Source organism: Bacillus sp. BF2-3 (assembly GCF_008368795.1).
In the GTDB taxonomy this organism is placed as follows: Bacteria; Bacillota; Bacilli; order Bacillales; family Bacillaceae_G; genus Bacillus_A; species Bacillus_A cereus.
The window spans coordinates 1-50,950 of sequence record NZ_QOSA01000047.1 but is presented as its reverse complement, the minus strand read 5'-3'; the positions used below and the strand labels follow the sequence as shown (position 1 = coordinate 50,950).

Below are 50,950 nucleotides of genomic sequence, written 5' to 3'. Positions count from 1 at the left end.
GTAGGACGTCGCCAAGCAAGAACCTAAGTTATTTTGACTTAGGTTTTTTTGTGTTTATTTTTATTTACCGAATGCTATAATCCGTAAATTTAATAAAGCTACAGACGAAAAAAGAATGAAGTAGAGACTCTTTAAAATAATAGTAATGATTTTTTGTGTTCCTGATTTTCCTAATGTCGCTAAAGTAATACTTAAAATAGGACACATTATTTCTATCATAAGTATATATTTTAAATAATGAGATGCTATAAATAAGTATTTAATAATTACAGAAATTACTGCAATAGAGAAAAAAAATAGGATAATAGCATAGTTCTTTCTTTAACAGTTATCCTCCTTAGAAATTAAATCGTTATAATAATACAAGAGTGTATATATTTTGATTAAAAACATACTGAAGTGCTATTTAAACGATAAATACATAAAATAGATCTCTAGAAATATATATTCTAATTCCCTTTTCTTCTTGTATATAGTTGCAATTCTTCTTTTGAATATAACTAAAACACGAACGTTATTGACTGCTAATAAAAAAACATTCGATTATTTATTGACATTGTTTATGAAATATTGTTAATATAGCCATAGAAACAATAATATAAGACCTCATATAATCGCGGGGATATGGCCTGCAAGTCTCTACCTAACGACCGTTATTCGTTAGACTATGAGGGAAAGTCACTCGGTATTTTTCTATTCACAAGGGATACGTATGCCTGAGTAGAGCGCTTTCTCTCATAGTAAAAGAGAAACTGTTCTATTTCAGGCTTTTTTTATTTGAATCGGGGGGATTCTAATATGAAATCACTAGTTGGAGTCATAATGGGAAGTACGTCAGACTGGGAAACAATGAAATATGCTTGTGACATTTTAGATGAATTAAATATACCGTATGAGAAAAAAGTTGTATCCGCTCATCGGACTCCGGATTATATGTTTGAATATGCAGAGACGGCTCGTGAACGTGGATTGAAAGTTATTATTGCTGGAGCTGGTGGAGCAGCACATTTACCAGGAATGGTTGCAGCGAAGACAAATCTTCCTGTAATTGGAGTTCCAGTTCAATCAAAAGCATTAAACGGCTTAGATTCATTATTATCCATCGCCCAAATGCCAGGAGGTGTTCCAGTTGCAACTGTTGCAATTGGTAAAGCCGGTTCAACGAATGCTGGATTACTTGCCGCACAAATACTTGGATCATTTCATGATGATATACATGATGCATTAGAATTGAGACGAGAAGCGATTGAAAAAGATGTGCGTGAAGGTAGTGAGCTAGTATGACGAGAATCATTTTACCTGGAAAAACAATCGGTATTATTGGAGGCGGCCAGCTAGGAAGAATGATGGCATTGGCAGCTAAGGAGATGGGATATAAAATTGCTGTTTTAGATCCTACAAAGCATTCGCCATGTGCACAAGTTGCTGATATTGAAATTGTTGCACCATATGATGATTTAAAAGCAATTCAGCATTTAGCAGAGATAAGTGATGTTGTCACATATGAATTTGAGAATATTGATTATAGATGTTTACAATGGCTTGAAAAACATGCGTACTTACCACAAGGTAGTCAGTTGTTAAATACAACACAAAATCGTTTTACAGAAAAGAATGCGATTGAGAAGGCTGGGTTACCAGTAGCAACGTATAGATTAGTTCAAAATCAAGATCAGCTTACAGAAGCAATTGCTGGGTTATCATTCCCTTCCGTCTTAAAAACGACGACAGGTGGATATGATGGGAAAGGGCAAGTTGTTTTAAGAAGTGAAGCTGATGTTGAGGCAGCAAGAAATCTTGTGGATAAAGCAGAATGTATTTTAGAGAAATGGGTGCCTTTTGAAAAAGAAGTATCAGTTATTGTGATTCGTAGTGTAAGTGGTGAAACAAAAGTGTTTCCAGTAGCAGAAAATATTCATGTAAATAACATTTTACATGAATCTATCGTTCCAGCTCGCATTACAGAAGAGCTTTCTCAAAAAGCAATTGCGTATGCAAAGGTACTTGCGGATGAATTAGAACTTGTGGGAACACTAGCTGTAGAGATGTTTGCTACAGATAATGGTGAGATTTATATTAATGAATTAGCGCCAAGACCTCACAATTCAGGACACTATACACAGGATGCATGTGAAACGAGTCAATTTGGTCAACATATTCGAGCAATCTGTAATTTACCTCTAGGAGAAACAAATTTGTTAAAACCAGTTGTCATGGTAAACATTTTAGGCGAACATATAGAAGGGGTCCTAAGACAAGTGAATAGATTAACCGGGTGCTATTTACACTTGTATGGAAAAGAAGAAGCAAAAGCACAGCGAAAAATGGGGCATGTTAATATTTTAAATGATAATATTGAAGTCGCTCTAGAAAAAGCGAAGAGTTTGCATATTTGGGACCATCAAGAACAACTGTTGGAGGGAAAAAGATGATTAGTCGTTATACACGCCCTGAAATGGGTGCGATTTGGACGGAAGAGAACAAATTTAAAGCGTGGTTAGAAGTTGAGATTTTAGCTTGTGAAGCATGGGCTGAGCTTGGCGATATTCCAAAAGAAGATGTTAAAAAAATTCGTGAACATGCATCATTTGATATTGATCGTATTTATGAAATTGAAAAAGAAACACGTCATGACGTAGTTGCATTCACTCGTGCTGTATCAGAAACGCCAGCATTAGGCGAAGAACGTAAATGGGTTCATTACGGTTTAACATCTACAGATGTAGTAGATACAGCATTATCTTACATCTTAAAACAAGCGAATGAAATTATATTAAAAGACTTAGAGAACTTTGTAAGCATTTTAGCTAACAAAGCGAAAGAGCATAAATACACAATCATGATGGGAAGAACACACGGTGTTCATGCAGAACCAACGACATTTGGTTTAAAACTTGGTCTTTGGTATGAAGAGATGAAACGTAACGTAGAGCGTTTCAAACAAGCTGCTGATACAGTTCGTGTTGGTAAACTATCTGGTGCGGTTGGTACATATGCAAATATCGATCCATTCGTAGAAAAATATGTTTGTGAAAATTTAGGATTAGAAGCAGCACCAATTTCAACACAAACATTGCAACGTGATCGTCACGCACACTACATGTCAACACTTGCACTAATTGCAACATCTATCGAAAAGATGGCAGTTGAGATTCGTGGTTTACAAAAGAGTGAAACACGTGAAGTTGAAGAAGCTTTCGCAAAAGGTCAAAAGGGTTCTTCTGCAATGCCACATAAACGTAATCCAATTGGTTCTGAAAATATGACTGGTTTAGCTCGTGTTATCCGCGGTTATATGATGACAGCTTACGAAAATGTTCCATTATGGCATGAGCGTGACATTTCTCACTCTTCGGCAGAACGTGTAATTTTACCAGATGCTACAATCGCATTAAATTACATGTTAAATCGCTTTGGTAATATCGTTAAAAACTTAACTGTATACCCAGAGAATATGAAACGTAATATGACAAGAACATACGGCTTAATTTATTCTCAGCGCGTAATGCTTACACTAATCGACAAAGGTATGGTACGTGAAGAAGCTTATGATATCGTACAGCCTAAAGCGATGGAAGCTTGGGAAACACAAGTACAATTTAAAGAGCTTGTAGAAGCTGATGAGCGTATTACAAGCAAGTTAACACAAGAAGAGATTAATGAATGCTTCAACTATGAGCATCATATGCAACACGTTGATACAATCTTTGAACGCCTTGGATTAAACGAAGCGTAAAATTTCATATGGCACAGAATAGAGTCATTCTGTGCCATTCTTTATAAAAATATTATTCACATTTTTCAAACTACAGGGGGCTTGCGAAATGCAAAAGCTAGAATTGCTGTATGAAGGTAAGGCAAAAAGAATTTATCGTACAGAATCAGCAGATATGGTTTGGGTAGAGTACAAAGATAGTGCGACTGCTTTCAATGGGGAGAAAAAAGAGACGATTACAGGAAAAGGTCGTTTGAACAATGAAATTACAACTTTATTGTTCAGAAAGTTACAAGAAGTGGGAATTAAAACACATTTTGTTGAGAAGTTATCTGAAACAGAACAACTTGTTAAAAAAGTGAGTATTATTCCTTTAGAAGTTGTCACAAGAAATGTAATTGCAGGAAGTCTTTCAAAACGATTAGGAATGGAAGAGGGAACTGTACTTGCAGAACCAATCGTAGAATTTTACTTCAAAGATGATGATTTAGGAGATCCGCTTGTAACGGAAGATCATATTCGTGTATTAAACGTTGCATCGCCAGAGCAAGTAAGTGTATTACGAGATATGGCTCTACAAATCAATCAAGTGTTGATTGATCATTTCGCAAGCTGTCGTGTAAGATTAGTAGATTTCAAATTAGAGTTTGGTGTAACGGAAGAAGGAGAAATCATTTTAGCGGATGAAATTTCACCAGATACTTGCCGTTTATGGGATGAAACGAGCAATGAAAAGTTTGATAAAGATGTATTCCGTCGTGATCTTGGAAATTTAACAGATGCTTATGAAGAGATTTTAAAACGTTTAGGGGGAATTTCACATGTATAAAGTTAAGGTATATGTAACATTAAGAGAAAGCGTATTAGATCCACAAGGAACAGCAGTAAAAGGAGCACTTCATAGTCTTTCATTCACAGAAGTACAAGACGTTCGAATCGGAAAGTACATGGAACTAACAATTGATAAATCTGTATCTGATTTAGATAGCAAGGTAAAAGAAATGTGTGAAAAACTATTAGCGAACGTTGTAATGGAAGACTTCCGTTATGAAGTTGAGGAGGTTGTCGCACAGTGAAATTTGCCGTAATAGTATTTCCGGGTTCGAACTGTGATGTCGATATGTTCCATGCAATTAAAGATGAGCTTGGCGAAGAAGTAGATTACGTTTGGCACGATACAGAGAATTTAGATGAATATGATGCAATTCTACTACCAGGTGGATTTTCTTATGGTGACTACTTACGCTGCGGTGCTATCTCTCGCTTTGCTAATGCAATGAAAGCAGTGCAAAAAGCTGCTGAGCAAGGAAAGCCGATTTTAGGTGTATGTAATGGATTCCAGATTCTTGTTGAATCAGGATTACTACCAGGAGCGTTAATAAGAAACGAAAACTTAAAATTTATGTGTCGCACTGTTCAGTTACGTGTTGAAAATAATGAAACGATGTTTACATCACAATATGAAAAAGATGAAATAATTAATATTCCAATCGCGCATGGTGAGGGGAATTACTATTGTGATGAAGCGACTCTTAAACAATTAGAAGAGAACAATCAAATCGCATTCCGTTACGTAGAAAACCCTAACGGTAGCGTTTCAGATATTGCTGGTATTGTAAATGAAAAAGGAAATGTACTTGGTATGATGCCGCACCCAGAGCGTGCTGTAGATGAATTACTTGGCGGTGCTGAAGGGTTAAAAGTCTTTCAATCTATCTTAAAACAGTGGAGGGAAACATATGTCGTTAATGCTTGAACCAAATCCAACACAAATTAAAGAAGAGCGTATATATGCGGAAATGGGGCTAACAGACGAAGAGTTTGCCATGGTTGAAAAGATTTTAGGTCGTCTGCCAAATTATACAGAAACAGGGTTATTCTCTGTAATGTGGTCTGAACATTGTAGTTATAAAAATTCAAAACCAGTTCTTCGTAAGTTTCCAACTACAGGTGAGCGCGTTCTGCAAGGACCTGGAGAAGGTGCTGGAATTGTAGATATCGGTGATAATCAAGCAGTTGTATTTAAAATGGAAAGTCATAACCATCCTTCAGCTATTGAACCATATCAAGGAGCTGCAACAGGTGTTGGTGGTATTATTCGTGACGTATTCTCTATGGGAGCACGCCCGGTAGCTCTATTAAACTCACTTCGTTTCGGTGAATTACAGTCACCACGTGTGAAATATTTATTCGAAGAAGTAGTAGCAGGAATTGCAGGATACGGTAACTGCATCGGTATTCCGACTGTTGGCGGCGAAGTACAATTTGATCCATGTTATGAAGGAAATCCACTTGTAAATGCAATGTGCGTAGGTTTGATTAACCACGAAGACATTAAAAAAGGGCAAGCGCACGGTGCTGGTAACACAGTAATGTACGTAGGAGCATCAACTGGTCGTGACGGTATTCACGGTGCAACATTCGCGTCGGAAGAACTATCTGAAAGCTCAGAAGCGAAACGTCCAGCGGTTCAAGTAGGGGATCCATTTATGGAAAAGCTTCTTATTGAAGCGTGTTTAGAATTAATTCAATCCGATGCACTTGTTGGAATTCAAGATATGGGTGCGGCTGGTTTAACATCATCATCTGCAGAAATGGCAAGTAAAGCAGGAATGGGTATTGAAATGTACTTAGATGATGTACCACAGCGTGAAACAGGAATGACACCATATGAAATGATGCTATCTGAATCACAAGAGCGTATGTTAATTGTCGTGAAAAAAGGTAGAGAACAAGAAATAGTAGATTTATTTGAGAAGTATGGTCTTGCAGCGGTTACGATGGGGAAAGTAACAGAAGATAAAATGCTTCGTTTATTCCATAAAGGTGAAAAGGTAGCTGAAGTTCCAGCAGATGCTTTAGCAGAAGAAGCACCAATTTATCATAAGCCATCAAAAGAAGCAGCATACTTTGCTGAATTCCAAGCAATGAAAATGGAAACGCCAAAAGTAGAAAATTATAAAGAAACGTTATTCGCTTTATTACAGCAACCAACAATTGCAAGTAAAGAGTGGGTATACGATCAATACGATTACCAAGTTCGCACAAGCACAGTTGTTACGCCAGGTTCAGATGCTGCAGTTGTACGTGTACGCGGTACAGAAAAAGGATTAGCAATGACGACAGATTGTAACTCTCGCTACATTTATCTAGACCCAGAGATGGGCGGTAAAATTGCAGTAGCAGAGGCAGCGCGTAATATCGTATGTTCTGGCGGAGAGCCACTTGCAATTACAGATTGCTTAAACTTCGGTAACCCAGAAAAACCAGAAATCTTCTGGCAAATTGAGAAATCAGTAGACGGTATGAGTGAAGCTTGTCGCACATTACAAACACCAGTTATCGGCGGAAACGTATCGATGTATAACGAGCGTAGTGGTGAAGCTGTATATCCAACACCAACTGTTGGGATGGTCGGACTTGTGCATGACTTAAAACATGTAACAACACAAGAGTTTAAGCAAGCTGGTGATTTAGTGTATGTAATTGGTGAGACGAAAGCTGAGTTTGGCGGAAGTGAATTACAGAAAATGATTCACGGCAAAATTTTCGGTCAATCACCAAGTATCGATTTAGATGTAGAATTAAAACGCCAAAAACAAGTATTAGAAGCAATTCAAGCTGGTCTTGTTCAATCTGCACATGATGTTGCTGAAGGTGGTTTAGCAGTTGCGATTTCAGAAAGTGCAATTGGTGCTAAAGGCTTAGGTGCTACTGTGAAATTAGATGGAGAAGCAACAGCAGCATTATTCGCTGAATCACAGTCTCGCTTCGTGATAACTGTAAAACGTGAAAATAAAGAGGCGTTTGAGAAAGTGGTAGAAGCAATCCAAGTTGGAGAAGTAACAAGTACAAATGAAGTAACAATTCATAATGAAGAAAATGAAGTATTACTTACAGCAAATGTAGATGAAATGAGAAAGGCTTGGAAAGGGGCAATCCCATGCTTGCTGAAATAAAGGGGTTAAACGAAGAATGTGGCGTTTTCGGAATTTGGGGGCATGAAAATGCAGCACAAGTTTCATACTACGGATTGCACAGTTTACAGCACCGTGGGCAAGAAGGCGCAGGCATTGTCGTAAATAATGGGGAAAAAATCGTCGGTCACAAGGGGTTAGGTTTAATATCAGAAGTGTTTTCAAGAGGTGAGCTAGAAGGATTAAATGGAAAATCAGCGATCGGACATGTACGATATGCAACAGCTGGTGGAAGTGAAGTTGCTAACGTTCAACCATTGTTGTTCCGTTTTTCCGATCATAGTATGGCGTTAGCTCATAACGGAAATTTAATTAACGCAAAAATGCTTCGTCGTGAATTAGAAGCAGAGGGCAGTATTTTTCAAACTAGTTCAGATACAGAAGTACTTTTACATCTTATTAAACGTAGTACAAAAGATTCTTTAATTGAAAGTGTAAAAGAAGCTTTAAACAAAGTGAAAGGTGCGTTTGCGTATCTTTTACTAACTGGAAATGAAATGATCGTTGCATTAGATCCGAATGGGTTCCGTCCGCTTTCAATTGGAAAGATGGGGGATGCTTACGTTGTAGCATCTGAAACATGTGCTTTTGATGTAGTAGGTGCAACATACATTCGCGATGTAGAACCGGGTGAATTACTTATCATTAATGATGAAGGAATTCACGTAGATCGTTTCACAAACGATGTAGAACATGCAATTTGTAGTATGGAATACATTTACTTTGCACGACCAGATTCTAATATTGCTGGTGTTAACGTCCATGCAGCACGTAAGAATATGGGGAAACGTTTAGCGGCAGAAGCTCCTATTGAAGCAGATGTTGTTACTGGTGTACCAGACTCTAGTATTTCAGCTGCGATTGGCTATGCGGAGGCGACAGGTATTCCATATGAGTTAGGATTAATTAAAAATCGTTACGTTGGACGTACGTTTATTCAACCTTCTCAAGAACTGCGCGAGCAAGGGGTTAAGATGAAGCTTTCCGCAGTAAGAGGTGTAGTTGAAGGGAAACGAGTTGTTATGATTGATGACTCTATCGTAAGAGGAACGACAAGTAAACGAATTGTTCGTATGCTTCGTGAAGCTGGAGCGACAGAAGTTCACGTAAGAATTGCTTCACCACCTCTGAAATATCCATGTTTCTATGGCATTGATATTCAAACGAGAAAAGAATTAATTGCAGCAAATCATACAGTAGAAGAAATCCGTGAAATGATCGGAGCAGATTCTTTAACATTTTTAAGTGAAGATGGATTAGTAGATGCAATTGGACGTCCATATGAAGGGAAATATGGCGGCCTATGCATGGCTTACTTTAATGGGGACTATCCAACAGCTCTTTATGATTATGAGCAAGAGCTTTTAGAAAGCATGAAATAAGAAAAGTGAGAAAAGCTTCTACTTCTTTTGATGTAGGAGCTAGATCCTTTCTTAAAATAGCCCGCCCTGGATGGGGAGAAATTAAAAGACGAGGTGTAAATAACGATGGCGAATGCATATAAGCAAGCAGGAGTAGATATTGAAGCTGGATATGAAGCGGTATCTCGCATGAAAAAACACGTACAAACAACTATGAGAAAAGAAGTACTAGGCGGTTTAGGCGGTTTTGGAGGTATGTTTGATCTATCAAAATTTGCATTAGAAGAACCTGTATTAGTATCTGGAACAGATGGCGTGGGAACGAAATTGATGCTCGCTTTTATGGCAGATAAACATGACACAATTGGTATTGATGCAGTAGCAATGTGTGTAAATGATATTGTTGTCCAAGGAGCAGAGCCGCTTTTCTTCCTTGATTATATTGCTTGTGGTAAAGCTGAACCTAGTAAAATTGAAAACATCGTCAAAGGTATATCAGAGGGCTGTCGCCAAGCTGGTTGTGCATTAATCGGTGGAGAAACAGCTGAAATGCCAGGAATGTATTCTACGGAAGAATATGATTTAGCTGGTTTTACAGTTGGGATTGTTGATAAAAAGAAAATTGTAACAGGTGAAAAGATTGAAGCTGGTCACGTGCTAATTGGCTTAGCATCTAGCGGTATTCATAGCAATGGTTACTCTTTAGTACGAAAAGTGTTATTAGAAGATGGGGAACTATCTTTAGAGCGTATTTATGGCCGCTTAGAACTACCTCTTGGTGAAGAATTATTAAAACCAACGAAAATTTATGTCAAACCTATTTTAGAACTATTGAAGAAACATGAAGTATACGGTATGGCGCATATTACAGGTGGTGGATTTATTGAAAATATTCCACGCATGTTGCCAGAAGGAATCGGTGCTGAGATTGAACTAGGATCTTGGGAAATTCAGCCGATCTTTAGTTTGCTTCAAGAAGTTGGAAAACTGGAAGAGAAAGAAATGTTCAATATTTTTAACATGGGTATTGGTATGGTAGTAGCAGTGAAGGAAGAAGATGCAAAAGATGTTGTTCGTCTTCTTGAAGAGCAAGGAGAAATGGCTCGTATTATTGGACGTACTATACAAGGAGCTGGCGTTACTTTTAATGGGGGCACAGCACTATGAGTAGATTAGCAGTTTTTGCTTCTGGAAGTGGATCTAACTTTCAATCTCTCGTTAATGCGGTAGAAGAAAAAAGATTGGATGCAGAAATTAGTTTATTAGTATGTGATAAACCAGAAGCACGAGCTGTTGGACGGGCAAATTATCATCATATTCCGTGTTTTGCTTTTTCAGCGAAAGCATATGAGTCAAAAGAAGCGTTTGAAAAAGAGATATTAAAGAAGCTAGAAGAATATGAAATTGATTATGTTATTTTAGCTGGATATATGCGTTTAATCGGGCCGACGTTACTAGAAGCATACGGCGGGAAGATTATTAATATTCATCCATCATTACTACCGAGCTTTCCGGGTAAAGATGCTGTCGGTCAAGCGTTAGAAGCAGGTGTGAAAGTAACTGGAGTAACAATTCATTATGTAGATGCAGGTATGGATACAGGGCCAATTATTGCACAAGAAGCAGTGGTTGTTTCTGAAGGGGATACGAGAGAAAGCTTACAAAAGAAAATTCAACAAGTTGAACATAAATTATACGTAAATACAGTGAATCAAATTGTTCAGTCTGTGAAAGAATCAACTGTTAACTAACATACAACCAGGGGTGAAGGATAAATGAAAAAGCGTGCATTAGTAAGTGTTTCAGATAAAACAGGAGTAGTAGAATTTGTTAAAGGGTTACTAGAACAAGGGATTGAAGTTATTTCAACAGGTGGTACGAAAAAGTTACTAGAAGAAAATGGCTTACAAGTAATCGGCATTTCTGAAGTAACTGGTTTCCCTGAAATTATGGATGGCCGTGTGAAAACATTACATCCAAATATTCATGGTGGTCTATTAGCAGTTCGTGATAATGAAACACATGTAACACAAATGAATGAGTTAGGTATAGAGCCAATTGACTTTGTTGTTGTTAACTTATACCCATTTAAAGAAACAATCGCTAAGCCTGATGTAACATTTGCTGATGCAATTGAAAATATTGATATCGGTGGCCCAACAATGATTCGCTCTGCTGCGAAAAATCATAAATTCGTATCGGTAATTGTAGATCCAGTAGATTATGATATTGTGTTAGCAGAACTGAAAGAGAACGGTGAAGTAGCAGAGGAAACAAAACGTAAACTAGCAGCGAAAGTATTCCGTCATACAGCAGCGTATGATGCGTTAATTTCTAACTACTTAACAGAGCAAATGGGTGAAGAAAGTCCAGAAACATTAACTGTGACATTTGAGAAAAAGCAAGACTTACGCTATGGCGAGAACCCACATCAAAAGGCAACTTTCTATAAAGCGCCATTCGCAGCAACTTCTTCTGTTGCATACGCAGAACAATTACACGGTAAAGAATTATCGTATAACAATATTAATGATGCAGACGCAGCACTTAGCATCGTAAAAGAATTTACAGAACCAGCAGTAGTAGCAGTAAAACATATGAATCCATGTGGTGTTGGAGTAGGAACTGATATTCACGAAGCATATACTCGCGCTTATGAAGCAGATCCAGTATCAATTTTCGGCGGTATTATTGCAGCAAATCGTGAAATTGATAAAGCTACAGCAGAAAAGTTACATGAAATTTTCTTAGAAATTGTTATCGCACCTTCGTTCTCGCAAGAAGCTTTAGAAGTGTTACAAAGTAAGAAGAACTTACGTTTATTAACTATAAATATTGAAAAAGCGACAAGTGCAAGCAAAAAACTAACTTCTGTACAAGGTGGACTTCTCGTTCAAGAAGAAGATACGTTATCATTAGATGAAAGTACAATTTCAATTCCAACGAAACGTGAACCTTCAGAGCAAGAATGGAAAGATTTAAAACTAGCTTGGAAAGTTGTAAAACATGTGAAATCAAACGCAATTGTTTTAGCGAAAGATGACATGACAATTGGCGTCGGTGCGGGACAGATGAACCGTGTAGGTTCTGCAAAAATCGCAATTACACAAGCTGGTGAAAAAGCACAAGGTAGCGCACTTGCATCTGATGCTTTCTTCCCAATGCCAGATACATTAGAAGAAGCAGCAAAAGCAGGAATTACAGCAATCATTCAACCAGGCGGATCAATCCGTGATGAAGATTCTATTAAAGTGGCAGATACTTATGGGATTGCTATGGTGTTCACTGGCGTACGTCATTTCAAACACTAATAGAGGATGTTTAAAAAGTCTGGTCAAGATAACCTTCGCATGTCGTCGTTGCATCGCCAGTGCGGTACTCATGTAGGAAAGCTACACTCCGTGTCCTCCTGGCAAATGCGCCTAGACCTGCTCGGTTCTCTTAATCCTCCTTTTTAAACCTTTATTGATATGGATGTTTAAAAAGTCCGGTCGAGATAACCTTTTATTGATATGAAAAAGCAAACTAGGAGCATAGCTTCTAGTTTGTACTTATTTAATTATTGGGGGATGAAATATGAATGTTTTAGTAATTGGCCGCGGTGGTCGTGAGCATGCTTTAGCTTGGAAGTTTGCACAATCTAAAAAAGTAGAAAAGGTATATGTAGCACCAGGTAATGAAGGTATGAGAGATGTTGCAACACCAGTTGATATTGATGAAAATGATTTTGATGCATTAGTTTTATTTGCAAAAGAGAATAATGTTGAGTTAACTTTCGTTGGACCAGAAATTCCGCTTATGAATGGAATTGTTGATTGTTTTAAAGAAGAGGGACTTCGCGTATTTGGTCCGAATAAAGCGGCTGCTGTTATTGAAGGTAGTAAAGCTTTTACAAAAGAGCTTATGAAAAAGTATGATATTCCAACTGCGGCGTACGAAACTTTTACAGATTATGAAGAAGCAGTACAGTACATTCAAAAAGTTGGTGCACCAATCGTTATTAAAGCTGACGGCCTAGCTGCGGGTAAAGGGGTAACGGTAGCAATGACGCTTGAAGAGGCATTACAAGCTGTGAAAGAAATGCTACAAGATGTGAAATTCGGCGCGGCAAGTAAGAAGATCGTTATTGAAGAGTTTTTAGATGGACAAGAATTTTCATTAATGGCATTCGTGAATGGAACAACTGTACATCCAATGGTAATCGCCCAAGATCATAAAAGAGCTTTTGATGGTGATAAAGGTCCAAATACGGGCGGAATGGGTGCATATTCTCCAGTACCACAAATTCCAGAATCAGCAGTTCAAGAAGCGATTCAAACCGTATTACATCCAACTGCTAAGGCGATGATTGCAGAAAACCGTTCGTTTACAGGTATTTTATACGCAGGTCTTATTTTAACAAATGATGGTCCGAAGGTAATTGAATTTAATGCACGCTTCGGTGATCCTGAAACAGAAGTTGTATTACCTCGCTTAGAAAATGATTTAGTTGACGTATGTAACGCTGTATTAGATGAAAGTGAACTAACGTTCCAATGGTCAGAAGAAGCTGTAATCGGTGTTGTACTTGCTTCTAAAGGATATCCAGAAGCATATAAAAAAGGTGATATTATTAGTGGACTAGATGCACTGCAAGATGTGATTGTTTTCCATGCAGGTACAGCAATGAAACATGGGGACTTTGTAACGAACGGTGGCCGTGTATTATTTGTTGCTTGTAAGGCAAATAGTTTACAAGAAGCAAAAGATAAAGTATATAAAGAAATCGGTAAAATTGAGAGTGATGGTCTATTTTATCGAAGTGATATAGGATATCGTGCAATTGGGCATGAGATGACGAAAAGTTAATATGTAAAAATCCCGCTGAGGAATCAGCGGGATTTTTTATGCATCTTTATCTTTTTTTAATTTCCCTTTTTGCTTTGCCATTTCTCGAAGTAAATACTCGATGTGTGCATTGACGCTACGAAATTCATCATTTGCCCATTTTTCGATGACTGCGTGTAATTCAGGATCAATACGTAATGGAAAGCTTTTCTTTTTAGCCATAATTACTTATAGCCCTTAGTATAGGCTTCCTGTATTAATAACTGGTTGCGCACCTTTATCTGAAACGATGGCAACTAATAAGTTGTTTACCATATTTGCTTTACGCTCGTCATCGAGTTCTAGTACGCCTTCTTCATCTAACATATGGATGGAATCTTTCGCCATCTTCACAGCACCTTCAACAATTTCTTTTCTAGCAGCTAATACTGCTTTTGCTTGCTGGCGTTGTAGCATTGCATGGGCAATTTCTGTTGCGTAAGCTAAGTGCGTTAAACGAGTTTCTAATACTTCTACACCAGCAATTTCAAGACGCGCCTCTAATTCACGTTTTAATTCTTCAGAGATTTCTTCAGTATTTCCGCGTAACGTAACGCAGGTTTCATCTTGGAAATTGTCATAAGGATATTTTGTTGCAACATGGCGGATTGCCGTTTCGCTTTGAATTTCTACAAATCGATCATAATGTTCAACACCAAACATTGCTTTTGCAGAATCAACAACTTTATATACGATAACAGCTGCAATTTCAATTGGATTTCCATCAACGTCATTTACTTTTAATTTTTTACTGTTAAAGTTTTCAACACGTAAAGATACAGTTTGACGGAATGCGAACGGAATCGTTAAAAATAAACCGTTTTGACGAATTGTTCCTAAATAATTACCGAAGAACGTAATAACCTTCGCTTGATTCGGTTGAACAATACCGATACCTGTAGCGAGAACTGCGGCTAATATAATAGTTAGTGCCGCTCCTATGAAAATTTCTTGTGCAAGGAAAAATACACCGATAGCAGCTAAAATCAAAATTCCAATAATACCGAGAAAACCATTTACATAAAATACTTGTTTTTCTTTCATATGATCGCCTCCTGATATAAAAATGATATCACTTTTATATCATTTTAAGCAAGAGGTATGCACCTAATTTTCTGAATTTTATTGATTGATATCTTTTATATACATTTTAAGGTCGAAAAAGAGAATGTACGTTCTGTTTTATGGTAAAATAAAGAAGACTTAACCGCCCACTGCAGCAGCTAAGTCCCTTTGAGAGCATCTTGCATCGTGACAAATGATTCAAAGCGGTTTTGCCAGGATTATATTTTCAATCGCTGACTCAATCTCTTTGTCAGAAGCGTCATAACTTCCTTTTGACTTTGGCTTGTCATGAGTGGAAGTTTGATTCACTTCTTCTTTAGCATGTCCTTTTTCAGCAAAATTCATGCTAGGCATTTTAAATGCCCCCATATTCATGTATTTTCCGAATTTCCACATTTCAACAACAGGGCAGAAACGAACAATTCCTTCTGCAACTTTCATTGCACCAATCCATAGAAAAATGTTAGACCAAGTGCACCACGGCTTGCGTACAAGTTTAGTTGCACTACATCCGAAGAGGACAAGCCCAAGTGTAATTCGAATTAGAGCGTTTATTGTCCCGATATTTTGCTTCATTAGAAAAACACTCCTTTTTATGAAAGTTGAAATAGATAATACTATTTCTTTTATTAGTATCCCGTTTGATTTTTGGGATATGTAATCCAACATTTGACGTGGAAAAAGATGTTGGAATGTGCGTGTGTGTAAGTAACTTTTTTTGTTATAATGAAAGAATGCATAAAAGGAACTTCAAAATTAAATCCTCTAGTTTAAAAAATATGGAAGAGGTAATTCCAAACTTAATTCTCCGTTTTAAACAAATATTTAAGATGAAGTTAAAACAATAATGATGAAAATAAACTGTTATTTTGAACAGAAATATATATAACTAGAGAAAAGGAAGGGTGTTTTCATGTACGATATTTCCGGATGGAAACATGTATTTAAGCTTGATCCAAATAAGGAGTTAAGCGATGAACATTTAGAAATGATTTGTGAGTCTGGAACTGATGCGGTTATTGTAGGCGGAAGTGATGGAGTTACAATTGATAACGTATTACACATGCTAGTTAGCATTCGTAGATATGCAGTTCCTTGTGTATTAGAGGTTTCTGATGTAGAAGCAATTACACCAGGATTTGATTTTTATTACATCCCAAGTGTTTTAAATAGCCGAAAAGTAGAATGGGTAACAGGTGTTCATCATGAGGCATTGAAAGAATTTGGGGATATTATGGACTGGGACGAAATTTTTATGGAAGGGTATTGTGTTTTAAATCCAGAAGCGAAAGTAGCCCAGCTTACAGAAGCGAAATGTGATTTAACAGAAGATGACGTTATTGCATATGCTCGTTTAGCAGACAAGTTATTACATTTACCGATATTTTATTTAGAATATAGCGGTACGTATGGAGATGTTGAACTTGTTAAAAATGTAAAAGCAGAATTGAAACAAGCTAAGTTATACTATGGCGGTGGTATTTCTAATGCAGAACAGGCGAAAGAAATGGCACAATATGCTGATACAGTAGTTGTTGGAAATATTATTTATGATGATATAAAATCGGCGTTAAAAACAGTTAAAGCAGTAAAAGGAGAGTAGGTGCAGGCGTATATGAGTATGACAGATAGATTATTAAACGGTTTAAATCCACAGCAACAAAAAGCAGTCCAAACAACGAATGGACCACTTCTATTAATGGCAGGTGCAGGTAGTGGTAAGACACGTGTGTTAACACATCGTATTGCGTATTTACTTGGTGAAAAAGGTGTAGCACCATGGAATGTACTAGCTATTACCTTCACAAATAAAGCAGCTCGTGAAATGCGTGAGCGTATTGATACACTTGTGGGACCAGAAGCAGAAGATATTTGGATTTCGACGTTCCACTCTATGTGTGTACGTATTTTACGACGGGATATCGATCGTATTGGTATTAATCGTAACTTTACAATCTTAGATTCAGGCGATCAGCTAACTGTAGTCAAAAAAATTATGAAAGAGCGCAATATTGATCCGAAGAAATTTGAGCCGCGCTCTATTTTAGCGGGTATTAGTAATGCGAAAAATGAACTGTTATCTGCGGATAAATATGCAAAAAAAATTACAATGGCTGATCCATATGAAAAATTAACGAGCGATGTATACACAGAGTATCAAAAACGTCTTTTGAAAAATAATTCATTAGACTTTGATGATTTAATTATGACCACGATTCAGTTATTTGAACGTGTTCCAGAAGTATTAGAGTTTTATCAGCGTAAGTTCCAATATATTCACGTTGATGAGTATCAAGATACGAACAAAGCGCAATATCTTCTTGTTAAACATTTGGCAGCGCGTTTTAAAAATCTTTGCGTTGTAGGTGACTCTGACCAGTCTATTTATCGCTGGCGTGGTGCAGATATTTCTAACATTTTGTCGTTCGAAAAAGACTATGAGAATGCACAAGTAATTTTGTTAGAACAAAACTATCGTTCGTCACAAAATATTTTAAATGCAGCGAATGCTGTTATTGAAAAAAATACGAATCGTAAGCCGAAGAAATTATGGACAGACAATCAAGTTGGAAGTAAAATCTCGTATTATCGTGCTGCAACTGAAAAGGACGAAGCGTATTTTGTTGCGAAAAAAATTCGTGACGATATTCAAATGGGGAAACGAAAATATACTGATTTTGCAGTGTTATATCGTACGAATGCTCAGTCTCGTATGGTCGAGGAGATTTTCCTTAAATCTAACATTCCGTACAAAATTGTCGGGGGTACGAAGTTCTACGACCGTAAAGAGATTAAAGATATTTTGGCGTACTTACGTTTAATCGGTAATCCAGATGATGAAATTAGTTTTGCACGTATTATTAACATGCCAAAGCGTGGTATTGGTGCGACTTCTATCGATAAAATTATTAATTACGGTGTGCAAAACGGAATTTCATTAACTGCTGTATTTGATGAAATTGAGCATGTTGGAGTAAGTGCAAAAATTACAAAGGCAGTAAAAGAATTTGCGAATTTATTAAATAACTGGGTAAATATGCAAGAGTATTTATCTGTTACAGAATTAGTAGAAGAAGTTATTGAAAAAACAGGCTATCGCGATATGTTGAAAAATGAACGTTCTTTAGAAGCGGAAGGTCGTTTAGAAAACTTAGACGAGTTCTTATCTGTTACGCAAACATTTGAATCTCAAAGCGAAGATAAGAGCCTTGTTGCATTCTTAACAGATTTAGCACTTGTTGCTGATATTGATCGTGTAGATGAAGACCCAACTGCTGGTGAAGAAGTTATTTTAATGACGATGCACTCAGCGAAAGGATTAGAGTTCCCGGTTGTGTTTATTGTTGGCTTAGAGGAAGGGATATTCCCTCATACTCGTTCTCTTATGGAAGAGGATGAAATGCAAGAAGAACGTCGTCTTGCTTATGTAGGTATTACCCGTGCAGAAGAAGAGCTATATTTATCTAACGCGCAAATGCGTACTTTATTTGGTAGAACAAGTATGAACGCTGCGTCTCGATTCATTACAGAAATCCCGACAGAACTAGTGGAATCATTAAATGAAACAGCGCCAAAGCGTGAAACATCGTTTGGTGCAAAAGGCAGAACGGCAAGTAGCGGCAAAACGACAATCACAACGACAACACGCTCTCGTTCAGCTTTCGCGCGCCCTGCAGCTAAGACGACAGGCGGCGAACAAATTGGCTGGGCAGTAGGAGATAAAGCTTCCCACCAAAAATGGGGAGTCGGTACAGTTGTAAGTGTAAAAGGTGAAGGTGATGCAAAAGAATTAGATATTGCATTCCCAAGCCCAATTGGTGTTAAACGTTTGTTAGCAAAATTTGCACCTGTGACGAAACAATAGAAAGGAATGAGGATATGTCAAAAGAGATAGCAAAAAAACGTATAGAAGAACTGCGTGATTTATTAAATACATTTAACTATCAATATCACGTATTAGACAATCCTTCTGTTTCTGATGCGGAATATGACCGTAATATGCAGGAGCTTATAAAATTAGAAGCAGAGAACCCAGAGTTTATGAGTGAAGATTCTCCCTCCGTTCGCGTTGGGGGGACTGTTCTTGATATATTTGAAAAAGTAACACATAAGTCACCAATGTTAAGTTTAGGAAATGCATTTAACGAAGGAGATTTACGTGATTTCGACAGAAGAGTACGTCAAGGAATTGATGGTGCGAATGTAAGATATATATGTGAATTAAAAATTGACGGGCTTGCCGTTTCGCTTCATTATGAAAAAGGACGCTTCATTCAAGGGGCGACACGTGGTGATGGTGTAACGGGTGAAGATATTACTCAAAATTTAAAAACGATTAAAGCTATCCCACTTCGTTTAAATGAAGAAGTAACGTTAGAAGCACGAGGCGAAGCTTATATGCCGAAGCGTTCATTCGTTAAACTAAATGAAGAAAAAGAGCAAAATGGAGAAGATGTATTTGCGAATCCGCGTAATGCAGCAGCAGGTTCAATACGTCAACTTGATCCGAAAATTGCAGCGAAGCGTAACTTATCTATGTTTGTGTATGGTCTTGCGAATGTAGAAGAAAAAACAATTCCATCACATAGTGAATCGCTTGATTTCTTAGGTGAACTTGGATTTAAGACAAATCCAAATCGCCGTACATGTGAAACAATTGAAGAAGTTATAGCTTATGTAGAAGAATGGCAAGAAAAACGTCCGCATCTTGATTATGAGATTGATGGAATCGTTATAAAAGTAGATGATGTTGCCCTTCAAGAAAGTCTAGGAACTACAGCGAAGAGTCCAAGATGGGCGATTGCTTATAAATTCCCGGCTGAAGAAGTTGTAACGAGATTAACAGGCATTGAATTAAGTGTTGGCCGAACAGGAGTTGTAACACCGACTGCAGAACTAGAGCCAGTGAGAGTTGCTGGTACGATTGTTCGTCGTGCTTCTTTACATAACGAAGATTTAATTCGTGAAAAAGACATTCGAATTGGTGACTACGTTGTTGTGAAGAAGGCTGGAGATATTATTCCTGAAGTTGTGAACGTTATTTTTGATAAGCGTACTGGTGAGGAAGAAGAATACCGCATGCCAACTCATTGTCCAGCATGTGAGAGTGAACTTGTTCGTTTAGAAGAAGAAGTAGCACTTCGTTGTATAAATCCAACTTGTCCTGCTCAAATTCGAGAAGGGTTAATCCATTTCGTTTCAAGAAATGCAATGAATATTGATGGACTTGGAGAACGTGTCATTACACAACTCTTTGATGCTGATTACATTCGTACATTTGCTGATTTATATGCATTGACGAAAGAGCAATTATTACAGTTAGAACGTTTTGGTGAAAAATCAGCAACAAACTTAATACAAGCAATTGAAAATTCTAAAGAAAACTCGTTAGAGCGATTATTATTTGGTCTTGGAATTCGCCACGTTGGAGCGAAAGCAGCACGTACATTTGCAGAGCACTTTGAAACGATGGATGAGCTTGTAAAAGCAACGGAAGAAGAACTAAAAGCAATTAATGAAATTGGCGAAAAAATGGCTCAATCTGTTGTGACATATTTTGATAATGAAGATGTATTAGAGTTATTACAGCAGTTTAAAGAGTATGGCGTGAATATGACATACAAAGGTATAAAAATTGCAGATTTACAAAATGTTGAATCTTACTTCGCAGGAAAAACGGTTGTTTTAACAGGTAAGCTAGAAGTTATGGGGCGAAGTGAAGCGAAGAAGAAGATTGAGGCATTAGGTGGAAAAGTAACGGGAAGTGTTAGTAAGAGTACGGATTTAGTTGTTGCAGGTGAAGCGGCTGGTTCGAAATTAGCACAAGCGGAGAAACATAATGTTGAGGTTTGGAATGAAGAGAGGTTCTTACAAGAGCTAAATAAGTAAGAGGTGCAAACTTACCATGAAAAAAATAGCATTAGCGGTATTAAGCCTTGGCCTACTTGTAAGTGGGTGTAGTGCAGGTGCCGACAAAGATGAAAAAGTGGCTGAGAAATCGGGGAAAGCAAAAGAACAATCAGTTGTTCCAAAATACGCTATTTCGGATGAATATTATAAGACGACTATTCCATTTGATGGTGGAAATGCACGTGGTTTAGTGGTGCAAGGGTTAAATAGTCGTCTTGATATAGATGAATTTGAAACAGGGTTAATGCGAATTGCAAAAGAATCATTTAGTACGAAAGATAATTTTTTAAAAGGCGGAAAAGCTCTAGATACTCAAACTATACAGATGCTTGTTAAAAGAAAACGTACAGATGCTGAACAAAAGGAACTAGAGGACAAATTAAAAAAAGATGCAGTTAAATTTCCTAATATAGGATTAAACCCTGCATTAGGAACAGGATCCGAATCACTAGAAGTGAAAAATAAAAAAAATCCAATATATATTTCAAATATTTTAGAGCATGATTATTATGTGAAAAAAGGCGATAACGGCGAGGAACGCGTTGGTATGGTAGTTGGATTAGCAATGAATTCTGTTCAATATTTTAACGAAGAGCATGGTTATCCACGTGAAGCTGCAATCCCGGATGAAAAGATGTTAGCTGAAGGGAAAAAAATGGCGCAAGAAATTTTGAAAGTCATACATCAAAAAGAACCTGAAACCAAAAATATTCCAATAACATTTGCGATTTATCGCCAAGCTCCAAAGTCTTCGCTCGTGCCAGGTAACTTTGTTTCTTATGCAAATGCCGAAAAAGGTAGTGAAACGGTTGAAGATTGGCAACAAATTAATGAAAAATATTATTTGTTCCCATCAGAGCAAGCGAAAACAGATAATAAACGTGAAGACCTTGCAAGAGTATCCAACTTTAAGGCAAAACTAAGCGATTATTTCCAAGGCGACTATACAGCTGTTATTGGTACTGGTATGTATAGAGATGATGAATTAAGAGAAATGAAGCTTGATATTCCTGTCCAGTTTAATGGAAAAGCTGAAATAGTTGGTTTTACACAATATGTGGCAGGGCTTGTTATGGAATACTTCCCGAATTATATGAAAGTACAAGTAACGATTAAATCTGTAGAACGCCCAGAAGCTATTATTATACGTGAAGCAAAACAAGATGAACCACTTGTGAAGATTTTAGATTAAATATGAAGGCTGTTCCTCTATGGAACAGCTTTTTTTCTTATGTAATTTTGTTATAATTTAAAATGTTGTAAAAAATAGGGGTAAGGGGTAAATCTCATGGAAGAATTAAGTTTTCAAGTCATTATTTTATTAATTGCATTCGGTTTTTTAGCAGCTTTTATTGATTCCGTTGTTGGAGGAGGAGGGTTAATTTCGCTTCCTGCGCTTATGTTTGTTGGCTTATCGCCAGCTTCGGCAATTGCAACGAATAAATTAGCGGCAACAATGGGGACGTTTACGAGTGCGATGTATTTTATTCGATCAGGAAAAGTTGATTTTAAAATTGTAGGAAAGTTAATCCCGTTAACTATTGTTGGAGCTGTTGCAGGTGCTTTAGTAGTAAAATTTATTCCACCGGATATTTTACGCCCATTAGTACTTGTAATGTTGGTATTTATTGCTATTTATATTATTGCAAAAAAGAATTGGGGAAGTGTGTCTACCTATAAGAAGATGACGCAAAGAAAAACATTAATATTTTTCTTTGCTATTTTAATGATAGGATTTTATGATGGATTTTTTGGACCAGGGACAGGGTCGTTTTTAATTTTTGCATTTTTATTAATTGGCTTGGATTTTATTCAAGCGGCAGCATCTGGAAAACTTTTGAACTTTGTTAGTAATATTGTATCTTTAATTACTTTTTTATTTTTAGATATAATTCATTTTGAATACGGTATTATCATGGGATTATCAATGATCTTAGGTGCTTATTTTGGATCGAAGTTTGCGGTTCAAAAAGGTGTTGGATATGTAAGGACTTTATTTTTATTAGTTACTATATTATTGATCGGGAAAAATGTTTTGGAATATACTCATATTTTGTAGATTCATACGCATGTATGAATCTCTTTTTTTTATTATATTTTAAAAATTTATTAATTTTTAAAATATAAGTCTAGGAATATTTGAATAAATCTAAATTATCGTGTAGAATAATGTTGTAAAATGTAAACGTTTTTCTAAGGGGAGGCTAAAAAAAATGGTAGTAGCATACAAACATGAGCCATTTACAGATTTTTCAGTGGAGGCTAACAAATTAGCGTTTGAAGAAGGTTTAAAGAAAGTAGAATCTTATCTTGGACAAGACTATCCATTAATTATTGGGGGAGAAAAAATCACTACAGAAGACAAAATTGTTTCTGTAAACCCTGCAAATAAAGAGGAACTTGTTGGTCGTGTTTCAAAAGCAAGCCGTGAGTTAGCTGAAAAAGCAATGCAAGTAGCGGATGAAACATTCCAAACTTGGAGAAAATCAAAGCCAGAAATGCGTGCAGACATTTTATTCCGTGCTGCAGCAATCGTTCGTCGCAGAAAACATGAATTCTCTGCTATTCTTGTAAAAGAAGCAGGTAAGCCATGGAATGAGGCAGATGCTGATACAGCAGAAGCAATCGACTTTATGGAATATTATGGTCGTCAAATGTTAAAATTAAAAGACGGTATTCCAGTAGAAAGCCGTCCAATTGAATATAATCGTTTCTCTTACATTCCATTAGGAGTAGGTGTTATCATTTCTCCTTGGAACTTCCCATTCGCAATTATGGCAGGTATGACAACAGCTGCTTTAGTTTCTGGTAACACAGTATTACTAAAACCAGCTAGTACAACTCCTGTAGTAGCAGCGAAATTTATGGAAGTATTAGAAGAAGCTGGCTTACCAGCTGGCGTAGTAAACTTCGTTCCAGGTAACGGTTCTGAAGTTGGTGACTACTTAGTAGATCATCCTCGTACACGTTTCGTAAGCTTCACGGGATCTCGTGATGTAGGTATCCGCATCTATGAGCGTGCAGCGAAAGTAAACCCAGGACAAATTTGGTTAAAACGTGTTATCGCTGAAATGGGCGGTAAAGATACAATCGTTGTTGATAAAGAAGCAGATCTTGAATTAGCAGCTAAGTCTATCGTTGCATCAGCATTCGGATTCTCAGGACAAAAATGTTCTGCATGTTCTCGTGCAGTAATCCATGAAGATGTATATGATCATGTATTAAATCGTGCTGTTGAATTAACAAAAGAATTAACAGTTGCTAACCCAGCAGTATTAGGTACAAACATGGGTCCTGTTAATGACCAAGCTGCATTCGATAAAGTAATGAGCTATGTTGCAATTGGTAAAGAAGAAGGTAGAATCTTAGCAGGTGGCGAAGGAGACGATTCAAAAGGCTGGTTCATCCAACCAACAATCGTTGCTGACGTTGCAGAAGATGCTCGCTTAATGAAAGAAGAAATCTTCGGACCAGTAGTAGCATTCTGTAAAGCGAAAGACTTCGATCATGCACTTGCAATTGCAAATAATACGGAATACGGTTTAACAGGTGCTGTTATTACTAACAACCGTGACCATATTGAAAAAGCACGCGAAGACTTCCACGTTGGTAACTTATACTTCAACCGTGGATGTACTGGTGCAATCGTAGGTTACCAACCATTCGGTGGCTTTAACATGTCTGGTACAGACTCTAAAGCTGGTGGACCTGATTACTTAGCACTTCACATGCAAGCAAAAACTACTTCTGAAACTTTATAAGAAATAGTAGAGGAGCTCTTCACAGAATGTGAAGAGCTCCTTTTAAAATTGAAATCCTATATATTACCATCGTTCGAAGGGAATGAGCTAAAACCTATTAATAGCGGGATAAACATGTGAACAGAAATAAAATGATGAGAAAAGTTGACTTATTAGTCATATTTTTTAGTATTCATTTTGAGAATTTCCTGTATAATACAATTTGAAAGAAAATCTATGGTTCGACAAGGAACACTCCTTTCGGTTTTGCTCACTGAAAGGAGTGTTTTTTTATGTAGCTAAAAATTCTTGCGTGCTTATTACATTTGCATATACGCCATTTAAACTAGCTAAAATTGTATTGTGAATGTAAACAGCTGGTATAGTAGCGTTCTTAAAAGACAGGTCTTTTGTAGCACAAGCATCATGTATAACGGTACATTGAAAGCCAAAATCGAATGCAGCCCTTACTGTAGCATCGATACACATATGAGTCATCATCCCACATACAACGACATGTTCAATATTTAAACGTTTTAATTGCTCTAGAAGATTAGTTTCTCGGAAGCTATTTGGATAATGTTTGACTATAACTGTTTCTTCTCTAAGTGGACGTACGCTTTCGTGAATATGTACACCTTCTGTATTAGGTAGGAAAAAAGTAGCGTCATCTTTTATAGCTACGTGTTGGATATGAAAAATAGGTTCGCTGTTTGTTCTAAAGTGTTGTAATAACTGATTAGCATATTCGCTTGCTTCTACTGGATTACGCAATTCCATCTTTCCATTTGGAAAATAATCGTTTTGAATATCGATGAGTAAAAGAGCTGTTTTCATATATTTATCTTCCTCCGAGTTTCATATTCAAATAAATTTATTCAATTCGTAGAGAAGATTCTCCTGTTTAAAAATATGAGGAAGAAGAATTTTAAATAACCTTGAAAGTTACTATTTTCTCATGAATTTTCATCTGAAAATTTTAATAAAGGAATAATTAATATTTTTCTAAAAAATGTATTGACTCTTATTATTCTGAGTTCTATAATGAGAATTAATTAAACGACAATTAAATCGATACATTCTTATCCAGAGAGGTGGAGGGACTGGCCCTACGATACCTCAGCAACGGGTTTTTTTAATACCGTGCTAACTCCAGCAAGCCATATAAAGGCTTGGAAGATGAGAAGATGTGAACGAGTACATATAAGTGCTCTCCTTCTTATCTTTATGGTTGATAAGAAGGAGAGCACTTTTTATTTTACCTCGAAAGCTCTGCTTCAAGTTTTTACAGCATATAGGAGGGGAAAAAATGATTTCTTTTAACAATGTAAGTAAAGTGTATGAATCAGCTGGGCAATCTGTTCATGCGGTGGAGGATGTAACATTATCAGTTGAGAAAGGCGAAATTTTTGGCATTATTGGTTTTAGTGGCGCTGGAAAGAGTACGTTATTACGCTTAGTAAATATGTTAGAGAGACCGACGGCAGGAACGATTTCAATAGATGATAAAGATATTACATCATTATCGACGAAAGAATTACGTAAACTGAGACAAAGAATCGGAATGATTTTCCAAAGTTTTAATTTATTTAATTCAAGAACAGTATTTGGAAATATTGCTTATCCATTAAAGTTAGCGAAAGTACCAAAGAATGAGATAAAAGAAAGAGTAAATGAACTGCTGAAGTTTGTAGGGTTAGAAGATAAAGCAAACTATTACCCAGAGCAGCTATCAGGTGGACAAAAGCAGCGTGTGGGCATTGCTAGAGCACTTGCGACATCGCCAGATATTCTTATATGTGATGAGGCAACATCAGCCTTAGATCCAGAAACAACGACAGAAATTCTAAACTTATTAAAGAAAGTAAATAGAGAATACAATTTAACAATTCTTCTTATTACACATGAAATGCATGTTGTGAAAGAAATTTGTCACCGTGTAGCTGTAATGGAGAAGGGAAAAGTTATTGAAGAAGGAAAACTGTTTGATGTTTTCACGCAACCAAAAACAAAGACGACTCAAAACTTTGTACGTTCTGTCATTAATGATCATTTACCGGAAAGTGTTCTAGCGAAAATTCAAAATGGTGGTCAAATTTATCGTCTAACATTTACTGGTGAGGAGACAGGACAGCCGGTACTATCATATATCGCAAAAAACTATAACGTCGATGTAAATGTACTGTACGGAAATATTATTGAACTTCAAAATGTGCTATTTGGAAATCTTCTTGTAGAGTTGCAAGGGGAGCAGAGGGAAATTCAAAAAGCATTACAACATCTAAGACTGCAAGTGCAGCTGAAGGAGGTAGAAGCTCATGCGAGTTGATTGGAGTATATTTTGGCCGCGCATACTAGATGCGACGGGGGATACCCTCTTAATGGTAATTGTAACCCTTATATTTGCTACAATTCTTGGTATACCTCTAGGTTTACTTTTATATGTAACGAGAAAAGGAAACTTTTTAGAAAATAAATGGGTCTTTTCTATTCTTAACATCATAATTAATACAATTCGTCCGGTACCATTCATTATCTTTTTAGTAGCGTTAAGTCCACTAACGAGAAGTGTTATCGGAACGACGATTGGAACAGCAGCAGCAATTTTCCCGATGACGTTAGTCGCATCAATTGGTATTGCTAGAATGGTTGAAACAAACCTTGTGTCCGTTCCGAAAGGAGTAATTGAAGCAGCGCAAGCAATGGGCGCCTCGCCAATTAGAATTGTTTTTGAAATCCTTGTACCAGAAGCGTTAGCGCCATTAATCTTAGGTGTCACATTTATGACAGTTGGTTTAATTGAATTTTCTGCAGTTGCTGGGCTTGTCGGTGGTGGCGGTCTTGGTGATTTAGCAATGACATATGGTTATCAACGTTTTGATACATCAGTTATGTTCGTAACGGTCGTGTTACTTATTATTCTCGTACAGATAGCTCAAAATTTAGGGAATTACTTTGCGAAAGTCTTGTTACGCAGATCATAAAAAGGAAGAGAGGAAAAGAAAATGAAGAAAATTTTAGCATTTGCATTATCAGCGATTGTAGGAGTCTCAGCATTAAGCGGCTGCTCAAGTGGAGACACGGGTGCAGGAGCGAAAGAAAAAGTAGTTCGCGTCGGTGTAACTGGAACGGATGGAGACGCTTGGGAAATTTTGAAGAAAAAAGCTGAAAAAGAAGGGATTAAGATTAAACTGGTGGAGTTCTCCGATTACACAACGCCAAATAAAGCGTTAGCTGATGGAGATATTGAACTAAACTCATTCCAGCATATTGCGTTCTTAGAGCAATTTAAAAAGGAACATAAGTTAGATATTACAGCTGTTGGTACAACACAAATTGCACCAATGGGTTTATACTCTGAAAAATATAAGAAATCAAATGAAATCCCAGATGGTTCAGAAATTGCAATTCCAAACGATCCAACGAACCAAGCACGTGCATTAAAACTTCTTGATGCAGCTGGATTATTAAAGCTGAAAAAGGATTTTGGTCTATTTGGAGATCCAAGTGGTATTGCTGAAAATCCGAAGAAATTAAAAATTACACCGGTTATCGCACAGCAAACACCTCGTGTGTTAAAAGATGTAGCGGCATCAGTTATTAATAACGGTGTTGCTGGTCAAGCTGGATTAGATTCAGCGAAGGATCCTATTTTCTTAGAAGATCCAAAGAATGAAAATGCGAAGCCTTATATTAATATTTTCGCAGCTCGTACGAAAGATAAAGATGATCCAACACTGAAAAAAGTAATTGAATTATACCATTCAAAAGAAGTAACAGATGCAATTAAGAAAGAAACAAATGATGGTTCAATTTCAGTAGATCTTTCACTTGAGGAGCTTGAAAAAATCGTAAAATAATGATTGGGTTTAATGGACTAACAGAAGGAACCCCTCCGCTGTTAGTTCGTTCAACATATAAACTTAACAAACAAACCCTAATTCTGTACCTTCCAATTTTGTATAACGTAGAATCCAATGTTTGTTAAGTAGAGTAATGGACCAGGAGTTTTCCTGGTCTTTTTTTATGAATGAAAATAGCTAGCGAACAGTAAGGTAATCCAAATTATAATGGGATAAGAAAATAAGCTGAAAAGGAGTGTAATTACGAATTGCTTTTGATGAATTAAGTGTTTTTTGGATAAAAAAAAGAAAATAGAAAAGAGAGTAATGAAAAATGCTGATATTACGCCGGGGTTATAGGAGCGATAAATGAAAAACAAAATAATATGTTGAACAGAGTTAAAGAAGATGGCCCCTTGTATAAAAATAATCCAGCATATAGAAGACAAGAAGTTAAGTTGATATAGAAAGACGATAAGTAATACAAAGATTGTTAATACGGAAATGGCAATGAAAAATTGTTGGCTAGTTATAAGACGGATTGAAAATTGATTAGCAAGATATTGTGGCATTTGGAAAGCTTCTTCAAGGTTATGAATGAAAAATAATAAGGGAATGATCCAGAGTATAGTAGTGGAATGCTTTTTCATCAACTTACATCACTCCAATAAAGTATAGAAAGCCTAAAAAAGGCCATCTATACAGAGATAGTTATTCAATTATGATATTTTTTAAATTAACTTCATGATGATCTCGTTCTTTCGGATAAGCAGCTAGCTCCTCTTGCAAAATATTTAATATTTGCTTAGCTGATTGCTGGATTGGATTAGGTAGCTCTTCTAATATATGCATCCCGACTTTTACTTTTGTACGAATTACCCTTCGTAGTAGTTCCTCATGCATGCACTACACCTCCAAACCGAATGTTTAGTATATCTTCTTCAAATTTTGCCCCTTGAATAGAAAGGTGTGTTAACGTTTTTGGCAATGTAATATTTCGTTTCACAGAGCCAGCTCGAATAATTAGCTCATCACCTTTTTGATTTAATGAAAGTTCACTTTTGTTTGAGAAGGGAATAGAAAGAATGAAAATATAATCATCGCCATCTTTTCTTACATATTGTGTGCGGCCGTTAAATTTCACTTCAGTAGGACAATGATCAGTTTTAAATAAAGCATCTCCTACACGCTCTAACATGGGTAAACCAACAACTTCTTGTTCAAACATTGGAGCTTCGTAAATAGGAAGTGGATCAAAACTATTTTGAATTAATGTTTTATATTTCTTTTGCGTATCTTTCCATGCTTGAAAATAAGGATCGGTGACGGTGTTAGGGATGACGCGATTAATCATAATGGCATCTACGTTATAATCGTATAAATTTAAATAAGTAAAGCTACGCTGAGCTTCTTTAATGACCATTTTTTCAGGATTTACAACGATGCGGATACTTGTTACTTCTCGGTTTGATAAAATATCTCTCATTTCTCCGAGCTGTTCAAGTGTATTTGTTAATTCGTCCATAATATCATCGGTTGGAAGAGGGACACCAAGGAGTGGTTGAGCTACAGGACGAACGACTTTTAAAACTTTTCTTTTAATAGGAAACAATTTTTCCATCCACCAGCCGAGCATGTCTGGAAAGCTTAGCATTGCTAATGTTTCTCCTGTTGGAGCACAATCAATAATGATAACATCATATGTGTTTTGTTTATAATAATCGAGTACGCGAAGTAAGCTAATTAAATCTTCCATACCAGGAAACATCGTTAATTCTTCTGTTGTAATATCATCGGCTGCTTTGGAAGTGAAGAGTAGTGTAATATATTTCTGTAATTTTCCCCATCCTTTTTCCATCTCATAAATCGTATTAATTTCTTGTGCCCACAAATTTTCACGAATTTCTAATGGCTCAGAAGATAGCTTTATACCAAATGAATCTCCTAAACTATGAGCGGGATCTGTACTCATGACTAAAGTTTTTAATCCTTGTTTTGCGCTTTGAATTGCTGTTGCTGCTGAAATGCTAGTTTTTCCTACGCCGCCTTTACCTGTATACAAAATAATTCTCATCATTCATATCTCCTTTGTTTCGAATATCGAATATTACGAGTGTCGAAGTAAATGATTGAATAAAAACCCAGATAGGGTTTTATTCAATCGGAATGTTTTTCATTTTAGGTGTAGAAACTTTTTCTTCTGTTTTTTGCTGTGACGTAGCAATGTGATTCATAATCTTTTGGAAGATTTGTAGTAAGAATGCTTTTTCTTCTTCTGACAATGCTTCTGTCACTAAGCTAAAGTAGTGGGCTGCATTTTGTTTTACTTCTTGAACGAGCATTACGCCGTTTTCTGTTAACCGAATTAATACAATACGTCGGTCGTTTTCATCACGGTAGCGCTCAATATATCCCTTTTTTACAAGGCGATTTACAACGCCCGTCGTTGTACTCATCGGTATATCAAGAAGGTCAGCAATTTTCGTCATTGTAATATCTGTATTTCGTTCCATCCAAAGTAAACAAAATACTTCTGTTTTAGAAAGTGTTAAATCTAGGCTTACCCATTCTTCAGGATAGAAAAGTTTCTTGGCGTTATCTAGCAGTAAGTCTAAAAAATGTTCATATTGCAACAATTAATTCCACTCCCGTATATTTCGAGGTTCGTAATATTTATTTTTATTTTATGTAGAATAGAAAAAATTGTCAATGATTTTAATTATTTTTTCAGATTAGACAGAAAACTTTCTTTAAAATAGTATTCTTTTATGATAGATTTATAAATATAAAACTAGAATTTACATAAAAATCCATCATGGTAAATATACTTATCTATAATGGGTATACAGCTAACGAGGGGGAGAACGATGAGAAGACGTAATACGCAAGCGTTCACATTTTTAGCATGGACTTCATTTGTTTGTGCGCTTTCAGGTATGCTAATTGGGATTTATACGTTAGATGAAACGCTTAGTGTAAAAGGATACTATTTAATTGGAACATTATTTTTAACGATGTCTTGTTTTGTATTACAAAAAACAATTCGTGATAATGAAGAAGATAACGAGAGATTTCCAAAAAATAAACCGTTAGATAAAGAGTAAATTGTAAAGAAAGGCATTTGCCTTTCTTTTTTTATGTAAAAATGGCGTAAGTACTCTGTGTTGACTTGCTTGAAGTACTGAAAATTTGGTATCATCAATAGTATTGTAGATTGAACGATATATTATGGAGGTGGCCTAGCCGTGTCAAGAATTTCCGTTGAGAATGTAAAGCACGTAGCACATTTAGCACGTCTTGCAATTACTGATCAAGAAGCAGAAAAATTTCAAAAACAACTAGATGCAATTGTTACATTTGCAGAACAGTTAAATGAATTAGATACAACAGATGTAAAACCAACAACTCATGTATTAACTATGAAAAATGTTATGCGTGAAGATGTACCAGAAAAAGGTTTACCAGTTGAAGAAGTATTAAAAAATGCACCGGATCACAAAGATAATCAAATCCGTGTTCCAGCAGTATTAGAATAGAGGAGGGGAATTTCGATGTCATTATTTGATCATTCAGTATCAGAGTTACATAAGAAGTTAAACAACAAAGAAATTTCCGTTACGGATTTAGTAGAAGAATCTTACAAACGTATTGCGGATGTTGAAGATAACGTAAAAGCCTTTCTTACATTAGATGAAGAAAATGCACGCGCAAAAGCGAAAGAATTAGATGCAAAAATCGGCGCTGAAGATAATGGTTTATTATTCGGTATGCCAATTGGTGTAAAAGATAACATTGTAACTAACGGTCTTCGTACAACTTGTGCAAGCAAAATATTAGCAAACTTCGATCCAATTTATGATGCGACAGTTGTGCAAAAGCTAAAAGCTGCTGACACAATTACAATCGGTAAATTAAACATGGACGAGTTCGCAATGGGTTCTTCAAATGAAAACTCAGGATTCTACGCTACGAAAAACCCATGGAACTTAGATTACGTTCCAGGCGGATCTAGTGGTGGTTCTGCAGCAGCTGTAGCAGCAGGAGAAGTACTATTCTCTCTAGGTTCTGATACGGGTGGTTCTATCCGTCAGCCAGCTGCATATTGCGGTGTTGTAGGTTTAAAACCAACTTACGGACGCGTATCTCGTTACGGATTAGTAGCATTCGCATCTTCACTTGACCAAATCGGACCGATTACACGTACAGTAGAAGACAATGCATACTTATTACAAGCTATTTCAGGTATTGACCGCATGGATGCAACTTCTGCAAACGTTGAAGTTGGAAACTATTTAGCTGGTTTAACAGGCGATGTTAAAGGTTTACGCATTGCTGTACCGAAAGAATACTTAGGCGAAGGTGTTGGCGAAGAAGCTCGTGAGTCAGTACTAGCTGCTTTAAAAGTATTAGAAGGTATGGGCGCAACTTGGGAGGAAGTATCTCTTCCACACTCTAAATACGCTCTAGCAACGTATTACTTACTATCTTCTTCTGAAGCATCTGCTAACCTTTCACGCTTTGATGGCGTGCGTTACGGTGTTCGTTCTGATAATGTAAATAACTTATTAGATCTTTACAAAAACACACGTAGTGAAGGTTTCGGTGATGAAGTTAAACGTCGTATTATGCTTGGTACATTTGCTCTTAGCTCTGGTTACTATGATGCATATTACAAAAAAGCACAACAAGTACGTACATTAATTAAGAACGACTTTGAAAATGTATTTGCTAACTATGATGTTATTATTGGACCAACAACACCAACTCCGGCATTTAAAGTGGGAGAAAAAGTTGACGATCCAATGACAATGTATGCAAATGACATTTTAACAATCCCAGTAAACTTAGCGGGTGTTCCAGCGATTTCAGTTCCATGTGGATTCGGTGCTAACAACATGCCACTTGGTCTACAAATCATTGGTAAACACTTCGATGAAGCGACAATTTACCGCGTTGCACATGCGTTTGAGCAAGCAACAGACTATCATACAAAAAAAGCAAGTCTGTAAGGAGGCGAGCATAGATGAATTTAGAAACAATTATTGGTTTAGAGGTTCACGTTGAGTTAAAAACAAATTCGAAAATTTTCTCTGCGAGTCCAACAGAATTCGGAGCGGAGCCAAATACACAAACAAGTGTAATTGACTTAGGATACCCAGGGGTACTTCCTACTTTAAATAAAGAAGCAGTTAACTTTGCGATGAAAGCTGCAATGGCATTAAACTGTGAAATCGCAACGGAAACGAAGTTTGACCGTAAAAACTATTTCTATCCAGATAACCCGAAAGCTTACCAAATCTCTCAATTTGATAAGCCAATTGGTGAAAATGGTTGGATTGAAATCGAAGTAGACGGTAAAAAGAAACGTATCGGTATTACACGTCTTCATTTAGAAGAAGATGCTGGTAAATCAACGCATACAGCTGATGGTTCATTAGTAGACTACAACCGTCAAGGTATGCCTTTAATCGAGATCGTATCTGAGCCAGATATGCGTACGCCAGAAGAAGCATATGCATACTTAGAGAAGTTAAAATCAATCATTCAATACACTGGTGTATCTGATTGTAAGATGGAAGAAGGTTCCTTACGTTGTGATGCGAACATTTCTCTTCGTCCAGTTGGACAAGAGAAGTTCGGTACAAAAGCGGAACTGAAAAACTTAAACTCATTCACTTACGTACAAAAAGGTCTTGAGCACGAGCAAGTGCGCCAAGAAAAAGAACTGTTATCTGGTGGTATCATCCAACAAGAAACACGTCGTTATGATGAAGCAACGAAGAAAACAATCTTAATGCGTGTGAAAGAAGGATCTGACGATTACCGTTACTTCCCGGAGCCAGACTTAGTTGAACTTTACATTGATGATGAGTGGAAAGAAGCAGTTCGAGCTTCTATTCCAGAACTTCCAGATGCACGTAAAGCTCGCTACGTTGCAGAACTAGGCTTACCAGCTTATGATGCACACGTGTTAACATTAACGAAAGAGATGTCTGATTTCTTTGAAGCAACTGTTGCAGACGGTGCTGATGCGAAATTAACATCGAACTGGTTAATGGGTGAAGTACTTGCATACTTAAACAAACAACAAAAAGAATTAAAAGACGTTGCATTAACGCCTGCTGGTTTATCTAAAATGGTTCAATTAATTGAAAAAGGTACAATTTCTTCTAAAATCGCGAAGAAAGTATTTAATGAATTAATTGAAAAAGGTGGAGACCCAGAAGAAATCGTTAAAGCGAAAGGTCTTGTTCAAATTTCTGACGAGGGTACACTTCGTAAAGTTGTAACAGAAATTCTTGATAATAATGAGCAATCTATCGAAGACTTTAAAAACGGTAAAGACCGTGCAATTGGCTTCTTAGTTGGTCAAATTATGAAAGCTACAAAAGGACAAGCAAATCCACCGCTTGTTAACAAAATCTTACTTGAAGAGATTAATAAGCGATAATAGTAGTAACTTTTAAAGATTAAGCAGAAAAACACCCGTACATGGGTGTTTTTCTAGGTTAATCAAACGTTTGTTTAAATGAGACAAAATCGTTTAAACAAACGTTTGATTAACTGTCAAAAGTGGAAAAATGTTTGTATAGCAACTATGGTATGATAGTTGCAAAAAGGTGGGAATAATGATAAATCTAAACATAGAGGTTTTTTTCATCTCATGAAATAATAGATAGTTATTATTCGTTATATGTAAATTTTTATGGAAGAATGGATAGAAATAAAGTGAAACTTTAATCAGTGGGAGGTTCATCCAACACTGATTATTAGCCCTCACCAATCGGGCATTTACTGCCCGCAAATAGCGGGATAAATTTTGGGGTCAAATAAAAAACCATTGAAATGAATATTTACTTTTGATGGACTACACGAATCGGGTTCTTACTGCCTGTTTGAGCGGGATAAAAGAAGGATAGCAAGATGAGAGGAGGTAGGCATGGGAATACTGAATAGAAGTTCAGTATGTTCTTTTTCGATACATAAAGAAATTTCCTGTGCTAATAAATGATGAAGCGAGCAAGAATTATTTATAATCCTACTTCTGGGCGTGAGCTATTTAAGAAGAGCTTACCAGAAGTATTACAAAAATTAGAACAAGCTGGCTATGAGACATCTTGTCATGCGACAACGGGTCCTGGAGACGCTACTGTGGCGGCGAGGCAAGCTGCGGATCGTAAGTTTGATGTTGTTATTGCGGCTGGTGGCGACGGTACGTTAAATGAAGTAGTAAACGGTTTAGTTGGGCATGAATTCCGTCCGAAATTTGGAATTATTCCAGTTGGAACGACAAATGACTTTGCACGTGCAATTGGTGTACCTCGTTCTATTGAAGAGGCAGCAGATATTATTTGCGAAGGAAAAACAGTGCCATTAGACCTTGGTAGAGCGAACGATACATATTTTATTAACATCGCTGGTGGCGGTCGTATTACAGAATTAACATACGAAGTACCGAGTAAGTTAAAGACAGTATTAGGGCAGCTTGCTTATTACCTAAAAGGTATCGAGATGTTACCATCATTGCATCCGACATATGTTGAAATTGAGTATGATGGAAAGTTACTACAAGAAGAAATTACGATGTTTTTAATTACGAATACTCGTTCAGTAGGTGGATTTGAAAAGGTAGCACCGTATGCATCTATTAACGATGGGTTATTTGACCTATTAGTACTGAAAAAAGGTTCTATCGCTGATTTAATTAAAGCAGCAACACAAGCACAACGTGGTGAACATATTAATAATCCAAAAGTGTTATATACACAAGCGAACCGCATTAAAGTACATTCACCAGATAAACTAATGATTAATTTAGATGGTGAGTATGGTGGAGATGCACCGATGGAATTCGAAAATATATATCATTGTTTAGAACTATTTGTTCCTGAACATCAAGAGGATGCCCTGTAAAGGCATCCTTTTTTACTTTGTTAAAATGAATTGTAAATTGGGAGTTAGTTTGATTTTTATGGTATTTTTACAATTCTTTTATTTTACATCCATATTTTATTGATACACTGGAGGAGATAAGAAACGAGAGGTAGGATGCTATGGAGAAGGTAAAAGCAATACTATTTGATAAAGATGGGACATTAATGGATTTTCATTCAATTTGGATAAAAGTAGCTGAAGAACTTGTAGCTGAATGTATAAGTTTATATCATTTACCAAGTACAATAGGGCAGACCTTATTAGAAGAGATTGGTGTAGAGGGAGCATTTGTTAATCCGAGGAGTGCAATAGCTGCTGGAACAAGCCTTGATGTAGCGAAGGGGCTTTGTAATTATATTGAGTCTGCTAGAGAAGAAGAGATGCATCAGTGGGTAAGTGAGAAGTTATTTTCCCTTATGTATGAGCATCGTTCGCATATGAAAATGACAGCGGATTTACCGAAAGTGTTACAGGCATTAAAAGATAAAGGATTTATATTAGGGGTTGTCACGGCGGATGATTTCGCACCAACAGAATTATTTTTAAAACAATATAAGTTGGAGAACTTTTTTGATTATATTATAGCCTCGGATACATTCCTTGCGCAAAAACCAGATAAAAAGATTATAGAAGTGTTTTGTGAGAAATTTAATTTAGAATCATGTGAGGTTGCGGTTGTTGGAGATACGCCAACTGATTTACATTTAGCTAAAAATGGCGATTGCTATGCAATTGGGGTGCTATCTGGTACGGGAGACCGTCCAACATTAGAACCACTTGCTGATTTAGTGTTAGATTCTGTTGGAGAGTTTATTTCTCAATCGGGTGAGTTTTTCTGGGAGAAAGAAAAGTCTAATGTGTAAGGAAAATAAGTCTATAAAGACTCTTAATGAGTCTTTATAGACTTATTTTTTATGCCTGGATACAAAGAATATAGGATAAATGCTAGAAAAGAAAGTTGGCATATATTTTGCAATAAGAAGAGAAAACAATGTAAAGAAAAGGATGGGGTACGCAATGAATACAAAAAAATTTGCTAAAGTAAATGAACAAATTCCAGGACCAAAAGCGGCATCTTTATTGGAACGCCGTCAAAATATAGTACCAAAAGGAGTAAGTAACGGCATCCCAACGTTTGTACAATCTGCAAATGGTGCTCTTGTAACAGATGTTGATGGCAATCAGTACATTGATTTTGCAGGAGCAATCGGGACAATTAACGTAGGGCATTGTCATCCAACGGTTAAAGAAGCGCTCCATAAACAAGTCGATCAATACATTCATACTGGATTTAACGTTATGATGTATGAGCCATATATTGAATTAGCAGAAAAGCTTGCGGCATTGGCACCAGGAAGTTTCGATAAGCAAGTCCTGTTTTTAAATAGTGGTGCAGAAGCAGTTGAGAACGCGGTGAAAATCGCTCGTAAATATACGAAGAGACCTGGTATTATCGCATTTTCTAAAGGTTTCCACGGGCGTACATTAATGACAATGACGATGACAAGTAAAGTGAAGCCATATAAATTTGGGTTTGGTCCCTTTGCTCCAGAAGTATATAAAGCGCCATTTCCATACGAATACCGTCGCCCAGAGGGATTAACGGAAGAGCAGTATGATGATTTTATTATTGAAGAGTTTAAGAACTTCTTCATATCGGAAGTAGCACCAGAAACAATTGCAGCTGTTGTAATGGAACCTGTTCAAGGGGAAGGTGGATTTATCGTCCCAAGTAAGAAATTTGTTCAAGAAGTACGCCGCATTTGTTCAGAGAACGGCATCTTATTTGTAGCGGATGAAATACAAACAGGCTTTAGTCGTACAGGAAAATATTTTGCAATTGATCACTATGATGTCGTTCCAGATTTAATTACAGTGTCTAAATCATTAGGTGCTGGTGTACCGATAAGTGGTGTCATTGGACGTAAAGAAATTATGAATGAGTCTGCACCAGGTGAACTTGGTGGAACGTATGCAGGAAGTCCATTAGGATGTGCGGCTGCATTAGCTGTTCTCGATGTAATAGAAAATGAGAAATTAAATGATAGAGCGATAGAATTAGGAAAAGTCGTAATGAACCGATTCGAAGAGATGAAAAATAAATATCATTGCATCGGTGATGTGCGTGGGTTAGGCGCAATGTGTGCATTTGAGGTCGTTCAAGATCGTAAGACGAAAGCACCTGACAAAACGTTAACGGCTAATCTATGTGCAGAAGCAAATAAGCGTGGGTTACTGTTATTATCAGCAGGGACATATGGAAATGTTATCCGTGTGTTAATGCCTTTAGTTATTACAGATGAGCAACTTGAAGAAGGTTTAACAATAATTGAAGAATCATTGCAAGCTTGTTATGAGCAAATAAACATCGCTCGCGTTTAAAAACTGAAGAATAAATAGCAAACATTCTGGTTGACTCTATATTAAATGCAGAAAATTCACTTTATAATAAAGGTAGTGAAGTGGATCGATGGATTTGAAGTTAGGGGTGGCTAGGATGGTTGCAGAAAAGGAACGAGTGTTAATGGATTTAAAAGATGTATTTGAATATGCGTTTGACGAAATTTTTGTTACAGATGAGCAAGGGATCGTTGTACGTGTAAATAGTACATGTGAAAGGCACTACCAACTAGCTGCAGAAGAGTTAGTTGGTAAGCATGTAAAAGAACTACAAAAGGATGGAATCTTTTATCCATCAGCGACATTAGAAGTGATTGAAAAAAAGAGGCCAATTGAACTCGTTCAAACTACAAAATCAGGAGAGTATTTACACGTTCGTACAAGGCCTGTTTTTGATGATGAGGGAAATTTAAGAAGAGTGATTAGTTATTCTCGCGACCTTACTGAACTCTATCAATTACGTCAAAAGGTAGAGGAAATGGATAATCAGCTAAAAACATATAAAAAAGAATTAAGAGAAACATATGAGCATGAAGGACTTATTTTTAAAAGTCTAGCTATGCAAAAAATAGTCGATACAATCAAAAAAGTATCTGTAGTGGATAGTACTGTTCTCGTTTTAGGCGAGACTGGAGTAGGAAAAAGTCGATTAGTACGCCATTTACATGAAGTGAGTCACCGTAAGCATGAAAGTTTCTATGAAATTAATTGTGCGGCATTACCAACTAATTTAATTGAATCGGAGCTTTTTGGATATTCAGGTGGATCTTTTACAGGTGCGAATCGTGAAGGGAAAAAGGGACTATTAGAATCCGCGCATAAAGGAACTCTTTTTTTAGATGAAATCGGTGAAATGCCGCTTGAAATTCAAGCGAAGCTTTTGCAAGTATTGCAAGAAAAAACATTTCGTCCTATAGGCGGAAGAGAATTAAAAAAAGTAGATGTTCGAATTGTGGCGGCAACAAATAGAGATTTAAGCGAGATGGTGAAACAAGGAACATTTCGGAAAGATTTATACTATCGTTTGAATGTCATTCCAATTGCAATTCCCCCGCTTAGGGAAAGAACAGAAGATATTTTGCCGCTTATTTATCATTACTTGCAGCACTTTAATAAAAAGTACGGACGTGATGTGAAACTAGCGCCGAGTACGTTACAAATGTTTGTTGGATATCCGTGGGAAGGGAACAATAGAGAAATAGAGAATGTAATTGAGAGAATTGTTATTACTGTTGATGATGTTGTAACGGTAGAGGATTTGCCACTCTCTATGCAAGAGGCTGCAGTTGAACAATCGGGGCAAAGCCTTTATAAAATGCTGGAAGAGGTAGAGAGAAATATAATTCTTAAAGCGTATAAAACGTATGGATCAAGTTATAAAGTGGCTGAGTTTTTGCAAATTAGTCAATCTGCTGCTACTAGAAAAATTAAGAAGTTCATAGAGGAGGAAGAAAACATTGGATAAAAAGGCGACTTTCGTAAGTATAGATAAAAAGGCGATGTATATAAATGGTGAGTGGATTACACTACAAGAACAAATTGAAGTAAATAATCCTGCGACGAAGGAAATATTTGCAACTGTACCAAAAGGCGGAGTAACAGAGGCAAAGCAAGCTGTTGATGCTGCACATGAAGCTTTTAAAACGTGGTCTAAGTTAACGGCAGCAGATCGTGCAACGAAGTTAAAAAAGTGGTTCATGCTTATTGATGAAAATAAAGAAGAGATCGCAGCGATTATGACGAAGGAACAAGGGAAGCCGTTTGCAGAAGCGCTTGGTGAAGTAAATTATGCAAACAGTTTTGTTGAATGGTATGCAGAAGAGGGGAAACGCGTATATGGTGAAATGATTCCTGCTGCTCATCCGAATAAGCGCATTTTAGTTATGAAGCAACCAGTTGGCGTTATGGCCGCTATTACACCTTGGAACTTCCCAGCTGCTATGATTACGAGAAAGGTAGCCCCAGCGCTTGCAGCAGGCTGTACAGCCGTTGTGAAACCGGCAAGTCAAACGCCATTAACTGCATTGAAATTAGCTGAATTAGCCCATGAAGCAGATATTCCAAAGGGCGTAATCAATATCGTAACAGGTAGTGCAAAAGCAATTGCTGATACATGGATGGAAGATGGTCGCGTTCGAAAAGTGTCCTTTACAGGGTCAACGGAAATCGGGAAAGAGTTAATGGCTAGTGCGGCGCAAACGATGAAAAAAGTTTCGCTTGAGTTAGGGGGACACGCTCCGTTTATCGTAATGAATGATGCAGATTTAGATAAAGCAGTAGAAGCGGTGATTGGTTCGAAATTCCGTAATGCAGGACAAACGTGTATATGTACAAACCGAGTATTCGTTCAAGAAGAAGTATACGAAGTATTTGTAGAGAAGTTCCAAAAGGCAGTAGGGCAATTGAAAGTAGGAGACGGTTTCGGTGACGGAACGACTGTCGGGCCACTTATTGATGAGAATGCAGTTTCAAAAGTACAAGAACATATTGAAGATGCTATTCAAAAAGGTGGAACAGTTTTATATGGTGGTCAAAAGGTCGCAGAGTTAGAGGGACATTTCATTCAACCGACTGTAATTGGGTTGGCAAATGATACGATGCTTTGTATGAATGAAGAAACATTTGGGCCAGTGGCACCAGTTGCGAAATTTAAAACAGTTGATGAAGTAATCGAACGTGCAAACAATACACCATACGGTTTAGCTGCGTATATTTTCACGAAAGACATTAGCCAAGCATTCCAAATTAGTGAAGCGTTAGAGTACGGTATTATCGGTCTAAACGATGGTCTTCCATCAGTTGCACAAGCACCATTTGGTGGATTTAAAGAAAGTGGTATCGGTCGTGAAGGAGGCCATTTCGGCATCGAGGAATATTTAGAAATTAAATATATTTCATTGGGACTATAAGTAGTATACTAGAATCTCTATAAGGTAACAGAGAAGGAGATTCTAGTATGGTATATTGGCTATTATTACTTGTTACAATTATTTTTGAAGTAGCTGGAACAATTGCGATGAAACTATCAAATGGTTTAACAAAGCTCGTTCCAAGTGTACTGATTTTCGTGTTTTATGGGATTTGTTTCAGCGTGTTTGCCATCGTTGTGAAAAAGATTCATTTAAGTATTGCTTATGCTATTTGGTCTGGCGTTGGAACATTACTTATTACAATCATTAGTGTGTACTTTTTTAAAGAGCATATTAGTTTATTTCAAGCATTTTGTATTCTTTTTATTGTTTTGGGTGTCATTGGGCTTAAGGTTTCATCGGCATCATGAAAGCTATCTTTTGTAGAAGATAGCTTTTTTCTATTTGTGCAGTTAGCAATTAATACGACAAAATATGACAAGAAAGAGTAAAGCGTTTTGTTATGATACATATGAAATATTGTCTTATGTGGAGGAAAGAGTATGTTAAAAAAGGTAAGTCAAATTGTTTTAATTTTTGGCATAGCTTTTAGTTTAAGTGCTTGCACTGAGACTAAAGATAGTAATGAAAGTAAACAAGAAGATGTTCAAGATAAAGTGTATAAAATAGGGGAGACAGTAGACGTAGATGGTTTGCAAGTAACTATCGATTCAGTTAAATTAGGATATCCGGATTATGATGAGAATAAAAAGAAAGAGGAGATTTTGGGGATTATTTTCAAAGTAGAAAATAATAGTAAAAAGGAAATACCTTTTGCATTTTATGAATTTGAGATTACCGATAAGAAAGGTACAAGATTTAAAGAATATAATAACCCTGATAGCTTTATTAGTAAAAAGTTAGCACCAGATGAAAAAATTCAAGATATCATGCTATTTGACGTAGCGAAAGAAAATACGTATATCGCTACGTATAGACCGGAGTTTACGCATGAAAATAGAACGATAAAATTTGAATTGAAACCAAATAAATAAAGAAACACATTGGATTATCCAATGTGTTTCTTTATGGTAATAAATTTAAAACGCCCAGTTACCTTTACGGAAGATAGGCTCATGTCTGCCATCAGCAGTAATACCGTCAATATCAAGCTCAGCTGATCCAATCATGAAGTCGTTGTGTGTGATACTAGCGTTTGCGCCGTTTTCAGCAAGTTCTTCTTTAGACATTGTTTTTCCGCCAACTAAGTTAAATGCATAAGCATTTCCGATTGCAAGGTGGCAAGATGCATTTTCGTCAAATAGTGTATTGTAGAATAAAACATTTGTATTTGAAATTGGTGAGTCATGAGGTACTAAAGCTACTTCTCCTAAGAAGTGAGAACCTTCATCTGTTTCTACTAAATGTTTTAAAGCTTCTTCACCAGCTTCAGCTTTATAGTCTACGATACGCCCGTTTTCAAATGTTAACGTGAAATTATCGATAATATTACCTGCAAATACTAACGGTTTTGTACTAGAAACTTGGCCGTTTACACCTGTTTTAAGTGGCATTGTAAATACTTCTTCAGTTGGAATATTAGCCATAAATGGTACGTTCTTTTCATTTAAGCTACCAGCACCAGCCCATACATGTTTTTCTGGAAGTTCGATTGTTAAATCTGTTCCAGGACCTGTATAGTGAAGAGCTTTATAATGCTTTTCGTTTAAGTAATCCACTTTTGTATGTAATGTTTCATCATGTTCTTTCCATGCTTCTACAGGATTTTCTAAATCAGCACGAGTAGCTTTGAAAATAGCATCCCATAACTTTGCTTCTTGTTCTTCTGGCGCTACGTCAGGGAATACTTTCGCAGCCCATTCTTTCGTAGGAACAGAAATGACACACCAACTTACTTTATCTGCTTGTACGTAATCACGGTATACTTTCATTGCTTCTCCAGCTACTTTATGAGCTGTTGCAATACGCGATGCTTCTACACCTTTTAATAAATCAGGGTTTTCTGCATAGATAGACATAAATGCAGCGCCTTCTTTTGCTAATTCTTCACGAGCATGTGCTTTCCAAGATGGAAATTCAGCGAAAGCTTCTTCAGGAGCTAGATCGAACTTTAAGCGTGTTAACGTCTCATCATTCCAATCTACATATACGTGTTTTGCACCAGATTTATATGCTTTTTCTGTAACGAGGCGTACAAATTGTACAGCTTCAAGAGGTGCACTAATTGATAAAGTTTGTCCAGGTTGAATATTAACACCAACATTAACTGCAAGAGCAGCATATTTCTCTAACGTTTGTTCAAATGACATATGTATAATCTCCTTTAATTTGAAAGATTTCTTACTATATATAATACAAGAAAATTCTAAAAATATATATAAATATAAAGTAAAAAGAGAGCTCAAAATGTATTGAGCCCTTATATTTACTTAATTGAAGAAGCAAACTGCTCTACAGTCGTTGTATGGTGTATACGAACGCGCTTCATCTTTAACAATTCATCAGGTTCACCCTTCGTAATGAATTGCCCAGGCTTTGTCGTCGTCGCAAATTGATAATACTTCTTCGTTTCTGTAACAACCTTATCATCTACATGACCGAATGGATAAGCAATCGCGATAACAGGCTTACCTGTTATTTTTTCTAGTTTTTCTTTTGAACCTTTTAACTCTTCCTCATAGTTTGTAATTTTCGGTAAGTCTGCATGTGTTGCAGTATGAGATTGCACCGAGAAAATGCCGGAATCAACCATTTCTTTTATTTCAGAAGTAGACAATGCTCCTTCTACATCAACGTTATCAACAATCATATATTCTGTTGCTGCCGGTTTAAAAGTATCATCTTTTAGCTTTTGTAAAACGCGAAATGCATTCATATTATTTTTCATACCATCATCAAATGTAACGAAAATCGGCTTATTTACTTTATTTATATCACCCCAGCGTTCAAACGTTAAAAGCGTATAACCATTGTCTTTTAAATGTTTCATTTGTGCTTCAAAGTTAGCTGGTGATACGAATAAGTCTTTAATACCTTGACCATGATAATCATCGATTGCGTGATACATAAGAACAGGAACCTTTTGTTCGAAAGTAATAGTAGATTTCGTAAGCGGGATTGTTTTCCCATCTTCTTTCATTCCTGTTGCTTCAATTTGGAACTCACCGCGTTTTCCTTCAAATTCTTTTATGTCAAAAGGAATTGTAAATTGTTTCTCCTTTTCTTTAGAAGAAAAAGATTTAGCACGTTCCTTTCCATCAGCTGTGCGCCAAATTTTATATTGTACTTCATTTAAAGAATCTTTTAAGTCTGTAATATGAATACTTGTGTTTGTAGATTCGTGTGTGATGGGAGTATAAGAAATTTTACCTTGTTCTTGTAGAGCCTCTTTTTGTATAGCTACTTCTTGAACCTTTTTCTCTTTTTTAGGTTCTTGGCTTACATTGCTAGTATTGCAGCCTGCTAGAATGGCAGACGTACATAAAGCAATTGCTGCGTATTTTCTCATAAAAATCACCTTCTATTGTGTAGTATGTTGCATATTGACATTAAAATCCCCACCGCTATAAGAGTGGTGGGGATTTACCCTTGTTCATCATATCATTTGAAGAAAATGAGGGGAATATGATTTTTAGGAGGCTATTAAGGTAATAGATTAGTGACTTTGAATAGATGTATTTTTTTGTTTCTTATTAGAATTAATAATAATATAACCGACTACAAAGATAAGAGGAATAATGAAGACATAGATAGGCATTCCCCATACATAATAGCTTTTCAGCGTTAAGACTAGTAAATGTAAGAAATCGAAAATAGCGTGAGCTTTCATAATATCCTCCAATGGTTTTTTGAAAATTATAACATTTTAACTTGTTATTTGTATAATTTGGAAAGTGATTTAAGCTAATTTTAAAGTAAGAAGAATACATATTAATATGCAATTTTGCATAAGGATATGTATTTTATTAAAATATAAAGATTTTATACTATAATGAAAACCGCTATAAAACTAAGTAAGAATAATGTATGGAGTGGAGAATAGAAATGAAATATAAAAAAATAATATATATCTTTTTCATATCGCTATTTATAGTTGGTTGTCAAAGTGAAGTGAGTAAAGCGAATAGCGTGGAAGAGTATATTCCATCGCATCTTATGAATGCGGAAGTGACGGCGGATATTATGACACTAGAGATGGAACCAGATACTCTTAAAAAGGTAGGGAGTATTGGTCAAAGAATGAGAGAGCATCTAGCGAGTAATATGGAATGGTATTTAAAATATGTAGAAGAACATGCAGAGAAAAAAAGTTTTCCATATCACCCTAATTTCGGTGTTACAAAAGAAGAGTATGAGTTTGTACTAAATGCAATTGATCAAAGTAAATTGGTTAATACAAAAGATGGAAAGCTGAAATTTAAGAAAAAAAATGATCATGAAGTAGAGATTTTTTCAAGTGAAAGTATAAAGCTCCTTAAATATGTAGTTATTAATACGAAGAAGAATACAGTAAAAACATCTCTAGGCGAATGTGAATATTTTGGAGAAATACTGGCGTCATCAGAACAGAAGTTAACTGGTCCTTGGCACGGAAAACAATGGATGTTAAAAAAAGATGATTTAATATATATATTTTCTTTAGGGAAAATGGAAGCAGAAAATAAATCAATTATTGATATTTCGGTGAAAGGTAAATATAAGGGGGAAATTATTAATAAGGAAGAGGCATTAGAGTTTTCTTCAGTTTCTTAAATGATGATAATAAAAAAATCACCTTGCTGTCTAAGCAAAGGTGATTTTTTATTAAATAAACAATCCAGCGATTGTCGCAGATAAAATAGAAGCAAGTGTTGATGCAAATAGCATTTTCCAACCAAATTTAGAAACAACGCTTCCTTGCTTTTCAGAAAGAGCACGGATTGTACCAACGATTGCACCAATTTGGCTAATACTTGCGAAGCTAATTAAGAATACTGTAACGATTCCAACTGTACGTGGAGCTAATGTTGTAGCTGTGTCTTTTAAATCAAGGATTGCTACAAACTCATTTAAAACAATCTTCGTACCCATAATACCACCAGCTGGGATAATATCTTGAGTTGGAATACCCATTAAGAATGCGAATGGAGAAAGTACGTAACCGAAGATTTGTTGTAAAGTAACAGCATGTCCCATTGCGCCTGAAGCTGCACTAATTACGTAGTTTACAACTTCCATCACACCGATAAAGGCGATCATTAATGCGGCAACGATACCAGCTACTTTTAAACCATCAAGCGCACCGTTAATCATTGCGCCGATAAAGCTGTCCCCGAATAGAGTTCTATCAAATTTCTGAATCACTTCATCTTCTTTCTTCGTATCAACTGGTGTTAATAACGAACAAACGATTAAGCTTGAGAATAAGTTTAGCGGAAGAGCTGCCAGTACGTATTTTGCATCTAACATCATTACGTATGATGCTGTAACAGAAGCAGAAACGGAGCTCATCGCAGAACAACAAATGATAAACATACGGTTTTTATTGAAATGCTGTAAATCGTTTTTAATAACGATTAACGCTTCACTTGAACCGAAGAATACAGAGTTTACTGCGTGGAATGACTCAACACGTGGTAAACCAGTAATTTTTGAAATAGCACCGCCGACAACGCGAACGATGAATGGTAAAACACCTAAATAACTAAAGATTGAAAGTAGTGCTGAGAAAAATACGATAATTAATAATACGTTTAAGAAAAAGACAAAATCTCTGTGAATTCCATTAAAGAGAAAATCGACACCTGTCGTACCAAGTTTAATTAGTTTGTTGAAAACTTTACTAATGAAAATAATGATTTGTTGACCAATCTTTGTAGCAAACATAAACCAACCGATTAAAATTTGGAAACCAATCATAATTGCAATTGCACGGAAGTTGATTTTACTTTTGTTGTTTGACAAAGCAAAACATAAACCTAACACGGCAATAATACCGATAATGCTCATTACATATTGCATGTAGTTGCCCCTTTCAGAAGTTCGTATAAAGTTTGTACATAAAACGCTCGTTATATTACTAAAAATAAAGGAATGAGGTTTTATGTCATACGTAAGATGTCTGACCTTTTAGAAAAATAAAAATAAAAAAAGACCCATATGGATTCACTTTCATCTATGAGAGAAAGCTAATCAATATGAGTCCTTTTTTGCGCATAGGCTAATATTCATTAGTTTTCCCCATAGTCCAGCAATTTAAGGTTGCCGGGTAGAAACTCTCGATCCATATTATCAAGTATATATGAGGTAACATCGTCCGTATTAAATTAGTAGTAGCGTAACATTAACAGAGAAGTATCGTCAATAGCTTTTTTTCTTCCAATAGAAAAAGACCATATAAGTATGATAAAATGTAACGCAGTGTTATGAAAAAGAGAGGTCGGAAAATGAGTACTAAAATGACGCCACCAGTTGAGAAAAACGAGTTTATAGATGTAGTATTTGAAGATTTAACACATGATGGTGCCGGTGTTGCGAAAGTAAAGGGCTATCCTATTTTCGTTAAAAACGGATTACCAGGTGAAGAAGCGCAAATTAAAATTATTAAAGTGAAGAAAAACTTTGCATTTGGTCGTTTAATGAAGCTTCATACAGAAAGCCCATATCGTAAAGATGCTGAATGCCCAGTATATAATCAGTGCGGCGGTTGTCAGCTTCAGCACTTAACTTATGAAGGACAATTACAAGCGAAAGAAAAACAAGTACGTGACGTTATGCAGCGTATCGGAGGACTAGGTGATGTTCCTGTTCATCCTGTACTTGGCATGAAGAATCCGTGGGTATACCGTAATAAAGCACAAGTACCAATCGGAGAACGTGAAGGCGGACTTGTAGCTGGTTTTTATCGCCAAGGAACGCATGACATCATTAATATGGAATCATGCTTAATTCAGGCAGAAGAAAACGATACATTAATCCAAGAAGTAAAACGTATTTGTGAAAAGCACGGTATCACTGCGTACAACGAAGAGCGTAACAAAGGAACACTTCGTCACGTAATGGCTCGTTACGGACAAGTAACAGGGGAAATTATGCTTGTCTTCATTACGCGTACAGCAGAATTGCCGAACAAAAAAGCAATTATTGAAGAAATTGCAGCGAAATTCCCAGAAGTAAAATCAATTGTTCAAAACGTAAATACGAAGCGTACGAATGTAATTTTCGGAGACAAAACGACAGTACTGTACGGATCAGAATACATTTATGACTTTATCGGTGACATTAAATTTGCGATTTCAGCACGTTCATTCTATCAAGTAAACCCAGAGCAAACGAAAGTGCTTTACGATAAAACGTTAGAATACGCAAAATTAAATGGTAACGAAACAGTAATCGATGCCTATTGCGGAATCGGATCAATCTCGTTATTCCTAGCGCAAAAAGCGAAAAAAGTGTACGGCGTTGAAATCGTCCCAGAAGCAATCGAAGACGCAAACCGAAACGCAGCACTAAACAACATGACAAACGCTGAATTTGGCGTAGGAGAAGCAGAAGTAGTCATTCCAAAATGGTACAAAGAAGGCGTAATCGCCGACACAATGGTCGTAGACCCACCGCGTAAAGGCTGTGACGAAGCATTACTAAATACAATCATCGACATGAAGCCAAACCGCGTCGTATACGTATCGTGTAACCCAGCAACATTAGCACGTGATTTAAAAGTACTAGAAGAAGGCGGATATAAAACACAGGAAGTACAACCTGTTGATATGTTCCCGCATACGACGCATGTGGAGTGTGTGGCTTGGCTTAAGTTGGTATAATAGGAAAGCAGTTGATATAGGGGAAATCTATACCACCTGCTTTTTGGTTTACAAAAATACCATTCATAAGCGATTTTAGTTAAAATAAATATTGCTGATTTTCACAAATTATAAATTGAGATTTTGAAATTGTATTCATAGTGAGAGGATTTGAATTTGAAATGATAGATAATTTTTGGCGTGAATTACCACGACCATTTTTCGTACTTGCACCAATGGAAGATGTGACAGACGTTGTTTTCCGTCACGTAGTAAGTGAAGCAGGTCGTCCGGACGTATTCTTCACAGAGTTTACAAACTCGGATAGCTATTGTCATCCAGAAGGTATGAAAAGTGTACGTGGCCGTTTAATTTTTACAGAAGACGAACAGCCGATGGTGGCACATATTTGGGGAGACAATCCCGAATACTTCCGTCAAATGAGTATTGGTATGGCAGAACTAGGATTTAAAGGCATCGATATTAACATGGGTTGCCCAGTACCGAACGTTGCATCAAGAGGAAAAGGTAGTGGCCTTATTCTACGTCCAGACGTTGCGGCAGAACTTATCCAAGCAGCAAAAGCGGGCGGACTACCTGTCAGCGTAAAAACACGACTTGGCTTTAAAGCGTTAAGCGAGTGGGAAGATTGGTTAACGCACATTTTCAAACAAGATATTGCAAACCTTTCTATTCACTTACGTACAAGAGAAGAAATGAGCCAAGTAGATGCGCATTGGGAACTAATTCCGGAAATTAAAAAATTACGTGACCGTATCGCACCAAATACGTTAATAACAATCAATGGAGACATCCTTGATCGTAAAATGGGGCTGGAACTTGCTGAAAAATACGGCATTGATGGCGTAATGATCGGACGAGGCATCTTCAAAAATCCATTTGCTTTTGAAAAAGAGCCAAGAGAGCATAGCAGTAAAGAGCACCTAGATCTTTTAAGACTACAACTTGATCTTCAAGATCAATATGCAGAAGTACTGCCACGCTCAATCACAGGGCTTCACCGCTTCTTCAAAATTTATGTAAAAGGCTTCCCTGGAGCTGCTGAATTGAGAAATCAATTGATGAGTACGAAATCGACTGATGAGGTGCGTGCTTTGTTGGATAAGTTTGAGGATAGTGTTGGTGTGGCTCAGGATAGTGAGACGGTGTAATACTTTGAAGATAGAGGGAAATGGATTGTATTAATTTGTGGGTAGTTATTTTATTTAGTTTTGAGTTTTTTTGTGAATGTAACTTTTTTTGTTGATACAGTCTGCTTGCTGAAAAAAGAAGTCTTTGAGAATATAATGAACTAACGAATACTCGTAAGGAGAAAAATGACAAGAGCTGGAGTAGAGTACATTAGGCTCTATCGAGGTATGAAATGTAATCTGAATAATAGACAGAAATAAAAAATCTCTTTATTTGAGCATGGCCATCAAGTTAAGAAAATGTATGATTTTTATCTAAATAGGACCTCCTTACATG

46 protein-coding genes, 2 pseudogenes and 3 riboswitches are annotated in these 50,950 nt (G+C 36.6%); of the genes and pseudogenes, 35 read left to right on the top strand and 13 right to left on the bottom strand.

Annotated elements, in window-relative coordinates:
- Nucleotides 1–60: 60 nt before the first annotated feature.
- Nucleotides 61–311, bottom strand: a pseudogene (locus DN401_RS30350) (hypothetical protein).
- A 275-nt stretch (nt 312–586) separates the two neighbouring features.
- Nucleotides 587–688, top strand: a riboswitch (purine riboswitch).
- Between the two features lie 110 nt (nt 689–798).
- Here DN401_RS30350 and purE point away from each other — a divergent pair.
- The 12 genes from purE (at nt 799) to purD (ending at nt 13,901) form a co-directional block, all read left to right on the top strand.
- Nucleotides 799–1,284 (top strand): 5-(carboxyamino)imidazole ribonucleotide mutase, encoded by a 486-nt coding sequence (gene purE, locus DN401_RS26285; protein WP_000839365.1) that lies wholly within the window; start codon nt 799–801, stop codon nt 1,282–1,284.
- Nucleotides 1,281–2,432: a 5-(carboxyamino)imidazole ribonucleotide synthase gene (gene purK / locus DN401_RS26280; RefSeq protein WP_000196774.1), complete on the top strand. Its 1,152-nt coding sequence runs from the start codon at nt 1,281–1,283 to the stop codon at nt 2,430–2,432. Before purE ends, purK begins: the two co-directional genes overlap by 4 nt.
- On the top strand, nt 2,429–3,736 hold the full coding sequence (gene purB / locus DN401_RS26275; protein WP_000625682.1) for an adenylosuccinate lyase: 1,308 nt from the start codon (nt 2,429–2,431) through the stop codon (nt 3,734–3,736). Before purK ends, purB begins: the two co-directional genes overlap by 4 nt.
- Before the next feature lie 88 nt (nt 3,737–3,824).
- Complete coding sequence (gene purC / locus DN401_RS26270; RefSeq protein WP_001170544.1) at nt 3,825–4,544, top strand: phosphoribosylaminoimidazolesuccinocarboxamide synthase; 720 nt, start codon at nt 3,825–3,827, stop codon at nt 4,542–4,544.
- Nucleotides 4,537–4,791 carry a phosphoribosylformylglycinamidine synthase subunit PurS gene (gene purS, locus DN401_RS26265; RefSeq protein ID WP_000278823.1) on the top strand — a complete coding sequence of 85 codons (255 nt, stop codon included), beginning with the start codon at nt 4,537–4,539 and terminating at the stop codon, nt 4,789–4,791. Before purC ends, purS begins: the two co-directional genes overlap by 8 nt.
- The gene (gene purQ / locus DN401_RS26260; protein WP_000666774.1) at nt 4,788–5,471 is read left to right on the top strand and encodes a phosphoribosylformylglycinamidine synthase subunit PurQ; all 684 of its coding nucleotides are present in this window, start codon (nt 4,788–4,790) and stop codon (nt 5,469–5,471) included. Before purS ends, purQ begins: the two co-directional genes overlap by 4 nt.
- Nucleotides 5,455–7,674, top strand: a complete 2,220-nt coding sequence (gene purL / locus DN401_RS26255; RefSeq protein WP_000055564.1) for a phosphoribosylformylglycinamidine synthase II — start codon at nt 5,455–5,457, stop codon at nt 7,672–7,674. Before purQ ends, purL begins: the two co-directional genes overlap by 17 nt.
- On the top strand, nt 7,659–9,074 hold the full coding sequence (purF, locus tag DN401_RS26250) for an amidophosphoribosyltransferase (protein ID WP_000879025.1): 1,416 nt from the start codon (nt 7,659–7,661) through the stop codon (nt 9,072–9,074). The genes purL and purF overlap by 16 nt, the downstream gene beginning before the upstream one ends.
- A 105-nt stretch (nt 9,075–9,179) precedes the next feature.
- Entirely contained in the window at nt 9,180–10,220 is a 1,041-nt protein-coding gene (gene purM / locus DN401_RS26245) for a phosphoribosylformylglycinamidine cyclo-ligase (protein WP_001262439.1), read from the top strand.
- On the top strand, nt 10,217–10,804 hold the full coding sequence (purN, locus tag DN401_RS26240; RefSeq protein WP_000088589.1) for a phosphoribosylglycinamide formyltransferase: 588 nt from the start codon (nt 10,217–10,219) through the stop codon (nt 10,802–10,804). Before purM ends, purN begins: the two co-directional genes overlap by 4 nt.
- 24 nt (nt 10,805–10,828) lie before the next feature.
- Entirely contained in the window at nt 10,829–12,364 is a 1,536-nt protein-coding gene (gene purH, locus DN401_RS26235) for a bifunctional phosphoribosylaminoimidazolecarboxamide formyltransferase/IMP cyclohydrolase (RefSeq protein WP_088362278.1), read from the top strand.
- 265 nt (nt 12,365–12,629) lie between these two features.
- Entirely contained in the window at nt 12,630–13,901 is a 1,272-nt protein-coding gene (gene purD, locus DN401_RS26230; RefSeq protein ID WP_098212901.1) for a phosphoribosylamine--glycine ligase, read from the top strand.
- A gap of 36 nt (nt 13,902–13,937) precedes the next feature.
- Here the strand turns inward: purD and DN401_RS26225 are convergent, their stop codons facing one another.
- The 3 genes from DN401_RS26225 to DN401_RS26215 form a co-directional block, all read right to left on the bottom strand.
- Nucleotides 13,938–14,102 carry a type II toxin-antitoxin system antitoxin gene (locus tag DN401_RS26225; protein WP_001085171.1) on the bottom strand — a complete coding sequence of 55 codons (165 nt, stop codon included), beginning with the start codon at nt 14,100–14,102 and terminating at the stop codon, nt 13,938–13,940.
- A gap of 15 nt (nt 14,103–14,117) precedes the next feature.
- Nucleotides 14,118–14,963, bottom strand: coding sequence for an SPFH domain-containing protein (locus DN401_RS26220; protein WP_000660669.1), 846 nt, complete (start codon nt 14,961–14,963; stop codon nt 14,118–14,120).
- 219 nt (nt 14,964–15,182) lie between these two features.
- Nucleotides 15,183–15,560 carry a YgaP family membrane protein gene (locus tag DN401_RS26215; RefSeq protein ID WP_000812346.1) on the bottom strand — a complete coding sequence of 126 codons (378 nt, stop codon included), beginning with the start codon at nt 15,558–15,560 and terminating at the stop codon, nt 15,183–15,185.
- A 337-nt stretch (nt 15,561–15,897) separates the two neighbouring features.
- Between DN401_RS26215 and pcrB the strand changes: the two genes are divergently transcribed.
- From pcrB to pruA, 6 genes are all read left to right on the top strand, one after another.
- Nucleotides 15,898–16,587 (top strand): heptaprenylglyceryl phosphate synthase, encoded by a 690-nt coding sequence (gene pcrB / locus DN401_RS26205; protein ID WP_000272099.1) that lies wholly within the window; start codon nt 15,898–15,900, stop codon nt 16,585–16,587.
- A 12-nt stretch (nt 16,588–16,599) separates the two neighbouring features.
- Nucleotides 16,600–18,849: a DNA helicase PcrA gene (pcrA, locus tag DN401_RS26200; RefSeq protein ID WP_002164784.1), complete on the top strand. Its 2,250-nt coding sequence runs from the start codon at nt 16,600–16,602 to the stop codon at nt 18,847–18,849.
- A gap of 14 nt (nt 18,850–18,863) precedes the next feature.
- On the top strand, nt 18,864–20,873 hold the full coding sequence (gene ligA / locus DN401_RS26195) for an NAD-dependent DNA ligase LigA (protein WP_000031450.1): 2,010 nt from the start codon (nt 18,864–18,866) through the stop codon (nt 20,871–20,873).
- 16 nt (nt 20,874–20,889) lie between these two features.
- Nucleotides 20,890–22,086 (top strand): CamS family sex pheromone protein, encoded by a 1,197-nt coding sequence (locus DN401_RS26190; protein WP_000717030.1) that lies wholly within the window; start codon nt 20,890–20,892, stop codon nt 22,084–22,086.
- A gap of 96 nt (nt 22,087–22,182) precedes the next feature.
- Entirely contained in the window at nt 22,183–22,953 is a 771-nt protein-coding gene (locus tag DN401_RS26185; RefSeq protein WP_000391974.1) for a TSUP family transporter, read from the top strand.
- A 154-nt stretch (nt 22,954–23,107) separates the two neighbouring features.
- Complete coding sequence (gene pruA, locus DN401_RS26180) at nt 23,108–24,655, top strand: L-glutamate gamma-semialdehyde dehydrogenase (RefSeq protein ID WP_000259555.1); 1,548 nt, start codon at nt 23,108–23,110, stop codon at nt 24,653–24,655.
- Nucleotides 24,656–24,905: 250 nt separating this feature from the next.
- On the opposite strand, the pseudogene DN401_RS26175 reads toward pruA, so the two are convergent.
- Nucleotides 24,906–25,471 (bottom strand): annotated as a pseudogene (locus DN401_RS26175) (cysteine hydrolase family protein).
- A gap of 242 nt (nt 25,472–25,713) precedes the next feature.
- Nucleotides 25,714–25,820, top strand: a riboswitch (SAM riboswitch).
- Between the two features lie 123 nt (nt 25,821–25,943).
- Between DN401_RS26175 and DN401_RS26170 the strand changes: the two are divergent.
- Genes DN401_RS26170 through DN401_RS26160 form a run of 3 tightly spaced genes read left to right on the top strand, consistent with a single transcriptional unit; the run spans nt 25,944 to nt 28,494 of the window.
- On the top strand, nt 25,944–26,963 hold the full coding sequence (locus DN401_RS26170; RefSeq protein WP_000622969.1) for a methionine ABC transporter ATP-binding protein: 1,020 nt from the start codon (nt 25,944–25,946) through the stop codon (nt 26,961–26,963).
- On the top strand, nt 26,953–27,618 hold the full coding sequence (locus tag DN401_RS26165) for a methionine ABC transporter permease (protein WP_001261865.1): 666 nt from the start codon (nt 26,953–26,955) through the stop codon (nt 27,616–27,618). The genes DN401_RS26170 and DN401_RS26165 overlap by 11 nt, the downstream gene beginning before the upstream one ends.
- A gap of 21 nt (nt 27,619–27,639) precedes the next feature.
- Nucleotides 27,640–28,494, top strand: coding sequence for a MetQ/NlpA family ABC transporter substrate-binding protein (locus DN401_RS26160; protein ID WP_149288032.1), 855 nt, complete (start codon nt 27,640–27,642; stop codon nt 28,492–28,494).
- A 164-nt stretch (nt 28,495–28,658) separates the two neighbouring features.
- Here the strand turns inward: DN401_RS26160 and DN401_RS26155 are convergent, their stop codons facing one another.
- The 4 genes from DN401_RS26155 to DN401_RS26140 all read right to left on the bottom strand — a co-directional run bounded on the left by DN401_RS26155 (nt 28,659) and on the right by DN401_RS26140 (nt 31,112).
- Nucleotides 28,659–29,126 carry an HXXEE domain-containing protein gene (locus DN401_RS26155; RefSeq protein WP_002182395.1) on the bottom strand — a complete coding sequence of 156 codons (468 nt, stop codon included), beginning with the start codon at nt 29,124–29,126 and terminating at the stop codon, nt 28,659–28,661.
- A gap of 61 nt (nt 29,127–29,187) precedes the next feature.
- On the bottom strand, nt 29,188–29,379 hold the full coding sequence (locus DN401_RS26150; protein WP_000544106.1) for a DUF3926 domain-containing protein: 192 nt from the start codon (nt 29,377–29,379) through the stop codon (nt 29,188–29,190).
- Nucleotides 29,372–30,553, bottom strand: coding sequence for an ArsA family ATPase (locus DN401_RS26145; protein WP_002182396.1), 1,182 nt, complete (start codon nt 30,551–30,553; stop codon nt 29,372–29,374). Before DN401_RS26145 ends, DN401_RS26150 begins: the two co-directional genes overlap by 8 nt.
- 76 nt (nt 30,554–30,629) lie before the next feature.
- Entirely contained in the window at nt 30,630–31,112 is a 483-nt protein-coding gene (locus DN401_RS26140; RefSeq protein WP_000942482.1) for a MarR family winged helix-turn-helix transcriptional regulator, read from the bottom strand.
- A 231-nt stretch (nt 31,113–31,343) separates the two neighbouring features.
- Between DN401_RS26140 and DN401_RS26135 the strand changes: the two genes are divergently transcribed.
- From DN401_RS26135 to DN401_RS26085, 11 genes are all read left to right on the top strand, one after another.
- Entirely contained in the window at nt 31,344–31,580 is a 237-nt protein-coding gene (locus DN401_RS26135) for a YiaA/YiaB family inner membrane protein (protein WP_001254393.1), read from the top strand.
- A gap of 141 nt (nt 31,581–31,721) precedes the next feature.
- Nucleotides 31,722–32,012, top strand: a complete 291-nt coding sequence (gatC, locus tag DN401_RS26130) for an Asp-tRNA(Asn)/Glu-tRNA(Gln) amidotransferase subunit GatC (RefSeq protein WP_000086999.1) — start codon at nt 31,722–31,724, stop codon at nt 32,010–32,012.
- A 15-nt stretch (nt 32,013–32,027) separates the two neighbouring features.
- Complete coding sequence (gatA, locus tag DN401_RS26125) at nt 32,028–33,485, top strand: Asp-tRNA(Asn)/Glu-tRNA(Gln) amidotransferase subunit GatA (RefSeq protein ID WP_000051433.1); 1,458 nt, start codon at nt 32,028–32,030, stop codon at nt 33,483–33,485.
- 14 nt (nt 33,486–33,499) lie between these two features.
- Nucleotides 33,500–34,927, top strand: a complete 1,428-nt coding sequence (gene gatB, locus DN401_RS26120) for an Asp-tRNA(Asn)/Glu-tRNA(Gln) amidotransferase subunit GatB (RefSeq protein WP_001047685.1) — start codon at nt 33,500–33,502, stop codon at nt 34,925–34,927.
- Nucleotides 34,928–35,484: 557 nt separating this feature from the next.
- Complete coding sequence (locus tag DN401_RS26115) at nt 35,485–36,390, top strand: diacylglycerol kinase (RefSeq protein WP_000977679.1); 906 nt, start codon at nt 35,485–35,487, stop codon at nt 36,388–36,390.
- Between the two features lie 140 nt (nt 36,391–36,530).
- Nucleotides 36,531–37,274, top strand: coding sequence for an HAD family hydrolase (locus DN401_RS26110; RefSeq protein ID WP_047792104.1), 744 nt, complete (start codon nt 36,531–36,533; stop codon nt 37,272–37,274).
- A gap of 154 nt (nt 37,275–37,428) precedes the next feature.
- Nucleotides 37,429–38,793 carry a 4-aminobutyrate--2-oxoglutarate transaminase gene (gene gabT / locus DN401_RS26105; RefSeq protein WP_179953577.1) on the top strand — a complete coding sequence of 455 codons (1,365 nt, stop codon included), beginning with the start codon at nt 37,429–37,431 and terminating at the stop codon, nt 38,791–38,793.
- Between the two features lie 115 nt (nt 38,794–38,908).
- A complete protein-coding gene (locus tag DN401_RS26100; RefSeq protein ID WP_000225136.1) occupies nt 38,909–40,276 on the top strand; it encodes a sigma-54 interaction domain-containing protein in 1,368 nt (455 codons plus the stop codon).
- Nucleotides 40,269–41,720 carry an NADP-dependent succinate-semialdehyde dehydrogenase gene (gene gabD / locus DN401_RS26095; protein ID WP_000358124.1) on the top strand — a complete coding sequence of 484 codons (1,452 nt, stop codon included), beginning with the start codon at nt 40,269–40,271 and terminating at the stop codon, nt 41,718–41,720. Before DN401_RS26100 ends, gabD begins: the two co-directional genes overlap by 8 nt.
- A 47-nt stretch (nt 41,721–41,767) precedes the next feature.
- Nucleotides 41,768–42,091, top strand: coding sequence for a DMT family transporter (locus DN401_RS26090; protein ID WP_000263262.1), 324 nt, complete (start codon nt 41,768–41,770; stop codon nt 42,089–42,091).
- 132 nt (nt 42,092–42,223) lie between these two features.
- Nucleotides 42,224–42,715: a DUF4352 domain-containing protein gene (locus DN401_RS26085; RefSeq protein ID WP_000915109.1), complete on the top strand. Its 492-nt coding sequence runs from the start codon at nt 42,224–42,226 to the stop codon at nt 42,713–42,715.
- A gap of 45 nt (nt 42,716–42,760) precedes the next feature.
- Here DN401_RS26085 and DN401_RS26080 read toward each other — a convergent pair whose 3' ends face one another.
- The 3 genes from DN401_RS26080 to DN401_RS29980 all read right to left on the bottom strand — a co-directional run bounded on the left by DN401_RS26080 (nt 42,761) and on the right by DN401_RS29980 (nt 45,510).
- Nucleotides 42,761–43,990, bottom strand: coding sequence for an aminopeptidase (locus DN401_RS26080; RefSeq protein WP_000007349.1), 1,230 nt, complete (start codon nt 43,988–43,990; stop codon nt 42,761–42,763).
- 116 nt (nt 43,991–44,106) lie between these two features.
- Nucleotides 44,107–45,189 carry a polysaccharide deacetylase family protein gene (locus DN401_RS26075; protein WP_001233731.1) on the bottom strand — a complete coding sequence of 361 codons (1,083 nt, stop codon included), beginning with the start codon at nt 45,187–45,189 and terminating at the stop codon, nt 44,107–44,109.
- 147 nt (nt 45,190–45,336) lie between these two features.
- Nucleotides 45,337–45,510 carry a hypothetical protein gene (locus DN401_RS29980; protein WP_000643592.1) on the bottom strand — a complete coding sequence of 58 codons (174 nt, stop codon included), beginning with the start codon at nt 45,508–45,510 and terminating at the stop codon, nt 45,337–45,339.
- A 215-nt stretch (nt 45,511–45,725) separates the two neighbouring features.
- Here DN401_RS29980 and DN401_RS26070 point away from each other — a divergent pair, with 215 nt between their 5' ends.
- Nucleotides 45,726–46,433 carry a hypothetical protein gene (locus DN401_RS26070; protein WP_000875610.1) on the top strand — a complete coding sequence of 236 codons (708 nt, stop codon included), beginning with the start codon at nt 45,726–45,728 and terminating at the stop codon, nt 46,431–46,433.
- A 51-nt stretch (nt 46,434–46,484) separates the two neighbouring features.
- On the opposite strand, the gene DN401_RS26065 is transcribed toward DN401_RS26070, so the two are convergent.
- The gene (locus DN401_RS26065) at nt 46,485–47,681 is read right to left on the bottom strand and encodes a NupC/NupG family nucleoside CNT transporter (RefSeq protein ID WP_001200484.1); all 1,197 of its coding nucleotides are present in this window, start codon (nt 47,679–47,681) and stop codon (nt 46,485–46,487) included.
- Nucleotides 47,682–47,883: 202 nt separating this feature from the next.
- Nucleotides 47,884–47,985: riboswitch (purine riboswitch) on the bottom strand.
- A 121-nt stretch (nt 47,986–48,106) separates the two neighbouring features.
- Here DN401_RS26065 and rlmD point away from each other — a divergent pair.
- The gene (gene rlmD, locus DN401_RS26060) at nt 48,107–49,483 is read left to right on the top strand and encodes a 23S rRNA (uracil(1939)-C(5))-methyltransferase RlmD (RefSeq protein WP_000105032.1); all 1,377 of its coding nucleotides are present in this window, start codon (nt 48,107–48,109) and stop codon (nt 49,481–49,483) included.
- 161 nt (nt 49,484–49,644) lie between these two features.
- Nucleotides 49,645–50,634 carry a tRNA dihydrouridine synthase gene (locus DN401_RS26055; protein WP_000566701.1) on the top strand — a complete coding sequence of 330 codons (990 nt, stop codon included), beginning with the start codon at nt 49,645–49,647 and terminating at the stop codon, nt 50,632–50,634.
- Nucleotides 50,635–50,950 lie beyond the last annotated feature (316 nt).

Excerpts from the sequence above, each read along its gene's own strand:
- DN401_RS26220 (WP_000660669.1), bottom strand. The coding sequence starts at position 14,963 with ATGAAAGAAAAACAAGTATTTTATGTAAATGGTTTTCTCGGTATTATT.
- DN401_RS26065 (WP_001200484.1), bottom strand. The coding sequence starts at position 47,681 with ATGCAATATGTAATGAGCATTATCGGTATTATTGCCGTGTTAGGTTTA.
- purC (WP_001170544.1), top strand. The coding sequence starts at position 3,825 with ATGCAAAAGCTAGAATTGCTGTATGAAGGTAAGGCAAAAAGAATTTAT.
- purN (WP_000088589.1), top strand. The coding sequence starts at position 10,217 with ATGAGTAGATTAGCAGTTTTTGCTTCTGGAAGTGGATCTAACTTTCAA.
- purL (WP_000055564.1), top strand. The coding sequence starts at position 5,455 with ATGTCGTTAATGCTTGAACCAAATCCAACACAAATTAAAGAAGAGCGT.
- DN401_RS26150 (WP_000544106.1), bottom strand. The coding sequence starts at position 29,379 with ATGCATGAGGAACTACTACGAAGGGTAATTCGTACAAAAGTAAAAGTC.
- DN401_RS26085 (WP_000915109.1), top strand. The coding sequence starts at position 42,224 with ATGTTAAAAAAGGTAAGTCAAATTGTTTTAATTTTTGGCATAGCTTTT.
- ligA (WP_000031450.1), top strand. The coding sequence starts at position 18,864 with ATGTCAAAAGAGATAGCAAAAAAACGTATAGAAGAACTGCGTGATTTA.
- pcrB (WP_000272099.1), top strand. The coding sequence starts at position 15,898 with ATGTACGATATTTCCGGATGGAAACATGTATTTAAGCTTGATCCAAAT.
- DN401_RS26110 (WP_047792104.1), top strand. The coding sequence starts at position 36,531 with ATGGAGAAGGTAAAAGCAATACTATTTGATAAAGATGGGACATTAATG.
- DN401_RS26225 (WP_001085171.1), bottom strand. The coding sequence starts at position 14,102 with ATGGCTAAAAAGAAAAGCTTTCCATTACGTATTGATCCTGAATTACAC.
- DN401_RS26160 (WP_149288032.1), top strand. The coding sequence starts at position 27,640 with ATGAAGAAAATTTTAGCATTTGCATTATCAGCGATTGTAGGAGTCTCA.
- DN401_RS26090 (WP_000263262.1), top strand. The coding sequence starts at position 41,768 with ATGGTATATTGGCTATTATTACTTGTTACAATTATTTTTGAAGTAGCT.
- DN401_RS26145 (WP_002182396.1), bottom strand. The coding sequence starts at position 30,553 with ATGATGAGAATTATTTTGTATACAGGTAAAGGCGGCGTAGGAAAAACT.
- pcrA (WP_002164784.1), top strand. The coding sequence starts at position 16,600 with ATGAGTATGACAGATAGATTATTAAACGGTTTAAATCCACAGCAACAA.
- purK (WP_000196774.1), top strand. The coding sequence starts at position 1,281 with ATGACGAGAATCATTTTACCTGGAAAAACAATCGGTATTATTGGAGGC.
- DN401_RS26215 (WP_000812346.1), bottom strand. The coding sequence starts at position 15,560 with ATGAAGCAAAATATCGGGACAATAAACGCTCTAATTCGAATTACACTT.
- purM (WP_001262439.1), top strand. The coding sequence starts at position 9,180 with ATGGCGAATGCATATAAGCAAGCAGGAGTAGATATTGAAGCTGGATAT.
- DN401_RS26055 (WP_000566701.1), top strand. The coding sequence starts at position 49,645 with ATGATAGATAATTTTTGGCGTGAATTACCACGACCATTTTTCGTACTT.
- DN401_RS26135 (WP_001254393.1), top strand. The coding sequence starts at position 31,344 with ATGAGAAGACGTAATACGCAAGCGTTCACATTTTTAGCATGGACTTCA.
- DN401_RS26115 (WP_000977679.1), top strand. The coding sequence starts at position 35,485 with ATGATGAAGCGAGCAAGAATTATTTATAATCCTACTTCTGGGCGTGAG.
- purD (WP_098212901.1), top strand. The coding sequence starts at position 12,630 with ATGAATGTTTTAGTAATTGGCCGCGGTGGTCGTGAGCATGCTTTAGCT.
- purB (WP_000625682.1), top strand. The coding sequence starts at position 2,429 with ATGATTAGTCGTTATACACGCCCTGAAATGGGTGCGATTTGGACGGAA.
- DN401_RS29980 (WP_000643592.1), bottom strand. The coding sequence starts at position 45,510 with ATGAAAGCTCACGCTATTTTCGATTTCTTACATTTACTAGTCTTAACG.
- gabT (WP_179953577.1), top strand. The coding sequence starts at position 37,429 with ATGAATACAAAAAAATTTGCTAAAGTAAATGAACAAATTCCAGGACCA.
- DN401_RS26185 (WP_000391974.1), top strand. The coding sequence starts at position 22,183 with ATGGAAGAATTAAGTTTTCAAGTCATTATTTTATTAATTGCATTCGGT.
- pruA (WP_000259555.1), top strand. The coding sequence starts at position 23,108 with ATGGTAGTAGCATACAAACATGAGCCATTTACAGATTTTTCAGTGGAG.
- purE (WP_000839365.1), top strand. The coding sequence starts at position 799 with ATGAAATCACTAGTTGGAGTCATAATGGGAAGTACGTCAGACTGGGAA.
- DN401_RS26075 (WP_001233731.1), bottom strand. The coding sequence starts at position 45,189 with ATGAGAAAATACGCAGCAATTGCTTTATGTACGTCTGCCATTCTAGCA.
- DN401_RS26155 (WP_002182395.1), bottom strand. The coding sequence starts at position 29,126 with ATGAAAAAGCATTCCACTACTATACTCTGGATCATTCCCTTATTATTT.
- DN401_RS26080 (WP_000007349.1), bottom strand. The coding sequence starts at position 43,990 with ATGTCATTTGAACAAACGTTAGAGAAATATGCTGCTCTTGCAGTTAAT.
- DN401_RS26165 (WP_001261865.1), top strand. The coding sequence starts at position 26,953 with ATGCGAGTTGATTGGAGTATATTTTGGCCGCGCATACTAGATGCGACG.
- gatB (WP_001047685.1), top strand. The coding sequence starts at position 33,500 with ATGAATTTAGAAACAATTATTGGTTTAGAGGTTCACGTTGAGTTAAAA.
- DN401_RS26070 (WP_000875610.1), top strand. The coding sequence starts at position 45,726 with ATGAAATATAAAAAAATAATATATATCTTTTTCATATCGCTATTTATA.
- rlmD (WP_000105032.1), top strand. The coding sequence starts at position 48,107 with ATGAGTACTAAAATGACGCCACCAGTTGAGAAAAACGAGTTTATAGAT.
- purS (WP_000278823.1), top strand. The coding sequence starts at position 4,537 with ATGTATAAAGTTAAGGTATATGTAACATTAAGAGAAAGCGTATTAGAT.
- DN401_RS26190 (WP_000717030.1), top strand. The coding sequence starts at position 20,890 with ATGAAAAAAATAGCATTAGCGGTATTAAGCCTTGGCCTACTTGTAAGT.
- purF (WP_000879025.1), top strand. The coding sequence starts at position 7,659 with ATGCTTGCTGAAATAAAGGGGTTAAACGAAGAATGTGGCGTTTTCGGA.
- purH (WP_088362278.1), top strand. The coding sequence starts at position 10,829 with ATGAAAAAGCGTGCATTAGTAAGTGTTTCAGATAAAACAGGAGTAGTA.
- DN401_RS26170 (WP_000622969.1), top strand. The coding sequence starts at position 25,944 with ATGATTTCTTTTAACAATGTAAGTAAAGTGTATGAATCAGCTGGGCAA.
- gatA (WP_000051433.1), top strand. The coding sequence starts at position 32,028 with ATGTCATTATTTGATCATTCAGTATCAGAGTTACATAAGAAGTTAAAC.
- DN401_RS26100 (WP_000225136.1), top strand. The coding sequence starts at position 38,909 with ATGGTTGCAGAAAAGGAACGAGTGTTAATGGATTTAAAAGATGTATTT.